Annotated in this window: 50 protein-coding genes, 1 other RNA gene and 1 pseudogene (1 of these 52 running past the window's edge); 24 read left to right on the top strand and 28 right to left on the bottom strand. The window is 42.3% G+C overall.

What is annotated here, in order from left to right; all coding sequences use genetic code 11:
• Positions 1-1,505: the 3' portion of a YbaL family putative K(+) efflux transporter gene (gene ybaL, locus Xentx_RS05745; protein ID WP_074019322.1), read on the top strand. 208 nt of this gene lie to the left of the window's left edge; only the last 1,505 of its 1,713 coding nucleotides appear in the window; the start codon falls outside the window, past its left edge; it ends in the stop codon at positions 1,503-1,505.
• A gap of 89 nt (positions 1,506-1,594) precedes the next feature.
• Here the strand turns inward: ybaL and Xentx_RS05740 are convergent, their stop codons facing one another.
• The 9 genes from Xentx_RS05740 to apt form a co-directional block, all read right to left on the bottom strand.
• Complete coding sequence (locus Xentx_RS05740; protein ID WP_074019411.1) at positions 1,595-2,905, bottom strand: inosine/guanosine kinase; 1,311 nt, start codon at positions 2,903-2,905, stop codon at positions 1,595-1,597.
• Positions 2,906-3,092: 187 nt separating this feature from the next.
• On the bottom strand, positions 3,093-4,205 hold the full coding sequence (gene wzz(fepE) / locus Xentx_RS05735; RefSeq protein ID WP_074019321.1) for an LPS O-antigen length regulator Wzz(fepE): 1,113 nt from the start codon (positions 4,203-4,205) through the stop codon (positions 3,093-3,095).
• A gap of 163 nt (positions 4,206-4,368) precedes the next feature.
• Complete coding sequence (hemH, locus tag Xentx_RS05730) at positions 4,369-5,334, bottom strand: ferrochelatase (protein ID WP_074019320.1); 966 nt, start codon at positions 5,332-5,334, stop codon at positions 4,369-4,371.
• A 161-nt stretch (positions 5,335-5,495) separates the two neighbouring features.
• Positions 5,496-6,143: an adenylate kinase gene (adk, locus tag Xentx_RS05725; protein ID WP_074019319.1), complete on the bottom strand. Its 648-nt coding sequence runs from the start codon at positions 6,141-6,143 to the stop codon at positions 5,496-5,498.
• Between the two features lie 171 nt (positions 6,144-6,314).
• Complete coding sequence (htpG, locus tag Xentx_RS05720; protein WP_208607545.1) at positions 6,315-8,204, bottom strand: molecular chaperone HtpG; 1,890 nt, start codon at positions 8,202-8,204, stop codon at positions 6,315-6,317.
• A 202-nt stretch (positions 8,205-8,406) separates the two neighbouring features.
• A complete protein-coding gene (recR, locus tag Xentx_RS05715; RefSeq protein ID WP_074019317.1) occupies positions 8,407-9,015 on the bottom strand; it encodes a recombination mediator RecR in 609 nt (202 codons plus the stop codon).
• On the bottom strand, positions 9,015-9,344 hold the full coding sequence (locus Xentx_RS05710) for a YbaB/EbfC family nucleoid-associated protein (protein ID WP_074019316.1): 330 nt from the start codon (positions 9,342-9,344) through the stop codon (positions 9,015-9,017). Before Xentx_RS05710 ends, recR begins: the two co-directional genes overlap by 1 nt.
• Positions 9,345-9,392: 48 nt before the next feature.
• Entirely contained in the window at positions 9,393-11,396 is a 2,004-nt protein-coding gene (gene dnaX / locus Xentx_RS05705) for a DNA polymerase III subunit gamma/tau (protein ID WP_074019315.1), read from the bottom strand.
• Between the two features lie 107 nt (positions 11,397-11,503).
• A complete protein-coding gene (gene apt, locus Xentx_RS05700) occupies positions 11,504-12,055 on the bottom strand; it encodes an adenine phosphoribosyltransferase (protein WP_074019314.1) in 552 nt (183 codons plus the stop codon).
• A gap of 204 nt (positions 12,056-12,259) precedes the next feature.
• Between apt and priC the strand changes: the two genes are divergently transcribed.
• The gene (priC, locus tag Xentx_RS05695) at positions 12,260-12,802 is read left to right on the top strand and encodes a primosomal replication protein PriC (protein WP_074019313.1); all 543 of its coding nucleotides are present in this window, start codon (positions 12,260-12,262) and stop codon (positions 12,800-12,802) included.
• Positions 12,803-12,822: 20 nt separating this feature from the next.
• A complete protein-coding gene (gene rsmS, locus Xentx_RS05690; protein WP_074019312.1) occupies positions 12,823-12,987 on the top strand; it encodes a pleiotropic regulatory protein RsmS in 165 nt (54 codons plus the stop codon).
• A 164-nt stretch (positions 12,988-13,151) separates the two neighbouring features.
• Here the strand turns inward: rsmS and acrR are convergent, their stop codons facing one another.
• Positions 13,152-13,802, bottom strand: a complete 651-nt coding sequence (acrR, locus tag Xentx_RS05685; RefSeq protein ID WP_139292437.1) for a multidrug efflux transporter transcriptional repressor AcrR — start codon at positions 13,800-13,802, stop codon at positions 13,152-13,154.
• A 142-nt stretch (positions 13,803-13,944) separates the two neighbouring features.
• Here acrR and Xentx_RS05680 point away from each other — a divergent pair, with 142 nt between their 5' ends.
• The 4 genes from Xentx_RS05680 (at position 13,945) to Xentx_RS05665 (ending at position 19,556) form a co-directional block, all read left to right on the top strand.
• On the top strand, positions 13,945-15,144 hold the full coding sequence (locus tag Xentx_RS05680; protein WP_074019311.1) for an efflux RND transporter periplasmic adaptor subunit: 1,200 nt from the start codon (positions 13,945-13,947) through the stop codon (positions 15,142-15,144).
• A 14-nt stretch (positions 15,145-15,158) separates the two neighbouring features.
• Positions 15,159-18,308 (top strand): efflux RND transporter permease subunit, encoded by a 3,150-nt coding sequence (locus Xentx_RS05675; protein WP_074019310.1) that lies wholly within the window; start codon positions 15,159-15,161, stop codon positions 18,306-18,308.
• Between the two features lie 628 nt (positions 18,309-18,936).
• Positions 18,937-19,305, top strand: coding sequence for an Hha toxicity modulator TomB (gene tomB / locus Xentx_RS05670; protein WP_074019309.1), 369 nt, complete (start codon positions 18,937-18,939; stop codon positions 19,303-19,305).
• Positions 19,306-19,352: 47 nt separating this feature from the next.
• Positions 19,353-19,556, top strand: a complete 204-nt coding sequence (locus tag Xentx_RS05665; RefSeq protein ID WP_047766794.1) for an HHA domain-containing protein — start codon at positions 19,353-19,355, stop codon at positions 19,554-19,556.
• 89 nt (positions 19,557-19,645) lie between these two features.
• Here the strand turns inward: Xentx_RS05665 and ffs are convergent.
• Positions 19,646-19,742: signal recognition particle sRNA small type (gene ffs, locus Xentx_RS05660), an RNA gene on the bottom strand.
• 607 nt (positions 19,743-20,349) lie between these two features.
• Here ffs and tesB point away from each other — a divergent pair.
• Entirely contained in the window at positions 20,350-21,204 is an 855-nt protein-coding gene (tesB, locus tag Xentx_RS05655) for an acyl-CoA thioesterase II (RefSeq protein WP_074019308.1), read from the top strand.
• 79 nt (positions 21,205-21,283) lie between these two features.
• Here the strand turns inward: tesB and amtB are convergent, their stop codons facing one another.
• From amtB to Xentx_RS05630, 5 genes are all read right to left on the bottom strand, one after another.
• Entirely contained in the window at positions 21,284-22,564 is a 1,281-nt protein-coding gene (gene amtB, locus Xentx_RS05650; RefSeq protein WP_074019307.1) for an ammonium transporter AmtB, read from the bottom strand.
• A gap of 13 nt (positions 22,565-22,577) precedes the next feature.
• Positions 22,578-22,916, bottom strand: coding sequence for a P-II family nitrogen regulator (gene glnK / locus Xentx_RS05645; RefSeq protein WP_074019306.1), 339 nt, complete (start codon positions 22,914-22,916; stop codon positions 22,578-22,580).
• A 167-nt stretch (positions 22,917-23,083) separates the two neighbouring features.
• Complete coding sequence (locus Xentx_RS05640) at positions 23,084-24,853, bottom strand: SmdB family multidrug efflux ABC transporter permease/ATP-binding protein (RefSeq protein ID WP_074019305.1); 1,770 nt, start codon at positions 24,851-24,853, stop codon at positions 23,084-23,086.
• Positions 24,846-26,594, bottom strand: a complete 1,749-nt coding sequence (locus Xentx_RS05635) for a SmdA family multidrug ABC transporter permease/ATP-binding protein (RefSeq protein WP_074019304.1) — start codon at positions 26,592-26,594, stop codon at positions 24,846-24,848. Before Xentx_RS05635 ends, Xentx_RS05640 begins: the two co-directional genes overlap by 8 nt.
• Positions 26,595-26,650: 56 nt before the next feature.
• Entirely contained in the window at positions 26,651-27,124 is a 474-nt protein-coding gene (locus Xentx_RS05630; RefSeq protein WP_074019303.1) for an Lrp/AsnC family transcriptional regulator, read from the bottom strand.
• Positions 27,125-27,246: 122 nt separating this feature from the next.
• On the opposite strand from Xentx_RS05630, the gene Xentx_RS05625 reads away from it, so the two are divergent.
• Positions 27,247-28,299: a PLP-dependent cysteine synthase family protein gene (locus tag Xentx_RS05625; RefSeq protein ID WP_074019302.1), complete on the top strand. Its 1,053-nt coding sequence runs from the start codon at positions 27,247-27,249 to the stop codon at positions 28,297-28,299.
• 32 nt (positions 28,300-28,331) lie between these two features.
• Positions 28,332-29,030, top strand: a complete 699-nt coding sequence (gene queC / locus Xentx_RS05620; protein WP_074019301.1) for a 7-cyano-7-deazaguanine synthase QueC — start codon at positions 28,332-28,334, stop codon at positions 29,028-29,030.
• A 75-nt stretch (positions 29,031-29,105) separates the two neighbouring features.
• On the opposite strand, the gene Xentx_RS05615 is transcribed toward queC, so the two are convergent.
• From Xentx_RS05615 to bolA, 9 genes are all read right to left on the bottom strand, one after another.
• The gene (locus Xentx_RS05615; protein WP_074019300.1) at positions 29,106-29,513 is read right to left on the bottom strand and encodes an acyl-CoA thioesterase; all 408 of its coding nucleotides are present in this window, start codon (positions 29,511-29,513) and stop codon (positions 29,106-29,108) included.
• 149 nt (positions 29,514-29,662) lie between these two features.
• A complete protein-coding gene (locus tag Xentx_RS05610) occupies positions 29,663-30,046 on the bottom strand; it encodes a ComEA family DNA-binding protein (protein WP_074019299.1) in 384 nt (127 codons plus the stop codon).
• A 163-nt stretch (positions 30,047-30,209) separates the two neighbouring features.
• The gene (ppiD, locus tag Xentx_RS05605) at positions 30,210-32,090 is read right to left on the bottom strand and encodes a peptidylprolyl isomerase (RefSeq protein WP_074019298.1); all 1,881 of its coding nucleotides are present in this window, start codon (positions 32,088-32,090) and stop codon (positions 30,210-30,212) included.
• Positions 32,091-32,264: 174 nt separating this feature from the next.
• Positions 32,265-32,540, bottom strand: coding sequence for a nucleoid-associated protein HU-beta (gene hupB, locus Xentx_RS05600; RefSeq protein ID WP_167366746.1), 276 nt, complete (start codon positions 32,538-32,540; stop codon positions 32,265-32,267).
• A 243-nt stretch (positions 32,541-32,783) separates the two neighbouring features.
• Positions 32,784-35,138, bottom strand: a complete 2,355-nt coding sequence (gene lon / locus Xentx_RS05595) for an endopeptidase La (RefSeq protein WP_208607543.1) — start codon at positions 35,136-35,138, stop codon at positions 32,784-32,786.
• A gap of 212 nt (positions 35,139-35,350) precedes the next feature.
• Complete coding sequence (gene clpX, locus Xentx_RS05590; protein ID WP_074019296.1) at positions 35,351-36,622, bottom strand: ATP-dependent protease ATP-binding subunit ClpX; 1,272 nt, start codon at positions 36,620-36,622, stop codon at positions 35,351-35,353.
• Between the two features lie 138 nt (positions 36,623-36,760).
• The gene (clpP, locus tag Xentx_RS05585) at positions 36,761-37,384 is read right to left on the bottom strand and encodes an ATP-dependent Clp endopeptidase proteolytic subunit ClpP (protein WP_074019295.1); all 624 of its coding nucleotides are present in this window, start codon (positions 37,382-37,384) and stop codon (positions 36,761-36,763) included.
• A gap of 271 nt (positions 37,385-37,655) precedes the next feature.
• A complete protein-coding gene (gene tig, locus Xentx_RS05580; protein WP_074019294.1) occupies positions 37,656-38,960 on the bottom strand; it encodes a trigger factor in 1,305 nt (434 codons plus the stop codon).
• A 394-nt stretch (positions 38,961-39,354) separates the two neighbouring features.
• Entirely contained in the window at positions 39,355-39,678 is a 324-nt protein-coding gene (gene bolA / locus Xentx_RS05575) for a transcriptional regulator BolA (protein ID WP_074019293.1), read from the bottom strand.
• Between the two features lie 249 nt (positions 39,679-39,927).
• Here bolA and Xentx_RS05570 point away from each other — a divergent pair, with 249 nt between their 5' ends.
• The 9 genes from Xentx_RS05570 to Xentx_RS05530 all read left to right on the top strand — a co-directional run bounded on the left by Xentx_RS05570 (position 39,928) and on the right by Xentx_RS05530 (position 49,813).
• The gene (locus Xentx_RS05570; protein WP_074019292.1) at positions 39,928-40,515 is read left to right on the top strand and encodes a lipoprotein; all 588 of its coding nucleotides are present in this window, start codon (positions 39,928-39,930) and stop codon (positions 40,513-40,515) included.
• Positions 40,516-40,586: 71 nt separating this feature from the next.
• Positions 40,587-42,116 (top strand): muropeptide MFS transporter AmpG, encoded by a 1,530-nt coding sequence (gene ampG, locus Xentx_RS05565; RefSeq protein WP_074019291.1) that lies wholly within the window; start codon positions 40,587-40,589, stop codon positions 42,114-42,116.
• Between the two features lie 278 nt (positions 42,117-42,394).
• The gene (locus Xentx_RS05560) at positions 42,395-43,162 is read left to right on the top strand and encodes a nucleoside-specific channel-forming Tsx family protein (protein ID WP_074019290.1); all 768 of its coding nucleotides are present in this window, start codon (positions 42,395-42,397) and stop codon (positions 43,160-43,162) included.
• 350 nt (positions 43,163-43,512) lie between these two features.
• The gene (gene cyoA / locus Xentx_RS05555; protein ID WP_074019289.1) at positions 43,513-44,478 is read left to right on the top strand and encodes a cytochrome o ubiquinol oxidase subunit II; all 966 of its coding nucleotides are present in this window, start codon (positions 43,513-43,515) and stop codon (positions 44,476-44,478) included.
• Positions 44,479-44,482: 4 nt separating this feature from the next.
• A complete protein-coding gene (gene cyoB / locus Xentx_RS05550; RefSeq protein WP_074019288.1) occupies positions 44,483-46,465 on the top strand; it encodes a cytochrome o ubiquinol oxidase subunit I in 1,983 nt (660 codons plus the stop codon).
• Positions 46,465-47,076 (top strand): cytochrome o ubiquinol oxidase subunit III, encoded by a 612-nt coding sequence (locus tag Xentx_RS05545; protein WP_074019287.1) that lies wholly within the window; start codon positions 46,465-46,467, stop codon positions 47,074-47,076. Before cyoB ends, Xentx_RS05545 begins: the two co-directional genes overlap by 1 nt.
• Positions 47,076-47,408 (top strand): cytochrome o ubiquinol oxidase subunit IV, encoded by a 333-nt coding sequence (locus Xentx_RS05540; RefSeq protein WP_074019286.1) that lies wholly within the window; start codon positions 47,076-47,078, stop codon positions 47,406-47,408. The genes Xentx_RS05545 and Xentx_RS05540 overlap by 1 nt, the downstream gene beginning before the upstream one ends.
• Positions 47,409-47,420: 12 nt before the next feature.
• Complete coding sequence (cyoE, locus tag Xentx_RS05535) at positions 47,421-48,305, top strand: heme o synthase (protein WP_074019285.1); 885 nt, start codon at positions 47,421-47,423, stop codon at positions 48,303-48,305.
• Positions 48,306-48,445: 140 nt separating this feature from the next.
• Positions 48,446-49,813, top strand: coding sequence for an MFS transporter (locus tag Xentx_RS05530; protein WP_074019284.1), 1,368 nt, complete (start codon positions 48,446-48,448; stop codon positions 49,811-49,813).
• A gap of 79 nt (positions 49,814-49,892) precedes the next feature.
• Here the strand turns inward: Xentx_RS05530 and Xentx_RS05525 are convergent, their stop codons facing one another.
• Complete coding sequence (locus Xentx_RS05525) at positions 49,893-50,384, bottom strand: YajQ family cyclic di-GMP-binding protein (protein ID WP_074019283.1); 492 nt, start codon at positions 50,382-50,384, stop codon at positions 49,893-49,895.
• Between the two features lie 126 nt (positions 50,385-50,510).
• Between Xentx_RS05525 and panE the strand changes: the two genes are divergently transcribed.
• Both panE and yajL read left to right on the top strand, forming a co-directional pair.
• Positions 50,511-51,422, top strand: coding sequence for a 2-dehydropantoate 2-reductase (gene panE / locus Xentx_RS05520; protein WP_074019282.1), 912 nt, complete (start codon positions 50,511-50,513; stop codon positions 51,420-51,422).
• Positions 51,385-51,981, top strand: a complete 597-nt coding sequence (yajL, locus tag Xentx_RS05515) for a protein deglycase YajL (RefSeq protein ID WP_074019281.1) — start codon at positions 51,385-51,387, stop codon at positions 51,979-51,981. The genes panE and yajL overlap by 38 nt, the downstream gene beginning before the upstream one ends.
• 87 nt (positions 51,982-52,068) lie before the next feature.
• Here the strand turns inward: yajL and thiI are convergent, their stop codons facing one another.
• Entirely contained in the window at positions 52,069-53,517 is a 1,449-nt protein-coding gene (gene thiI, locus Xentx_RS05510) for a tRNA uracil 4-sulfurtransferase ThiI (RefSeq protein WP_074019280.1), read from the bottom strand.
• Between the two features lie 254 nt (positions 53,518-53,771).
• Here thiI and xseB point away from each other — a divergent pair, with 254 nt between their 5' ends.
• From xseB to dxs, 3 genes are all read left to right on the top strand, one after another.
• The gene (gene xseB / locus Xentx_RS05505; RefSeq protein ID WP_074019279.1) at positions 53,772-54,029 is read left to right on the top strand and encodes an exodeoxyribonuclease VII small subunit; all 258 of its coding nucleotides are present in this window, start codon (positions 53,772-53,774) and stop codon (positions 54,027-54,029) included.
• 4 nt (positions 54,030-54,033) lie between these two features.
• Positions 54,034-54,966 carry a (2E,6E)-farnesyl diphosphate synthase gene (gene ispA / locus Xentx_RS05500; protein WP_074019408.1) on the top strand — a complete coding sequence of 311 codons (933 nt, stop codon included), beginning with the start codon at positions 54,034-54,036 and terminating at the stop codon, positions 54,964-54,966.
• A 108-nt stretch (positions 54,967-55,074) separates the two neighbouring features.
• Positions 55,075-56,940, top strand: coding sequence for a 1-deoxy-D-xylulose-5-phosphate synthase (gene dxs, locus Xentx_RS05495; protein ID WP_074019278.1), 1,866 nt, complete (start codon positions 55,075-55,077; stop codon positions 56,938-56,940).
• A 472-nt stretch (positions 56,941-57,412) separates the two neighbouring features.
• Here dxs and Xentx_RS19330 read toward each other — a convergent pair.
• Positions 57,413-57,671, bottom strand: a pseudogene (locus Xentx_RS19330) (hypothetical protein); the annotation flags it as partial.

The following is a 57,671-nucleotide window of genomic DNA, read 5'->3' as shown; positions in this document are numbered from 1 at the left end:
TTGGTGTCGGTCTACATTTTTCACTTAAAGATTTGTTAGCCGTCAAATCAATTGCCATTCCTGGTGCTATTGCCCAAATTGCAGTTGCAACCTTATTAGGTACCGGATTATCAATGCTACTCGGTTGGGGGTTGCTCAACGGCGTTGTATTTGGTCTTTGCCTGTCTACCGCCAGCACAGTAGTATTGCTCAGGGCATTAGAAGAACGACAGCTCGTTGATAGTCAGAGAGGACAAATTGCCATTGGTTGGTTAATTGTTGAAGATCTGGCCATGGTACTGACGTTAGTATTACTTCCTGCAGCAGCAGGAATTATGGACAGCCAAAATGCAAATATTGGTCAATTGCTGTTAAAGATATCTCTCACAGTTGGAAAAGTTATTGCCTTTATTCTGTTGATGATTTTCGTCGGACGGCGGGTCATTCCTTGGTTACTGGCGAAAACTGCTGGGACAGGCTCCCGTGAACTATTCACACTGGCTGTACTTGCCATTGCATTAGGTGTTGCTTATGGTGCGGTGACACTATTTGATGCTTCATTTGCCCTCGGTGCCTTCTTCGCTGGTATGGTACTGAATGAATCAGAATTAAGTCATCGGGCAGCGCAAGATACTTTACCGTTAAGGGATGCTTTCGCAGTTCTTTTCTTTGTTTCCGTTGGTATGTTGTTTGACCCTATGGTTTTACTCCAACAGCCTCTGGCGATTTTAGGAACCCTCGCCATTATTATCATTGGAAAGTCATTAGCTGCCATGCTATTGGTCAGAATGTTTGGACACTCACGACGCACAGCCCTAACCATTTCAGCCAGTCTCGCCCAAATTGGTGAATTTGCCTTTATTCTCGCGGGGCTTGGTGTCACGCTGGGATTCTTGGATGGGGAAGCCCGTAACCTTGTACTGGCTGGCGCCATCATTTCAATCATGCTGAATCCTGTTCTATTCAGCTTACTGGATCGCTATTTGGAAAAAACAGAAACCATTGAAGAACAATTACTCGAGGAAACACTGGAAGAAGAAACTCAGATCCCTGTCGATATTTGTGGTCATGCTATTGTAGTGGGTTATGGCCGAGTGGGAGATCAGCTTTGTCAGCGTTTACAAGAAAAACATTTTCCAGTCGTGGTGATTGAAGATACACGAGCCCGATTTGAAGAGTTAGGCGAAATGGGTATCAGTGCCGTAATGGGTAACGCCGTCAATAAAGAGATCATGGCCTTGGCAAGGCTCGATTGTGCTTGTATTTTATTCCTGACAATCCCCAATGGTTATGAAGCGGGTGAGATTGTTGCGAATGCCAGAGAAATCAGACCAGATATCAATATCATTGTTCGAGCACATTATGATGATGAAGTCACTTACATTAAAGAGCGCGGCACTAACCACATTATCATCGGTGAACATGAAATAGCACGGGCAATGGCTGATGCACTACCTGAATATGAAGAGGGTTGTCCAATAGAGCCACCATTATTACATCCACCAGCGACCCCATCATCAACATAACTTATGAGCCAAAGGAATATCCTCATAACATGGGGATATTCCAGTAAATCCAATAAAAACAGTTAAAAAAATATCTCAGGCTGCCAGAATCAACGTTCCCAATAAGATTCTTCCAGACTATCTTCTTTCTCCGGCAACCCTCGAGTCAGACGCGGAGAATGCTGACTCAACACCTGATAACTCACTCTATTAGCGTACTTGCATACCTGTGCCAAAGAAGAATAGGTTAAATAAGAGCGCGCATGTTTGCTGGAATTCGGTACATTCATGCGATGATAGCTGTTGGCAGTAATATCATGCAGTAATGCAGATAACGCTCCATCTCCAGCACCATTGGTATTCATAATTTTTTCAGGCCCCCCCATATAAGGTTCAATATGGGAATAGACCCGCATTGGATTTTGGCAATCCACCTTACGCATCGCCCGACTAAATTCATAGCGATTAAATTCTGCGATAGCACCAGGTAGCAAAGGATGCAATGTTTGGCGCTTGTGTTCTTCCTCAGTGTAACCCGCCATATATAATCCAGCAGGCCCAGCGGTACATAACACCAAATCCACCCAATTTAGTGCCATGTCAGCCGCTAATAAAGGATCGCTGAAACCTGTCAATTCACAAGCTTCATCTTCATTCATTGCAACAACAGAAACATTTTCAGCCAGAAAATCGCGCCACCATTGCGGATCATCTGCAATGACATATTTTGTTCCTAACGTTAATACAACAGGTACGTTATATTTCTTCGCATACTCAATGGCCTTCATCGTCGCTTCCGGCATTGGCTCACCCTGTTTACAACGCACCAAATAAGCGGTAATCACCAAAGCTGATGCTTCCGCAATAATATGTTCAGGAATGCTTTCTGGACGAAGCTGATTCATTAATCCAGGGCTAATAGCAAATGTTCTTTCACCGTTTCCCGTCACTAAGGTAAAACAGCGGCCAATTGGGCCATCAACCCCCTGAAGGTGATTTAAATCCATACGACTGGAGGTATTGCAAAGATAACAATACGCATAACTTCCTATTTGGATGTTATTACACATCGCGCCAAGCAGGACGGATTTATCGTCAGCCAGCACAGAATAGTTGTGCAAAGTATTGCCGATAGTGCCACCCGCAAATTCATGGCTGATAAGATTCTTCTCTGTCAGCTCCTTGTAAAGAGCCTCAGCTACATCATCTTCAATAACTAACGAATGTCCCTGGCTTAGGTTATAACGTTGGATAAAATCCTCATCGACTTTGGCTTCAATATCAACCAATGTCTGGTCAATACCAACAATGTAGGCTCGATTATTTTCGGTATCCATCATCTCTTTGATGGGTTGGAGCAGAGGATCTCTTAAACTGACAGGAAAATAGTGTTTAGATTTGCGTTTACCAGGGAATTTCATAATTAATTGTTGCTGTAGAGCCCAAATATGCAGCATGTTAGCATAATATAGTGTGTCACAATACCGGAGAGAAATAAAAAATATGGCGTCAAAAATGAAGACAGCCAATGCTATTACAACATTGGCTGCCAAAATATCAGCTATCAAAATACATATTATCTATAACGTATTTGAGTTATAAACAATATTAAGCCTCTTGTTTCTGCCGACTACGTACCATGTGGTGCAACAGAACATACATGATGGATAAAATAAAACCAATAAAGCCTGCTCCAATCAAAATCAGCAAACGCTTAGGTGAATCTTTTGAAGTTGGTTCGTAAGGTTCCTGCATATACTTGAATGGCACAAAATCAACTGTATTAACATTCACTTTTTCCAGATTTTTAATATACAACTGGCGGTTACGTAGATCCGCATCAATTTTAGTTGGATCAGTAATTTCTTCAGTAATCTGTAACTTACGTTGCAGTGCATCAGAACCCAGCGCAATCGAATAATCTGGGTCATCTTTGATCATAGCCCCACCATTTGATACTGGCTTTTTAATCCCAGCAGAATCTGCAAGAGAAATCGCATACTTCAATCGCTCAATATCCACGCTGCGCATATTACCGATACGCTCCAAATCGAGATCATAAAGCTTTCGGGAGTACTCCAGTTTCTGATACACCATATCACTCAGTTCTTCTTTCACTTGATCACGAACTACGGAAGAGACGAATTTGATATAGCCATTTAATAAATTGTAAGAATCTTCTGCATTGCCAGCACTGAAGGAAAGTTTGACTTCATCGAAAACTTCATCATCTTTCTCTTTCTTAGGTAAAGATATGGTAATGTCTTTATTAACAATATCCTCGATCAGTTTTCTTTTTTCTTGACCAGAATCAGTATGATTTTTAGCGGACAAAGCCTTAAAGTAATCGGTATTAACCAAATATTCTTCACGCAATACACGTGAATTATAGTTTTCAATAAACCGCTTATACAGTGATCCTTCTGTCACTTTGGGATCTATATTCAGAACATGCAAATCCGTTAACGCATTTTTTAATGGCTGAAACTCTTCTAGATCCGGTTTCACTACAGCGGCTGTACTAGTCCATTTTTGCGGTAAAAATGAAGCAACACCGAAACCAATAATTGCAAAAACGAGAGATACTACAATGATCAAATATTTTGATTGGAAGAGGACAGAGAATAGTTCAAACAAATCAATTTCATCCCCCCGCGCTGGATGATAATAGTTTGTATGCTCTTCGTAAAAATCGGGGTGCTTAATAGGTTTATTACTCATTATCTATAATCCAATCTAAATAATTTTGCTTTTCATTGATATGCAAGCACTTTCTCTCGCTTATCAAATCCATTGGTTAAAAACCATATTCCTTAAAATCATACGACGATCAATGTCTGCCATTCACCATACGTAATAATGTTCCATAATCAGCAATTGCAAGTTACTTCATGACATTGCTTACCAACTGCTCAAGTAAAGAAATGTGGGCGTCATTATCATTAAGTGCAGAGATATATTCAAACTTTTTCCCACCAGCTTCTAAAAAAGTAATTTTATTCTGTTGATTAATCTCTTCCAACGTTTCCAAACAATCTGCCGCAAACCCCGGACACACCACTTGAACATGTTCCACACCTTGGCTCGGTAATGAAGCCATGGTTTTATCGGTATAAGGAGATAACCACGGTAAATAACCAAAACGCGACTGATATGTCATCATAATTTTATCTGTTGGATAATCCAGTGCCTGATGCAACAGTTCAGTCGTCGCCTTACAATCCTGTGGATAAATGTCACCCATCTTTGCCAGACGTTCAGGGATACCGTGATAGGAAATAATTAATCGATCAGGCTGGCCATGCTTTTCAAAGCTCTGTTCAATGGTTTCCTTTAGTGCTGCAATATAGGCAGGATGTGTGGCATAACTACGGACAAAATGCAGGGTAGGAATTGTCCGATATTCTCGCAATATTTTACTGATCCCGTCAAAAACCGCTGCCGAAGTTGTACTGGAATATTGAGGATAAAGTGGCAGTATAATAAGAGCCTCAATTCCCTGTTGTAACAAACTCTCTACGGCCTGAGATAAAGAAGGGGAACCGTAAGTCATTCCCAAAGCAATAGGGATATCCACCAACTTTTCACCCAGCAATTTCTGCTGACGACGACTATAAACTAATAAAGGAGAACCTTCTTCCATCCAAATTTCTTGGTAAAGCTTAGCAATTCGAGAAGAACGGAAAGGAAGAATAAAACCATTCAAGATAGGTTTCCAAATAAATGGAGGAATATCAACTACCCTTCTGTCACTCAGAAACTTTGCCAGATAACATCTTATTGCTGCTGGTGTTGGCGCATCAGGTGTACCAAGATTCACTAATAGGACACCATACTTCTTGCTACTCATTCCTCAGAGCTCCATTAAAACGACTGACAATCTAGTATAAAGCATGAATGATAGTTACATGTAACATTTCATGGAGTAAATTTCTCTAGGGTAGCGTGAACTATAAAAAAAGTCAGGCGGTATGGAGGCCGCCTGTTATAACAACTCAAGAGAACACGAAATCATTCGCCCAGAATATTAGCCAGCTCTGTGCTAACTTCCGCTACTTGACGAGTACCATCAAGTTTGAAGTATTTTGTGTTACCGGCCTGTGCTTCTTGCTGATAGTAAGAAACCAGAGGTGCTGTTTGTGCGTGGTACTCAACCAGACGTTTACGGACAGTATCTTCCTGATCATCTTTACGGATAGTCAGCTCTTCACCTGTAACATCATCTTTATTCTCCACTTTTGGTGGATTGAATTTGACGTGGTAAACACGGCCGGACGGCGCATGCACACGACGACCAATAATACGTTCAACGATGATTTCATCAGGGACATCAAATTCCAGCACATAATCAACCTTGATACCGGCTGCTTTCATGGCATCTGCCTGAGGAATAGTGCGTGGGAACCCATCCAACAAGAAGCCATTATGACAGTCATCTTGTTTGATGCGCTCTTTAACCAAAGCAATGACCAGCTTATCAGTTACCAGCTTGCCATTATCCATCAGCTCTTTTGCTTGCAAACCCAATTCGGTGCCAGCTTTTACTGCAGCACGTAGCATGTCACCTGTAGAAATTTGGGGAACCCCATATTTCTCCATGATAAACTGTGCCTGAGTCCCCTTACCGGCGCCTGGCGCGCCCAGTAGAATAATACGCATTGCGTAAATCCCCTTGCTATTTGCTTTTCATATTTTAAAGAAAACGTACCACCATACCATTTGAATAGGGAATGGCTCAAGAAAACAGGTAAACGTTTCCGCATTAACTAAAAAAATAAACCACGCCTCATTTTTCGTTGAGGCGTGGTTTTTATCATTATCTCAATAAGTTTAAGCTTTTTCAGCTAATAATAATTGATTCATACGACGAATAAACTGGTTTGGATCATCCAATGTGCCACGTTCAGCAAATAGTGCCTGATCCAACAGCAATTCTATCCAATCAGCAAATTGAGCATCATCATCAATATCAGCCGCTTTCTTAACCAGAAGATGTTCCGGATTCAGCTCAAAGTTATAACTTACTTCTGGGGCAGTCTGGCCCGCTGCTGCAAATAGCTTCGCCATTTGAGTGCTCATTGCATTGGCATCAGTGGTTACGATAGCTGGAGTATCTGTCAGACGATGGGTTAGTTTCACATCTTTCACGCGCTCACCCAACAGAGTCTTCACTCGCTCAATGAATGGCTCCAATTTTTTGTCTGCTTCTTCTTGCTCAGACTTGTTTTCATCCGCCAGTTTGTCGAGGGTTTCATCAGCCTTGCTGACAGATTGGAGTGGTTTACCATCGAATTCAGTCAGGTAGCTCATCATCCATTCATCAATACGGTCGGACAGCAACAGAACCTCAATTCCTTTCTTACGGAATAGCTCTAAGTGTGGGCTATTCTTCGCCGCAGCATAACTGTCTGCCGTAATGTAATAAATCTTCTCCTGCCCTTCTGCCATGCGGCCAACGTAATCTTCCAGAGAAACGGTTTGAGCAGAGCTATCATTATGAGTTGTAGCAAAGCGCAGTAACTTAGCAATAGCTTCTTTGTTTGCGCCATCTTCGGCTGGACCTTCTTTCATCACCAGGCCGAACTGCTGCCAGAAAGTTTGATATTTTTCTGCGTCGTCTTTTGCCAGTTTATCCAACATTTGCAATACACGTTTAGTCAGTGCACTGTGCAGGTTACGTGTGATTGAACTATCTTGTAAAATTTCACGAGAAACGTTCAATGGCAGGTCGTTGGAATCGATCAGACCACGGACAAAGCGCAAGTAATTTGGCATGAACTGTTCAGCTTCATCCATGATGAATACACGCTGTACATATAGTTTCAGGCCATGTTTATGTTCGCGGTTCCACATATCCCACGGTGCCTGGGAAGGAATATATAGCAGGCTGGTGTATTCCTGCTTACCTTCAACGCGGTTATGGCTCCAAATCAGAGAGTCAGTAAAGTCATGGGAGATGTGCTTATAAAACTCCTGATACTCTTCATCACTGATTTCAGCTTTATTACGAGTCCACAAGGCCTGGGCCTTATTGATTTTTTCCCATGTAACGGTAACTGAATCGTCTTCTTCGTTTTTAGTTTGAGTTTCGATTTCAACTGGCAAGGCAATATGATCAGAATATTTGCCAATGATGGAACGCAAACGCCAGTCGTTAAGGAATTCGCTTTCCCCATCTCGCAGATGTAGGGTAATTTCTGTACCACGCTCTGCTTTTTCAATATCAGCAACGGTGTAGTCACCTTCTCCCGTTGATTCCCAGAACACACCTTGTTCAGTGGGTGCCCCTGCTGCACGAGTACGTACGGTGACTTTGTCAGCAACAATAAATGCAGAATAGAAACCTACACCGAACTGACCAATCAATTGGCTGTCTTTTGCTTGATCAGAACCAATGGATTCAAGAAATGATTTAGTACCAGATTTTGCAATCGTTCCCAGATTATCAATCACTTCATCACGGGACATGCCGATACCATTATCGCTGATGGTGATAGTTTTCTGTTCTTTATCAAGAGCCAGACGAACTCGCAATTCACCATCATTCTCATACAGCTCAGGAGCCGACAATGCACGGAAGCGCAATTTATCAGCCGCATCAGATGCGTTTGAAATCAGTTCACGGAGAAAAATTTCTTTATTGGAATAGAGAGAGTGGATCATCAACTGCAACAATTGTTTGACTTCAGACTGAAATCCACGGGTTTCCTGACCTTTCATACTCATTTATTACCTCAATCTAAATCCAGTTCAGATATGTAAAATCGGACGATAATCATCAAATGGGGATAAATACGGAAAGTTTCAAGTTAAGGCAACAAGAAGAATGTAAAATTAATTTGATAAGCGGGTAAAACGGCTATGGATGGCGGCATAATCAGCACTACCATCCATTAAAATCTCCCATTAATTGGGAACAAAATCACAAATCCGTGATTTTTTGACGGCCAGCCAGCGAATGAGACAGTGTTGTACCATCCACCATTTCAAGCTCTCCACCCACAGGAACACCGTGAGCAATTCGGCTGGCTATCACACCATATTGAGAGCACATTTCTGCGATATAGTTTGCCGTTGCCTCTCCTTCGACAGTTGGATTAGTTGCCAGAATGATTTCTGACAAGGTTTCAGAAGATAAGCGTTCTTCTAAACGATCTAAACCAATATCCATTGGCCCAATGCCATCCAGGGGCGATAGATGCCCCATCAGGACAAAATAACGTCCCGCAAACTGACCCGTTTGTTCGATAGCATGAATATCTGCGGGGCTTTCCACTACACAGATCTGACCATTCTGCTGGCGACGGGGATTGGCGCAAATCGTGCACTGTTCCTGTTCCGTGAATGTCCGGCAATCCTGACAGTGACCAATTTCAGACATAGCTCGCGTCAGTGCCTGGGCCAATCGCATCCCACCACTGCGATCTCTCTGCAATAGATGAAATGCCATCCGCTGTGCAGATTTTGGGCCTACACTGGGTAAACAGCGCAGGGCTTCCATCAGGGATTCAAGAAGAGGACTGGTTTGCATTAGAATGGCATCTTAAACCCAGGTGGTAATTGCATTCCACTGGAAACACTAGCCATTTTTTCTTTCTGGGTTTCTTCAATACGGCGAGCTGCATCATTGAATGCCGCTGCGATCAGATCTTCCAGCATATCTTTGTCGTCGTCCATCAAACTTGGATCGATTTCAACCCGACGGCAGTTATGTGCACCATTAATAGTGATTTTTACCAGACCCGCACCAGATTCGCCTATAACTTCCAGATTTGCAATTTCTTCTTGCATTTTCTGCATTTTTTCTTGCATCTGTTGGGCCTGTTTCATCAAATTGCCCAAACCACCTTTACCAAACATAATTCTCTCTCTTCGCTATAGCCACAGAATAAAAATACACTATGACAGTTAAACAGGCCGGATACTTTCTTCATCCAATTCTGCATCGAATAGTTGCCGAAGTGTTTGAATCGTTTTATCCGAAATAATGGATTGACGTGCTTGTGCCAATTTTTCTTCATAAATGGCTTGCCGCCACTCCAGAGGCGTTTTTACCGCAGGATTATCATCTTCAATGATAATGAGTTCAATAGGTTTTCCATGCAATTCACTTAATGCTTCGGTCAACGCTTTCTGAGCCGATGCTGAATTAAGATGACGCTGCTTTGAACGTAAATGCAGACAAAGACGATTTTCATCAATCTGTTCTTTAAATGTATTCAGTGCTACCTGCTGAACCAATTTTGGAATGTGCAGTTTATCAATTTCCGCAGCCCATGGATCTCTTTGTTTCGATTCAATGGCCAGCTTTTCTGCCAACTCTGCTGTTTTCTCGTGCTCCAAAGCCGCTTTGATTGCTTTTGGTGTCGTAGTCGGGCTCTGTTTCTCTTCTCCAGTATTCGTTGCTCGCCAGCGATAAGCTTCTTTTTTTACCGGATTAACCGGCTTAGGCTCCCGTGTTTTAGGAATATGAGATTGAGACCGCTGTTCTGCCACCGCCACCAGTCGCTCCAGCGCCGAACTTGCCGGTTTCACCTTCGCAGGCTCTGCCGGCTCAGGCTTTTTTGGTGGTGTATTTCCTTGACGAGTCAACGAATTTCTTGCTTGCAATAGTTTCGCTGTTGGGCTGTTTGCAACGGAAGATTCATTGCCCGTTGATTGTGGTATTTCATGCCTCATGCGTTCATTTGCTTCATTATTTGAAGAAAATTGGCTTGAGGAAAACTGATTTAAAGATAGCTGAGCTGAAGGCGGAGTTACAGGTACTCCCCCAATTGGCGCTACAGGGTTTTCCACAGTAGGTGGTAATGTTTCCTCAACGACCGTTTTTGGATGAAAAGCCAAGGCACGCAATAACGCCATCTCAACTCCCATTCGTCGTTCTGGCGCATAAGGAAGCTCCTTGCGTCCTACGAGTAACGCTTGGTAATAAAGCTGCAAATCAGTCGGGGAAATTGATCTTGCCAGCAAACGCAACCGCCCTTCTGTTGAAGAAGGTTCACTTTCAGGTTGCTGAGGCAATAGCTGAAGCATGGCAATTCGATGCAACAGCGACAGTGTTTCAACCAGCAAATTTTCCCAATCCACACCACGAGTCGCAACTTGTTCCACTAGAGCCATCATTTGTTGACCATCTGCACGTACCAGCGATTCAATCATCGCCAATGGTTGGTCATCGTCCAGCGTTCCTAGCATCTGGCTGACGATATCCGATGTTAGCTTCCCTCCACCAAGGGCAATAGCTTGATCCGTTAAGCTCAAAGCATCACGCATACTACCATCCGCTGCACGGGCTAGAAGCTGACGGGCACGAGTATCGCTTTCTATTTGCTCTGCATTAAGGATATGTTCCAATTGGCTACTAATTTGATCCACATCGAGTGTTTTCAAATGGAATTGCAAACAGCGTGAAAGAATAGTCACTGGCAGTTTCTGTGGATCTGTTGTTGCCAGAAGGAATTTCACATGTTCCGGTGGCTCTTCCAATGTCTTCAACAATGCATTGAAACTATGGCGAGAAAGCATGTGAACTTCATCGATAAGGTAAACTTTGAAACGACCTCTAGCGGGCGCATACTGGACGTTGTCCAGCAACTCGCGGGTATCTTCTACTTTTGTTCGGGAAGCAGCGTCGATCTCAATCAGATCCACAAACCGCCCCTGTTCAATTTCGAGACAATTAGTACACTGACCACACGGAGTCTTGGTTATACCCTTTTCGCAATTCAGTCCTTTTGCCAACAGACGTGCAATAGTGGTTTTTCCCACGCCACGAGTGCCGGAAAAAAGATAAGCGTGATGAAGGCGTTGATGTTCGAGACCATTTGCCAATGCAGTCAGCACATGTTGCTGACCAATCACGTCAGAAAATATTTGTGGGCGCCACTTACGGGCAAGTACCTGATAGCTCATGAATACCGAGGAAATTGAACATGACTGCCTATCATGCTAGCACAGCCTCACCACTAACGGCGAGGCTGATATATCAATATGTATCAATAATGCAAAAAACAGAATAATTAGTGGCCAGGAAATTCAACGATGGTGTAGCTGTCAATGCCTTGTTTTTTCAAACGTTCAACGCCACCTAAATCCGGCAATCCAATAATAAATGCCGCTTCGGAAACTTGCCCCCCCAGACGACGAATCAGGCGAACTGTCGCATCAATGGTGCCTCCTGTTGCAAGCAGATCATCAATAACCAGAACTTTATCCCCATCCTTAATGCTGCTTTTATGGATTTCTAATGTATCTGTACCATATTCCAGATCGTAAGTTTCACTCAGTGTTTCACGCGGTAATTTACCTTTTTTACGAACAGGAACGAAACCAACTCCCAGACACAGTGCAACAGGCGCTCCGAATAAGAAACCACGTGCTTCAGTACCAACAATTTTCGTGATGCCTTTATTCTGATAACGAGCCACCAATAAATCTATCGTAGCTTGGTAGGCTGCTGGATTATCGAGCAATGTGGTAATGTCACGAAAAAGTATTCCCGCCTTTGGATAATCAGGAATTGTTTCGATACTATCTTTAATTAATTGCAGTTGTTGTGCGTTAGCGGTCATAATTGATGCCAGCCAGGTTTAAAAAGAAAACGGTAAAATCTATGCAAACTACCGGAAAAAAGCAACTGCCAAGCAAGTCACTGCTTATATTTTGTTGACTTAAGTCAAGCTCCACTCCTAGCAAGTTCAGTGTTATGGCAACCGAATCTGCGAAGCCAATTAAAGCGCTTTAACAGACAGATTATTAATGATAATGAGATGCTAATGGGCATACAAAATTTATTAAGTGCACTTGAAAAACAAGTCAATATTCTGGAAAAAGAACTCGCTTTACTGCCTGATATCCCTTTTTCCACAGCACGTTTTGATCAAGCATTATTCCACCACCGCAGCAATAAACTTGGTGGATACTTGAAAGAAATCAGACAAAATATGGAACAATTGAAAACCTGTGTAAGCGATTATCGGATTGAACAAGTAAAGTTCCTTGCAGAGCGTTTAGTAACACAAATTGAAGCAATTAAACGTGAGATATCAACCCAAGCTCTACGAAAACAGGAAGATAAATTTAAGCACCGCTCACAAGAACAGGATCTTTATCAACGTTTGGCTGAACATCAAGATTATGAACGTCGTTTAATGGCAATGATTGATGACAGGGAATTACAGTTAAACAAACAAACTACACTTACCAATAAGCACAAACTGCAAAAAGAAATTGCGGCCTTGGCCGGTAGGCTCGCCCGCTGTCGTCAAGCATTAATGCGGATCGAGAAGTCGATAGAAAAGCGAGAGCATTCAAATTAATCACAAAGGAAGAAGCCGCTATGGCTCTAGAACAAGCACCACCTGAAGTACAGCTAGCAGTAGATCTTATTTATTTGCTTGAATGTAACGAAATTTCTCCTGCTATCGCACTGGCAGCACTAGAAATCGTCCAATACGATCTTCAGGGTAAATTGGAAAAACAGGCACAGAAATCTGAGGAATAAGCCTAATTAATACTTAACCCTAATACTTTGTGTTTAAACGAAAAACAGCTTAAACAAACTAGAAAATGGTTTATCACTAGCTGATTAAATGCAATATTGATGTCGTTTTCCCGACATAATTTATCAATACTACAGTTAACTTCGTCTAGCTATGGGTTCCGTGTTCAAGATTGGTTTTCTTCGCTGTTCCGCAAATGGTGGCTGTATTTAAGTGTATCAATGAAACTATCCACCAAATGGGCAGATTGCTCTTGAATATTAAAACTGTCTGGTGAGAATGACCAGTTCTCAAATATCCCTGTCATCAATGCTCTCAACATGATGGCAGAACGCCTGAAGTCAAGATTATAGGGTAGTTCTCCGGATTGAACACAAGCAAACAACATTTTTTCAATCTTCTTGTAATCAGAAATACACATCTCCCGAATATCCTCTACTAGTGGAAACATTTCTCCAACGAATTCACATTTATGGAAAAAAATTTCCATTAATTGACGAATCTGAGAGTCATCAATCATCATTCTTAACATGGAAATTAATAAATATCTCAAAGCAATAAGTGGATTATCAGGATATTTTGATTGATACTCTTTCTCTAGTTCGTCTATTTTATGCTCTGGCATTCTACAAACAACAGAAAGTAGATCTGTTTTATTTTTAAAGTGCCAGTAAATTGCTCCGCGCGTTACACCAGCGGCAGTTGCGATATCGGATAGCGAGGTAGCAGAAACACCACGCTTAGAAAAGATCTTTATCGCAGCATCTATAATTTGCTGACGAGTTTGATTTGCTTGCTGTTTAGTTTTTCGTGCCATTTTAGTGCCATAAACTTTGTTTTTGACCGAGGCTGATTTACATACATTCATGTATGTTTGTACTATAGCACCCATTAACCAACGAAGTAATGATTTCACTTGTTAGATTAGCGAATCAACATTGAAAAATTGAGGTTTACTTATGCGAAAGAACAGGGGGGGTTTGCCTCTGGCCACATTACTGGTAATTTCAAGCAGTTTCATTCTTTCAGGATGCAATGACAATAAAAATACACAGCAAGGGGCTGCAGGCCAGCATGTTCCTGAAGTTGGTATCGTAACACTGAAGGCAGAACCTCTAACGGTCATCACAGAATTACCAGGCCGTACATCGGCTTATCGTGTTGCAGAAGTTCGCCCCCAAGTCGGCGGCATCATACTGAAACGTAACTATAAAGAAGGAAGTGATGTGGTTGCTGGTGAGTCGTTATACCAAATAGACCCTGCCACTTATCAAGCAGAATACAGTAAAGCCAAAGCAAGCTTAGCCAGAGCGCAAGCCAATGAGAATGTTTCCCGCTTAACCGTTGAGCGTTATCAATCCTTGCTAGGCACACAATACGTGAGTAAGCAGGAATTTGATAAAGCAAATTCAGAATATGCTCAGGCAAAAGCAGATGTTCAGTCCTCTCAGGCGGCATTGGAAAATGCCAGAATCAACCTAGCATACACCAAGGTAACCTCCCCTATTTCTGGACGTGCGGGTAAGTCTACCGTCACAGAAGGAGCACTGGTTTCTGCGGGTCAGCCAACAGCCCTGACGATTGTTCAGCAGTTAGATCCCATTTATGTTGATATCACTCAATCAAGTGACGACTATCTGCGACTCAAAAATGAAATTGCAAAAGGAACCGTTCAAAGAGAGAACAAAAAAACCAAAATCCGCCTAATAACTGACACAGGACAAGAATACAGTCAAGAAGGTTACCTTGAGTTTTCTGACGTGACGGTTGACGAAACAACAAGCTCTATCACTATGCGTGCTGTATTTCCAAACCCAAATGAAGAATTACTGCCAGGTATGTTTGTTCGCACCAAGTTAGAAGAAGGTGTGCGCAAAAATGCGATTTTGGTTCCTCAGCAAGCTGTTACCAGAACACCTCGTGGCCAAGCAACCACACTGATTGTAGATAAAGATAACAAAGTAGAATTGCGCAATATCAACGCTACTCAGGCAATTGGTAACAAATGGTTGGTGACAGAAGGTCTGAAAGCTGGAGATAGAGTAATCGTCACAGGGTTGCAGAAAATAGCGCCGGGAATAACGGTCAAGCCAACGGAAACAGATTTGAATGCTAATCCTACGGCTAATCAAACTGAGTCTGCAAAAAAGCCTCAATAAGGAGTCGGTGATTCATGCCTAAGTTTTTTATCGAACGGCCAATTTTTGCATGGGTAATAGCGATTATTACTATGCTATCTGGCTTGTTGGCAATCATGAAATTACCCGTGGAGCAATATCCTGCTATTGCTCCACCTACTATTTCCATTTCAGCAAGTTACCCAGGAGCTGACGCGACAACAGTACAAAATACTGTGACACAGGTTATTGAACAGAATATGAATGGTATCGATAACCTAGTGTATATGTCTTCCGACAGCGATTCTGCGGGAAACATGAATATCATGCTGACCTTTGAAGCAGACACAGATCCAGATATCGCGCAAGTTCAGGTTCAAAATAAACTGCAACTGGCAATGCCACTATTGCCTCAAGAAGTTCAGCAACAAGGTGTTAGAGTTGATAAAACCACCAGTTCGTTTTTGATGGTGGCTGGTTTCATCTCTCAAGATGGTTCCATGACTCAAGATGACATCGCTGACTATATCGGAAGCAGTGTCAAAGATGCACTGAGTCGTGTTGCTGGCGTGGGTGAAACACAGCTCTTTGGCACGCAGTATGCCATGCGTATCTGGCTCAACCCTGACAAACTACTCAACTATAAGATCACCACTCAGGATGTTATTAGTGCAATCAGGGCTCAGAATAATCAGGTTGCTGCCGGACAATTAGGAGGAACACCACCGGTTCCAGGTCAGCGTTTGAATGCTTCGATCATCGCACAAACTCGCTTAAATTCGGCAGAAGAATTTGGCAATATTTTGCTGCGCATGAACCCCGACGGTTCACAAATTCGCTTGCATGATGTCGCTACCATTCAATTAGGTGCTGAAAATTACAGTATTATTGGTCGCTTCAATGGCAAACCAGCATCAGGGATTGGTATCAAACTGGCAACGGGTGCCAATGCCTTGAATACCTCCAAGGCTGTTAAAGAAGCACTGGCTGAAATGCAACCCTTCTTCCCGCATGGGTTGACTGTTGTCTATCCATATGACACTACGCCATTCGTTAAAATTTCTATTTTCGAAGTGGTGAAAACATTGGCAGAAGCCATTTTGTTAGTGTTTATCGTCATGTACCTGTTCCTGCAAAATTTCCGAGCTACCTTTATTCCAACGATTGCGGTTCCGGTTGTACTGCTTGGTACATTTGCCATTCTTGCTTCGTTTGGCTATTCCATCAATACATTGACCATGTTCGCTATGGTACTTGCTATAGGCTTGCTCGTGGATGATGCTATTGTTGTTGTGGAAAACGTCGAACGAATCATGCGAGAAGAGGGGCTATCGCCAAAAGAAGCCACTAAAAAATCAATGGGGCAGATCCAAGGCGCTCTGGTCGGTATCGCACTAGTGCTTTCCGCTGTATTTGTACCAATGGCATTCTTCGGAGGTTCAACAGGAGCAATTTACCGCCAATTCTCAATCACGATCGTTTCAGCAATGATACTGTCTGTGCTGGTAGCATTAATCCTGACTCCGGCACTGTGTGCGACGATGCTCAAACCTGTTGCTAAAGGCGGCCATGGAACTCACACAGGATTCTTTGGTTGGTTTAACCGTCTGTTTGAAAAGAGCACACATCATTATACTGATAGTATTGGCCGGATGTTACGTGGCACAGGCCGTTACTTGGTGATCTATGTTATGTTGATCGCTGGCATGGCCTGGATATTTAAGAATCTGCCATCTTCCTTCTTGCCAGAAGAAGACCAGGGGGTTTTACTGGCATTGGTTCAATTACCACCTGGCTCCACTCAGGAACAGACACAAAAGGTATTGAATGAGATCAATGATTACTTCTATACCAAAGAAAAAGATGTTGTTAAGTCTGTATTTACAGTTAATGGCTTTGGTTTTAGTGGTCAAGGACAAAACACTGGCCTGGCATTTATCAGTTTAAAAGATTGGGAACTACGCAAGGATTCCAAAGATAAGGTTCCGGCCATTGTTGCTCGAGCAAATGCGAATTTTGCTCAAATTAAGGAAGGTCTTGTCTTTGCATTCAATATTCCTTCAATTGTAGAGTTGGGTTCTGCCAGCGGATTTGACTTCCAATTAATTGATAAAGGAAATTTGGGGCATGCAGCACTGACAGAAGCACGTAACCAATTGCTTGGTATGGTTGCAAAACACCCAGATATGCTGACGAATGTCCGCCCTAATGGGCAAGATGACACACAACAATATCGTATTTATATCGATAAGGAAAAAGCAGAAGCCCTGGCTGTATCCACGACAAATATCAACTCAACCCTGAGCACGATGTTTGGCGGTGTTTACATCAATGACTTTATCGACCGCGGGCGAGTCAAAAAAGTCTATATTCAGGCTGATTCTCCTTACCGTATGTTGCCAAGCGATATTAGCAAGTTATATGTTCGTAACTATCATGGAGAAATGGTGCCGTTTTCTGCGTTCATAGATGCATCAAAAGATCCCTGGATTTATGGTTCACCACGTCTGGAACGCTACAACGGTCTTCCTTCTATGGAAATTGTGGGTGAGGCAGCACCTGGTCAAAGTACTGGTGACGCAATGGCACTTATGGAGCAATTGGCATCACAATTACCTTCAGGAATTGGCTATGACTGGACTGGAATGTCTTATCAAGAACGTTTATCAGGTAATCAGGCTCCTGCTCTATATGCGCTGTCATTAATTGTTGTATTCCTTTGTCTGGCAGCATTATATGAAAGCTGGTCTGTGCCGTTCTCGGTCATGCTAGTCGTCCCTCTGGGGGTTATCGGTGCATTGCTGGCAACATCAATACGTGGACTGGGTAATGACGTTTACTTTAAGGTTGGATTATTAACAACCATAGGGCTGTCTGCGAAAAACGCCATCCTTATCGTAGAGTTTGCCAAGGATTTGATAGAAAAAGAAGGCAAGGGATTAATAGAAGCAACTCTTGAAGCAGCCAGAATGCGCTTGCGTCCAATACTCATGACGTCTTTAGCCTTTATGCTTGGTGTTATGCCTCTGGTATTGAGCAATGGCGCAGGTTCAGGTGCACAAAATGCCGTAGGAACGGGAGTATTGGGTGGAATGATTGCAGCTACATCGTTGGCAATTTATTTTGTCCCTGTATTTTTCGTTGTCATTAAGCGACGGTTTACGAAAAAAAATGAGGAACCTGAACACACTTCAACTTCTCACTAAATTCAGCTATGTCAAAAAGGCCACTTATGTGGCCTTTTTAATGGATAAAAACTCCTTCGAACAACAAATTACAAGATGACAATATCTGCGTTAAAATTCATTCATAGTCTAATTAAAATAAATACTTATGAATGACAAGATAAGTTTAAAAGACAACATCTTCCTCTTTTTAATAAACAGAAGATAGATTGGTAATTTTCCTTGTTTTTCTCCCGATTACACCTTCTAATGGTAAAAAGTGTTCCATCTCAATGGTGACATATGTAATAATGACGCTATATTGATTTTGAAAGTCGCAATACAATCGCCTATAATGATTGCTGTGCTATTGCTACTGTATTAGTATAATTTAATATGTTTCACAGTATATGTGGATATGACTATCCTTCGTAGTAGAATGCTAGCGCTTACCAGAAATGGGACTTTGCCAGGATTTAATGTTTTTGTCGTAACTAAACGTAAATGAGCCATTGTTAAAAAATCTAGTTGGCAGATACGTAAAATAGAGCACTAGCATTAGTAAATAATAATCATGTTTTGATAGGCTCTATTCTAAAAGAATGACTATAATAATTAACATGTATAAGACTTAGTTCAAATAAGCGGTGTGTCGTATACGGAGGTGATTATGGATGAATATTCACCAAGAAGACATGATATTGCTGAATTAAAATACTTATGTGAAAATTTAATTCATGAGGCTTTTTCCGTCCTGAATCGAACTGATAATCATTGGATTCACGACCTGACCTCCGAAAAAAGTTTAAAACTAAACGAATTGATTGAACACATTGCAGCTTTTGTCTGGAGCTTTAAAATTAAATACTCAGACAACCACACTCTGAGTACCTTAATTGATGACTATCTGGATGAAACATATAATTTGTTTGGAAGTGATAAGATAAGCTTTCTTGAACTTACAACATGGCAAAAAACAAACGAACACTTAACTAACGTCCTGTTACATGATTTGAACGCTTCTCTAAGCAAAATCTGATAAATATATTTCTAACTATTTTTTATACCAAATAAGATAAGGCGATTATGACTAAAACTGACTATCTGATGCGTTTAAGAAAATGCACTTCTATTGAAACACTGGAACGTGTAATTGAAAAAAATAAATACGAGCTTTCGGAAGATGAACTCGAATTGTTCTATTCTGCAGCTGATCACCGTTTGGCCGAACTTACCATGAATAAACTCTATGATAAAATTCCATCGTCTGTTTGGAAATTTGTCCGCTAAACTATAATGTTCAGATAGAAAGTGACTTGAGCCGGTAGCTATTATCGGCTGACAGTATAATCTTATGATGAACTTGAAATTGGTGAGGGCTCTGCCAGCTACATCCCGGCACACGCATCCCTTGCTATGGCTGCTTCTTTCCAGACCTGACCAAGTTAACAAGTTAGCATTGCGGGAGAACCAACAGAGCCCCCATTGATGTTAGCTTCAAATTTCGAAGCGGTGGACATTATCTTTCAAACTTTATGAAATAGCAAGACAACTTCATTTGAATGCTGTTTTATTACTCATTACGTTGTAAAAATCATCAAAAATGGTGTCAAAAACCAAAATTATGATACTGAAAATTTCCCTATCTACTATTTGATCTTTACTTATTCTATTCTTTAATAATCTTACTTAACAGAATACCTGTAACATTTTTTCAAATTATCATTCACAGTAGTAAACAGATACAACAACAGATATATTTAATAGCACTAATGAATCATTGCTACGTTATATAAAACCCGCATAATTTCACAACATTAACCTAAGTTAAATAACAATCTCTCTACCCTTAGCATTTAAAATAAAAATAACTATACAAATCAAAAGATAAAATCACAAAAAAATACATTCGCATTATTTGATAAACATAGATAAAATTAATAGTGATAATTCACATCTAAAATAAAAACTCAAGGATAATTTCATTTACAACTTAATCCATTTATTTTCAAATAAATAAAAACTTATTATCCATAACCTTTCATTTATACTTTTCAGACGCTCTTAAAAGTAAAGGCATGTTATGAGTCAAGCATTACAAAACTTAATTAACTTGATACACTTAGAAAAAATAGAAGAAGGAATTTACCGAGGACAAAGTGAAGACTTGGGATTTCCTCAAGTTTTCGGCGGGCAAGTAATAGGCCAAGCACTATATGCAGCAAAACAAACCGTCGCGGATGATAGAATGATCCACTCCTTTCATAGCTATTTTCTACGTCCAGGTAATAGCCATAAGCCCATTGTTTATGATGTTGAAATATTGCGTGATGGAAAAAGTTTCAGTGCCCGCCGCATTAGCGCAATACAAAATGGTCATCCTATCTTCTACATGACAGCGTCCTTTCAAGGACATGAAGAAAGTTTTGAACATCAAAATACTATGCCCCTAGTCCCTGCTCCCGAAGAGTTAGAGTCCCAAGAAGAAATTGTAAAAAAAATGGCTAACTCACTCCCGACGAAATTAAAAAAAGTTTTTTCCACCCCGCCTTTGGAGATGAAATTCGTTCCTCTTCAAAATCTGCCCCATCATTCAGCCCAAATTCCTATGCGTTATGTTTGGTTCCGTAGCAACGGAAAAATGCCAGAAGATCCATTCATTCATCATTGTTTGCTAGGCTATGCATCAGATTTCAATTTCCTGCCCACGGCACTACAGCCCCATGGTGTCAAATTTATGGCGGAAAATATGCAAATAGCCACGATTGATCACTCAATGTGGTATCACCGCCCTTTCAATATGGATGACTGGCTACTCTATGCAATCGAAAGTCCATCAGCATCAGGAGCACGTGGTTTTGTCCGTGGGCATATCTATAACCGTGCAGGCGTGCTTATCGCTTCTGCGGTTCAGGAGGGAGTAATCCGTAAGCTATGATGAATTGAATCAGTAACCGTATGCCGTAATCAACTTTTCTGTTACTACGGCATACCTATTTGCAAATAAATAAAAATGCTCAATTATAAGCACTTTCACCATGTGAAGTAATATCAAGTCCTTCTCTTTCTGACTCAAGACTAATACGTAACCCAACCAACTTATCAGCGATCTTAAATGAAATATAAGCCGCTATTGATGACCAAACTATACAGACCAATATACTAATAGCCTGAATACTGAGCTGTCTTAACATTGTCATTCCTTCAGCAAATCCTGTTCCACCTAAAGCGGATGCAGTAAAAACGCCGGTTAATAAACAACCGACAATGCCACATACTCCATGCACCCCAAACACATCACAAACATCATCAACACGTAACCATCTTTTCAGTATGACTACCCCCCATAAGCCAGCAATACCTGCAATCAAACCCATCACCAATGCACCACCAATACCAACTGTTGCAGCAGCAGGCGTAATAACCACTAAACCAGAAATGCACCCAGAACATGCTCCTAAAAGCGAAGGTTTCTGGCGAAATAACCACTCACAGAAAACCCATGACAACACCGCTCCCGCCGTTGCTACCACCGTATTAACCAGAGCCAGCGCCGAAATAGCATTTACTTCACCAGTAGAGCCCACATTAAAGCCAAACCATCCAATGTAAAGGATCGCTGTTCCAATAAAAGTCATTGGTAGGCTATGAGGTTTAAATGCTTCCCGCCCAAAGCCTGAACGCTTCCCAAGTAAGTAAGCACCAACCAATCCTGCCGCTGCCGCATTAATATGAACAACAGTACCGCCAGCAAAATCCAAGGCTCCATCCTGAGCAAGCCAGCCGCCTCCCCATACCATGTGCGCCATAGGGATATAAGATGCTGTCAGCCATAGCACACTAAAGATCAGCAATGCAGAAAAACGAATTCTTTCACATAATGCTCCTACTACCAAAGCAACAGTAATACATGCAAATGCGCCTTGAAAAACAACATGAATTAACTGATAAAAACTACCAGTTAGATCAGTTATGGATATATTTTTCAACATAACCTGACCAAAACCACCCCAAAAAGAGTTGCCTATCTCAAAGGTCATGCTGTATCCATAAATAATCCAAAGCACACAAACCAATGAAAAACTGACAATCACCTGTGACATTAGTGACAAAATATTTTTGCTGCGTAGTAATCCCCCATAAAATAGGGCAATGCCGGGTATTGTCATAAAAAGTACAAGTATCGTATTTATCAACATGAATACAGTATCTGCTTTATTGAAATTACTTTCCGCAGCAATAGCAAACGAAGGAAAACTGGCCGCAATACACGCTATAGATAAAAATTTCTTCTTCATTTTTCACCCTCATTTACAGTGCTGCATTATTCGTTTCACCGGTTCTGATCCGGACTGCATGCTGTAATTCAAAAAGAAAGATTTTTCCATCCCCCATTTTTCCGGTGAAAGCAGTCTGCTGAACAACATGGATAATTTCTTCAACTCGTTCATCATTGGTAGCAATATCAATCTTAACTTTGGGCAAAAAATTAACGTTATATTCAGCGCCTCGATAAAGTTCGGAATGGCCTTTTTGGCGTCCAAATCCCTTTACTTCTGTTATAGTCATACCTTGTATACCTATATCAGCAAGTGCTTCCCGCACTTCCTCCAGCTTAAATGGCTTTATGATAATGGTGATAAGTTTCATATTTCCCCCGTTTTTCGCTACGTTTGTACAAGGGAATATTTGCAAAGGATATGCCAAAAGTTAAAAACGATGAGTAATCAGCTTGTTATCGAAAAACATCTCTAAAGAAGGGATAAAAAAGGAACAGAAAATACATCTGCTCCCTATACGCATCCTAAATATGCACACTAAACGTGCACTGATTCATTCAACGTCTCACCAACTTGCTGGAGTTGGTACATTTGATAATAGCGTCCACGCTTTTCCAGTAGCTGGTGATGCTGACCTTGCTCAGCAATTGCACCACGATGTAGCACTAATATGGAATCAGCCTCAGTAATGGTTGAAAGACGATGAGCAATCACCACTAATGTCGTCTGTTTGCGGATCATTCTCAAAGCCCTCTGTATTGATTGCTCTGTCCCAGAATCAATATTCGCGGTTGCTTCATCCAAAATAAGGATCTGTGGCGTTTGCACTAAAACTCTAGCCATTGCTAAAAGCTGTTTTTGGCCTGCTGAAAGTGTATTTCCTTGTTCTCCTAAAACGGAATTCAAACCATCTGGTAAATTACGAACAAAGTCAGCTAATTGAACCAATTCTAATACTTCCCATATTTTCTCTTCGCTGATATCCCGCCCTAGCGTGATATTGTTGAGAAATGAAGCAGCCAGAACAACAGGGTCTTGCTGCACCATTGCCACCCCATTACGCAGCACTGCGTGAGAAAGCGAAGATATGGAGCGCCTGTCAAGATAGAGCTCACCGTCTTGCCACGGATAGTACCCCATAATCAAATTAGCCAGAGTACTTTTTCCACTCCCTGTATGCCCGACCAAGGCCACAAACCCATGTGGAGGAACATGCAGGTTAATATCTCTTAAGACAAGTTTGTCACCGCGATAAGCAAAGTTTAAGTTTTCAATATCAATACTGCCACTTTCTAACACTCGCAAATCATTGCCATATTGCTGCTGTGGGCTATCCATCAGTTCGAAAACACGTTCTCCTGAAACCACTGCTTGTTGTAATACTGATTGCTGTGAAGTCAACTCAATCAGTGGTTCATTCAATCGCCCAAGATAGTTAATAAAAGCATACAGTACACCAACACCAATAGCCTCAGTACCTTTGATGCCAAACAATAAAAGCAAACCACACAATATTGCGGCAGAGAAGAAACTCAATAATGGCCTTAATAAGATGCCATCTAACCGTAAAGCCTGCATACGAGCCTGATAATGTGCTCGGTTGGCAGCCAACATTTTCTCACCAAAACGAGCTTGCTGACGAAATTGTTGAATCACACTCATTCCATTGATGATTTCATTGAAGCCATCGTTAATATCAGCCAGATAACCGCGAACCCGCCTAACTATTGGAGTACTAAGACGCTGATAGATAACCATCACAAGCAAAACTGCTGGAAATATTAAGATCGCAACACATGCCATACGCCAATTTAAAACAAACATGGCTATCAGCATGGCTCCAATCAGTGCAATACAGTGAAATACCATTGGAATCACATTAACAAACAGATCTTTAATGACCTCAGTATCATTTGTTACGCGAGATATCAGTTGTCCAACTGGTTGAGTATCAAAAGCACTTAATGGCTGACGTAATGCTGAATCCATCACATCAGTACGAAGCTCCTGCACTACTCCCACAGATGCCTGATTAAAAAGTAATGTTTGATAATAGTGTAAAACGGCAACGATAAGCTGCAAAATCAAGAATACCGCTGCAAGTCCACTAATAATATCGAGCGGTAAATTCCCAGTTGCAACCATATTGTCGATAAAATAGCTTACAAGCAGAGGCCCACTAACTTCTGCCAATGCAGCAATCCATAACATCAATACAGCAATTAGCATCGGTTTGCGGTAATTTTTGCCGTAAGAAAGCAGGCGCTTTAATGACGGCCATAACTTACCTATATAAGTTTTAGTCATTTTCTCCACCCAATGCAGCTTCTAGTTGTTGGTAATGGTACATATCGGAATACCAGCCTGATTGAGCAATAAGCTGCTTATGCTGGCCCTGTTGTACAATAGTGCCATGTTGCATAACCAAAATATTATCTGCTTCTGTTAATGCCGACAGCCGGTGCGCGCTGATAATAACAGTGCGCTGTTGCCGCCACTGGCTAAGGTTTTTCATAATCTGGTGTTCCGTGTGCCCATCAACGGCTGACAGGGCATCATCAAGGATTAAAATCTCCGTATCTAACAGAAGAGCCCTGGCAATGGATATACGCTGTTTTTGCCCCCCTGAAAGCATCACACCGCGTTCTCCAACTTCCGTTTGGTAACCTTGAGGCAGCCGCAAAATATCATCATGTACACTTGCTAAACGAGCGACTTCTTCTATTTGCTCTTGGGTTGCATCAGGCCGTCCCAGCGCAATATTACCTGCAACCGTATCCGAAAATAAGAAAGGAGTTTGGTTGACAATAGCCAATCGTGAACGCCACTCTTCCATTCGAAGAGCAGAGATATTTTTTGACTGGAAAAGGATAGCTCCATCGGTTACATCAAACTGCCGCTGCAATAAAGCCAATAAAGTACTCTTCCCTGCCCCCGTTGAGCCACAAAACCCCAACAACTGACCAGGTTCTAGTTGGAAATGGATATTTTCCAAAACAGGTTTATCACTTTGAGGATAAATAAATTTATTGATATTTACCTGTAAACTTCCCCGCTCTGAAGACAAAGACAACACGCCATCTTCGGTTACCAGTGGTTCCTGCAACAAACTGCGGATACGTGCATAAGCGGCACTTCCTCTCTCAACAATGTTGAACATCCATGCTAATGCCAACATAGGCCATATCATCAATCCCAGATACATTACAAAACTGGTCAGTTCACCAAGGGTCATGGAGCCATTCACTACCATCCAACTCCCTCCACCAACAGCCAAGAGATTTGAAACAGTAATAGCAATAAAAATAGTGGGATTAAAACGCGCATCTATACGTGCAACACGCATATTCTTACGCCCTGCATCAATAGCAACTTCTTCAAACTGATTAGATTGCAGCTCCTCCAGTCCAAACGCTTTTATCATACGGATACTAGTCAAACTTTCCTGCGCGTGGTTATTCAAGGCAGAGAATGCGCCTTGCGCAGATTTAAAACGATGATGAAGCTGATTACCATAATGCTGGATCACCAAAGCCATAATGGGCATCGGCACTAGTGATAACAATGTTAATTGCCAACTAATATTCACGCTCATTACAATTAGGACAGAGCACCCCATGACTAAAGCATCAACCAAAGTAAGGACTCCCTCACCTGCGGCAAAAACAACTCTGTTAACATCATTTGTTGCGCGAGCCATGAGATCGCCTGTTCTATGGCGCAAATAAAATTCAGGATTTTGGCTACTCAGACGCCAATAGAAGTCACTACGCAGTTTAACAGCTAGCCGATAAGAAGCCCCAAACAACCATACACGCCAAACATATCGCAAGCCATAGATTGCCAAAGCAATGAACAGCATTAGCCCCAGCCATATCAATAGTTGACGGAAGGTCATTGTTTTTGTGCTAATGCCATCAACGATAAACCCAACCAAGCGGGGAGGAATAAGTTGCAGCACTGCAATCAAAACGAGGAAAATGACAGCTCCTAAATAACGCCGCCACTCACTAATAAAATACCAGCTTAATTGTGAAAATAATCTCACACATCTATTCCCAAGGTAAAAATGAAAGGGTTAGCACCTACCGACCAAAGGGATCTTTATGATGTTACTGAATCTGGTATTGGTAGCGCCGTTGTATATTTGATCTTTTCCATGGCAAAGTTAGAGGTAACGTCAATCAAACCAGAAACCCCATTTACCATGCGTTTGTAGAAACGATCATAGCTTTTCATATCAACAACTTCTATATGCATCAGGTAATCATATTCACCAGCCATTCGATAAAATGTTAAGACTTCTGGCATCTCTTTTACAAAGGAGACAAACTGTTCATACCATTCACTATTGTGTTGCTGAGTTTTAATCATCACTATCACTGTCAAACCCAAGCCGAGTTTTTCCCCATTTAACAAGGCAACCTTGCCAACAATATAACCTTCATCTTCAAGTCGTTTAAGGCGCTTCCAACAAGGTGTCGAAGTCAAATTAACGGCTTCAGCCAGTGCGTTTAAGGATAGACTACAATCTTGTTGGAGCAGTTCTAGTAGCTTACGATCTATTTTATCTAACATATCTAAATCCTATAGAAATATTTCCCAAATATAACGGATTTTTTCAGAAAAATAACAATCTATTTCTCCAAATGTAAGGGTAATCTATATACCACTACGGTATTATTATTTAGGGTCAATTTATGTCGTCTTTATGGGCTACAAATGCCATAAAAGCTATCCAAGCTGATTATCAACGCAGCGCTGATACACATCTCATTCGTCTTAATCCCCCAATATTTCCGGGTATTCATCTCTATCTCAAAGACGAGAGCACTCATCCCACTGGTAGCCTCAAACATCGGCTTGCTCGTTCCCTATTCCTTTATGCTCTTACTAATGGTTGGATCCAAGAAGGAACGCCTATTATTGAAGCTTCATCTGGAAGTACTGCTGTTTCGGAAGCTTATTTTGCCCGCTTACTTGGTTTACCATTTATTGCAGTTATGCCTTCCTGTACTGCTAAACGCAAAATTCAAGAGATCGAATTCTATGGCGGTAAATGCCATTTTGTAGAGCATTCCGCCTTGATTTATCAAGAATCAGAGCGCCTGGCAAAAGAGCTTAATGGCCATTACATGGATCAGTTTACCTATGCCGAGCGAGCGACTGACTGGCGAGGAAACAATAATATTGCAGAAAGTATTTTCCGCCAGATGCAACTAGAACCTTTTCCTGAACCAACTTACATCGTTATGAGTGCAGGAACGGGTGGCACATCTGCGACATTTGGTCGTTATATTCGCTATCAGGGATATAACACTAAACTCATTGTTGTCGATCCAGAGAACTCCGTCTTCTACGATTGCTACCATCAAAACCGCCATGATCTTTGCGGAAGTACTGGCAGCAAAATAGAAGGAATTGGCCGCCCACGCGCAGAGCCTTCTTTTATTCCTACGGTTATCGATGACATGATCCAAGTTCCCGATCCTGCCACAATTGCAACCATTTATTGGCTGGAAAAATTAATTGGCAGAAAAACAGGGGCATCAACAGGAACTAACGTCTGGGGAGCTTTACAACTCGCCAAACAAATGCACGATAACAACCAACAAGGGGCAATTGTGACATTACTCTGTGATAGTGGAGAACGCTACCTTGATACTTATTACAACCCAGAGTGGGTTCACAATAATATTGGTGATATCACACAGTATCTAACACAACTACCCAAGTTAAACGGTTATGAGTAACATATCTCCTTCAATTTACAGAGGTAGGTATCATGAAACGAGCCGTTGTTGTATTCAGTGGTGGACAGGATTCCAGCACTTGTTTAATTCAAGCACTCCACCAATATGATGAAGTCCACTGTGTCACCTTTGATTATGGACAGCGTCATCGTGCTGAAATTGACGTAGCTTGTCGTATAAGCAAAGAATTGGGAGCTACTGCCCACAAAGTACTTGATGTTACTTTATTGAACGAGCTCGCAATCAGTAGCCTGACTAGAGACAATATTCCTGTACCCGATTTCAGTGAAAGTGAAAAAAGCGGCCTCCCAAGTACTTTTGTGCCTGGCCGTAATATATTATTTCTAACTCTGGCGGCAATTTATGCTTATCAGGTTGAAGCTGAAGTCGTTATTACTGGCGTTTGTGAAACAGATTTCTCGGGTTACCCAGATTGCCGTGATGAATTTGTTAAGGCTCTCAATAAAGCAGTAAGCCTTGGTATCGCTCGTGATATTCGTTTCGAAACTCCTCTAATGTGGTTAAACAAGGCAGAAACTTGGGCATTGGCAGATTATTATCAAAAATTGGATTTTGTTCGCAATAGAACCCTTACGTGCTATAACGGGATTCAGGGCGATGGATGTGGTGAATGCGCTGCCTGCCACCTCAGGGCTAAAGGATTAAATCATTATTTAAGCAATACCCAAGCCACAATGCTAGATATGAAATCCAAAACACATCTCAGTTAGTCAAAATTTTTATCTCAGTAATATAATCCGTGAGAGGTTCCACGAGCCTCTCATTCAACATTTTTATCTTAATAGTTATTCGGCATTGTTTTTATATGCTTCCATCCTTTCTCTTAATTCACCTTCTAAAACTAATGCTTTTTGCGTTTTCAAATCAATACAAGCAAATGTAGTTAAAGCATCTGTAATAATTTGATTATCACTCCGGCGTATAATTTCCTGAAAGAATGTACTACTTTTGTTACGTAACTCTCGCATTGAGGATTTCACTTCCAGCTCATCCGTGATCACTGCTGGATGACGATAATTAATATTGATATTCACCACAACAAAACCAATATTTCTACGATTTAACCATTGCAGAGTGTCATCTTCAGTAAGTAGATCCCAGCGAGCAGCTTCCATAAATTCCAAATAACGAGCATTGTTCACATGCTGAAAAAAATCAACATGGTAACCCCTGACTTTGATAATCGTGCTCATTGCTATTTTTTTCCTTATACTCATCCGACCAGATAAAATATAACAATAGCAAAACAATTTAATTACAATAGTGTTCAATCAATTATTCTTGATCGATATCACAGCCCTCTTGATTAAATGACTGCCAATTCACAAGAGGGCCTGAGCACTTAGTAAGTCAATTTATCTCGATTTTTCTCTATAAAAATCGGACCAATACCTTGTACTTCCTGTAATTGTTCTATTGCTGTAAAAGGGCCATATTTTTCACGATACTCAATAATCGCCTGTGCTTTTTTAGTTCCAATACCATTGAGTTCTTTCGCTAACTCTTCAGAATTTGCTGTATTAATATTAACAATACCCTTTCCCTGTATATGCTGGCCTGAAACTTGCTCTCCTCCCTCTTTCACCTTATTATCTTCAACGGTGGTTTTAACAGGTTGTCTCACTATTTTATCAGTAGATTCATCAACAGTAGCTGCATGAGTTAACGGTATGCTGATACATAATGCCATCATAAGTGAATTAAATAATATCCTTAAATATTTCATGTAAATCTCTCCATGTTTTATTGGTGCATGTTTTGTTGGTGAAAGAAAGATTGCCACAACAATATTTTTGGGCAATAAGCAAGGCTTGGATATGCGAAAGGCCACGAAAGTGGCCTTTTTCAATTACTATTTTGCAAAAACAAATGCGAGTAACTTCGCAATTTTATTCAAGTTGACCGAATTTAATATCCGCATCATCACGTAAATTCATTATTAGTGACTCCAGCATGATGTTACCTGTCTGATACTGATAACCCACTATATATTGTTTGAGCAGATCATCTGTAACAGATCCCGGAACAACTTTATCTAATTGGATAAACACAACGTTACCCAATTCATCTTGTGCTAATCCATATACAGGCTTACCCTCTTTAGGGTGAGGTAAAGTGAACGCTACATCGGTAGCCTGATTGGTTTGAGCCAGATGTTTTATCACGGTAGGTTGCTCGAACTGAATTCCCGCGGTTTTCAATGCTTGCTCACCTTTGCCTTCTTTCAGAGCAGCCAGTAGTTTTTCACTTTCAATCTGAAGTTGTTTTTCTGCTTTCTGGCGTTTCACCAATTCAGTAACTTCAGGTTTAGCCTGTTCAAGCGATTGGACTGTCTCAGGCTTAACGTCGTCAACACGCAGAATAAAAGCTCTATCGCCTTCAACCGAAATGACATCAGAGTTAATTCCTGTCGCTCCTTTGTCATCAATCAAATTGCCAGAGAAAATAGCCTGAACAACTTGGTTGAAATTAATGTCAGTCGGAACATGATCGCGATCAAACCAGTCAGTGATCACAGCTTGATAACCCGCCGCTTTTTCTGCTGCTGCCAAAGACTCATTATCATTCGCTGCAGCATCACTCACTTTTCTCTGTAATACATAGAACGCATCAACCGCTTTTTCTTGCTTAACAATTTTTTCTATTTCCGGGCGCACATCCGCCAACAGTTTGACTTCCTGAGGTTTAATATCATCTAAACGGAAAATTGCATATCCATTAGATAATTTGACTACGTCGGAAAGTTGCCCTTTCTGTGTCAAATTCACTGATTTGAGCTCATTAGGCAGAGAGCTTTCTTCCATCCAGCCCAAATCACCACCCTTTTGAGCAGAAAATTTATCAGTCGATTTTTCTGACGCTAATTGACTAAAATCAGCCCCTTTCTTTAACTCATCCAAAATCGATTTAGCGGCATAGTCTGAATCCAGTTGAATAAAGCTATACTTCTTCTGTTCAGGCTTAGTATATTTTACCAGGTTGTTTTTATAATATTTTTCAATATCAGCATCAGATACAGTGACATCTTTCAATTCATTAGCTGCATCCATTTTGATATAACTGACTTTCACTTTTTCCGGCACAGTGAAATGCTTACTATTTGCGTCATAGTATTTTTTCAGCTCTTCATCGGTAATTGTTTGCTTCTCTTCAATTGACTTCAATTCAAGAGTCGCAAAACGCACTGTCCTTTCTTGCAGAAGCAATGCCGCTTCCCGTTTTATTTCTGGTGGTAATGCAATTTCCGCACCTATAACAACTTGCTTTAATTGACGATTAATCAGTTCCTGACGAACCTGTTCCGCAAAACTATCAGGGCTGATGTTTGAATGGGCAAGCCAGCTTAAGTACTCCTGATATTTGTTGTTATCAAATTGGCCGTCAGTCTGGAGAAACGGTAGATTACGTATCTCCTGTACAACCTGATTATCGCTTGCCGATAAACCCAGCTTACGAGCATATTGTTCAATCAAAGTAGCATTGATAAGTCTCTCCAATGATTGGCGACGAAGCTGCTGTAGCATCTGCTCATCGCTTAACAACGTTGAGAATTCATCTCCCAGCTTTTCCTGCTGAACATTTTTTTCTTGTAAAAATGCCTGCTCTAGCTGAGCACGACTAATGGTTTGGCCATTCACTTTGGCAGCATAACTACCACTTTCGCTTGATAAGTAACCGGTTACACCCGTCACCAAGAAAGTCAGGATAATTAGAGCCAACACAATTTTGAGCACAGGACCGTTTGCCGCCGTGCGTAGGTTGTCCATCATAAAGACGTAAAACTCCGCTTTAGTGAAAAAGAAACTGTCATATTACGACAATTCAAACGCTAAGAGAAAAAAAGCGCACCAATCAATTGATGCGCTTATATTCTAGCCTATCAACACGACCCAGTCAGTTGAAGTTTATTGCAATAACAAAAACCAAGGCCTGTTTCCTGCTCATTAGCCATTAACAGCGTCTTTTAAACCCTTTCCAGCTCGGAAAGCAGGTACTTTTGCTGCTGCGATCTTGATTTCCTTGCCTGTCTGGGGGTTGCGTCCTGTACGCGCAGCACGTTCACGTACAGTAAACGTACCGAACCCCACTAAAGCGACATCATCACCGTTTTTCAATGCACCAGATACGGAAGAAATGAATGCATCTACTACACGTCCCGCTACTGCCTTAGAAATATTGGCATCAGCAGCAATTTTGTCGATCAGTTGTGACTTATTCACTCTTATCATCCCCATTTTAGTATTACTATCGTAACGGAAACCGACTTACAACGGATAACACGACAGTTCTACTGTCATATCAATCCTTTTCCAGTATTAGCAAGAAATCATGGAACGGCAAAAAATTTAATCAGATAATTAGACTAGTTTAACTTAATGACACAAAAAAAGGCTGGCAAGCCTGAATTTGCTCACCAACCTGAATTTTATACACAATTCTTGAATTAGCTCACTATTTTTGTACTATTTTAGTGATACTACTTCTGCGCCAAATGTGGGTTCCTGTAAAGCTATAGATAAAACATCTTCTATACGCTTAACGGGATGGATCTCCAAATCTTGGATCACATTCTGTGGGATTTCTTCTAAATCTCGTTTATTGTCATCTGGGATCAAAACCGTTTTAATTCCCCCACGATGTGCTGCCAACAGTTTCTCTTTCAGGCCACCAATAGGCAGAACTAAACCCCGCAGAGTAATTTCCCCTGTCATGGCTACGTCAGCACGAACTGGATTACCCGTCAGACAAGAAACCAACGCTGTACACATTGCAATACCCGCACTTGGGCCATCTTTTGGGGTCGCTCCTTCCGGTACATGAACATGAATATCACGTTTCTCATGGAAATCAGAGCTGATACCTAGCTTATCAGCACGAGCACGAACAACTGTCAATGCCGCCTGGATGGATTCCTGCATCACTTCACCCAATGAACCGGTATAAGTCAATTTACCTTTACCTGGTACACTGGCTGTTTCAATCGTCAGCAAATCACCACCAACTTCTGTCCACGCCAGACCAGTTACCTGACCAACTCGATTTTCTGTATCAGCACGGCCATAATCCACTTTCTGTACACCCAGATAATCTTTCAAGTTATCCGCATTAATTTCGATGTGCTTAAGTTTCTTATCCATCAACAATGCTTTGACCGCCTTACGACACAATTTAGAGATTTCACGCTCCAAACTACGAACGCCAGCCTCACGAGTGTAGTAACGGATAATGCCAATAATTGCACCATCATCGATAGTTAATTCTTCTTTCTTCAGTGCGTTACGCTCGATCTGTTTTGGCAGCAGATGACGTTTGGCAATATTCAGTTTTTCATCTTCGGTATAGCCCGATAGGCGAATGACCTCCATACGATCCAGCAATGGAGCAGGAATATTCATGGAGTTAGATGTTGCCACGAACATGACATCGGAGAGATCGTAATCAACTTCAAGGTAATGATCGTTAAATGCTACGTTTTGTTCAGGATCAAGCACTTCTAACAGTGCTGAAGCTGGGTCACCACGCATGTCGGATGACATTTTGTCGATTTCATCCAACAAAAACAGTGGATTTTTAACCCCTACCTTGGACATTTTCTGGATTAATTTGCCAGGCATGGAGCCAATATAGGTTCGACGATGACCACGGATCTCTGCTTCATCGCGTACGCCACCCAATGCCATACGCACATATTTACGCCCAGTTGCACGTGCGATAGAACGGCCCAATGAGGTTTTGCCCACACCAGGAGGCCCTACCAAACAAAGTATTGGCCCCTTAAGCTTGCTAACGCGGCTCTGTACCGCAAGATATTCAAGAATACGTTCTTTGACTCGCTCCAAACCATAATGATCTGTATCCAGCACTTCCTGAGCTTTTACTAAATCTTTTTTTACCTTGCTACGTGAAACCCAAGGAACTTGCACCATCCAGTCAATGTAACTACGAACAACCGTTGCTTCAGCCGACATCGGAGACATCATTTTTAATTTCTGCAATTCAGCTTCGGCTTTTTCGCGTGCCTCTTTCGGCATTTTCGCGTCTTCGATCTTGCGTTTCAGCGTCTCATATTCATCAGGTGCATCATCCATCTCACCCAATTCTTTCTGAATCGCTTTCATTTGCTCATTCAGGTAGTACTCGCGCTGGCTTTTTTCCATCTGTTTTTTAACGCGATTACGGATACGTTTTTCTACCTGCAACAGATCGATTTCTGATTCCATCATTGCTATTAGATATTCAATGCGCTCAACAACATTAGACATTTCTAAAACTGTCTGCTTGTCGTTGATTTTCAAGGGCATATGTGCAGCGATGGTATCTGCCAGTTTTGCCGCATCTTCAATACTGTGTAACGATGTCAGTACTTCTGGTGGGATCTTTTTATTCAGTTTGACGTAACCTTCAAACTGGTTAATTACTGTTCTTACCAGAACTTCTTGCTCACGTTCATCAACGTCAGGGGATTCAAGGTGTTCAACTTGTGCATAGAAATACTCGCCATTATCCGTCAAGGTGGTAATGCGAGCACGCTGCAAGCCTTCAACCAGAACTTTTACTGTACCATCTGGCAACTTTAACATCTGTAAAACAGAAGCCACTGTGCCTACGGAGAAAAGATCATTGACTCCAGGCTCATCAGTGGATGCTTCTTTTTGCGCGACCAACATGACTTGTTTGTCATGCTCCATTGCTGCTTCCAGGCAATGAATCGACTTCTCACGCCCAACAAACAGAGGGATCACCATATGTGGGTAAACCACTACATCGCGCAAAGGCAATACAGGGATTTCTATGCGTTCGGAACGCTCAGGATTCATAGAGCTCTCTCTTCGTTTAGCTTTCGCCAGTTTTATAGGAATCTCGTGAAACACGGTTTTCACGAGTTTCACTTCAAAGAATATAAAATATATGGGGACAGGAATCTGACATTCAATAGCCTATGACTGTAAAAAACAAAATGAGGGAAAGTCCCTCATTTCATTTGTTTTTTGCAATGCGTATTGTTAATCGGTACTTCCTACCCATTTCTTCACTCACCAGAAACTTGGGCATCCGGCTTGCTATATATCAATAATGGTGCGGAATTATCTTCAACAACAGTTTCATCAACAACAACTTTCTCTACATGTTCCATCGATGGTAGATCGTACATTGTATCCAGTAAAACACCCTCAACAATTGAACGAAGACCACGGGCACCCGTTTTACGCGCCATTGCTTTTTTCGCTATGGCAGTCAATGCTTCTTTTCTGAACTCCAGTTCAACACCCTCAAGGTTAAACAGGGCCTGATACTGTTTGGTCAGTGCATTTTTCGGTTCCTGCAGGATCTGGATCAATGCTTCTTCATTAAGTTCAGTCAGTGTTGCCACTACTGGCAGACGACCAATGAATTCAGGAATTAACCCAAATTTAATTAAATCTTCTGGTTCAACCTGAGACAGCAATTCACCTTCTGTTGCTTTCTCTGATTCCCCCCTAACTGTAGCACTAAAACCAATACCTGAACTGACATTCAAACGCTGGCTGACAACTTTATCCAAGCCGGCAAACGCCCCGCCACAGATAAACAGAATTTTGGAAGTATCAACTTGCAAGAATTCCTGCTGTGGATGCTTACGACCACCTTGAGGAGGAACCGCTGCCATTGTACCTTCAATCAGTTTCAACAGAGCCTGCTGGACCCCTTCTCCCGATACATCGCGAGTAATTGATGGGTTATCAGACTTACGGGAAATTTTATCTATTTCATCAATATACACGATACCACGTTGTGCTTTCTGCACATCGTAGTCACATTTTTGCAGAAGTTTTTGGATAATATTTTCTACATCTTCCCCAACATAACCCGCTTCGGTTAATGTCGTGGCGTCAGCCATAGTAAACGGAACGTCTAAATAGCGAGCTAATGTCTCTGCCAACAACGTTTTACCGCTACCTGTCGGGCCAATCAACAGAATATTACTTTTGCCGAGTTCCACACCGTTAGTGGAGTCACCATTACGCAATCTCTTGTAATGGTTATAAACCGCAACTGCTAACACTTTTTTCGCTGTTTCCTGGCCGATAACATAATCATCCAGATGTTGTCGAATTTCATGAGGGGTAGGCAATGCACTCCGCTCACGATGTGGTACCAGTTCTTTAATTTCTTCGCGAATGATATCGTTACACAAATCGACACATTCATCGCAGATATACACTGACGGGCCGGCTATTAATTTCCGTACTTCATGTTGGCTTTTCCCGCAGAAAGAGCAATACAGCAGCTTTCCTGAACCGTCTTTGCGCTTATCTGTCATCAGTCAACCTCACTTTATGAACTGTTATCCCAGTTTGTCCGGCATAACAGAAAAAACGCTATTACTCCGCCTAGATTGGCGTCAACATCAAACTTAGAGAAAAGGCCAGCATCGGAGTAATAAAGTAATTATTAATAATTAGCTGCGCTGGGTGAATATACTATCAACCAACCCGTATTCTACGGACTCTTCGGCTGACAAGAAACGATCGCGTTCTGTATCTTTAACGATCTTCTCAAGGGGCTGTCCAGTATGTTGCGCCATCAATTCGTTCATGCGCGCTTTAACCTTGAGTATTTCCTGCGCATGGATCTCTATGTCAGTCGCCTGCCCTTGAAAACCACCTAATGGCTGGTGAATCATGACTCTGGAATTTGGCAGACAGAAACGCTTCCCTTTTGCTCCAGCGGTCAGCAGGAATGCTCCCATTGAACAGGCCTGCCCCATACAAATAGTACTCACATCTGGTTTGATAAACTGCATCGTGTCATAAATAGACATGCCTGCCGTAATAACCCCACCGGGTGAGTTGATATACAAATGAATATCTTTTTCTGGGTTTTCTGCTTCCAAGAATAGCATTTGGGCAACGATCAAGTTCGCCATATGATCTTCAACAGGCCCAGTTAAAAAAATAATACGATCCTTTAACAAGCGGGAGAAGATATCAAATGCACGCTCACCACGTGCTGTTTGTTCAACCACCATCGGCACCAAAGACATGTTAGGTGCATATTGATCTTGCTTGCCACTGTATGACATTTCCGTCTCCTAATAGAACTCACGCTGGTGCCATTCATAACTGATTCTACTTGAGATAAGCGATGATGACCATGATCCAAAGTTAACTAACAAGGGGCTTTTTCCCCTCTAAAAAGTAGTAAGCTCTTACATAATAGTAAGAAAGGATATGAGGATAAATCTGTTTTTTTCAAGAACAATAAAAAAACCCGCAAGCATAGCCTGCGGGTTTACTTAGGTTCACTTCATTGAGAGTGAGGTTTCATCATCTCAGGCAATCAATAAATGAAACTTATGCCAATTGATTTTGATTCATAAGTTCATTGAAGCCAGTTTCTTTTTCAGAAACTTTCGCTTTGCTCAGAACAAGTTCAACAGCTTGCTCTTCCAGAGCAATGTTGCGAATGTTGTTCATCATTTCTTTATTTTTGCTGTAGTATTCAACAACTTCTTTCGGATCTTCATAAGCTGCAGCCATCTCTTCGATCAACGCAGTAACGCGATCTTCTTCGACTTTCAGCTCATTGCAGCTGATAACTTCGCCTAACAGCAAGCCAACAACAACGCGGCGTTTAGCCTGCTCTTCGAACAATTCACGTGGCAGTTCCAGAGCTTGTTTTTCGCTGCCGCCAAAACGCTGGGCAGCCTGACGACGCAGTACATCAATTTCACTATCAATAACAGCCACAGGAACTTCAACTTCGTTAGCCTCAACCAGACCGTTCAGAACCTGAGTTTTGATGTTGTTACGAACAGCATTTTTCAGTTCACGTTCCATGTTCTTACGAACTTCGGTACGCAAACCTTCAACCGTACCATCAGCAATACCAAAACGCTTGATGAACTCTTCAGTCAGTTCTGGCAGTTCACGCTGTTCAACTTTTTTCAAGTTGATCTCGAATTTCGCCGCTTTACCTTTCAGATTTTCTGCATGGTAATCTTCTGGGAAAGTCACCTCGATAGTAAATTCTTCACCTGCTTTGTGACCAACGATACCGTCTTCAAAACCTGGGATCATACGGCCCTGGCCCATTGCCAGAACGAAATCAGTTGATTTACCGCCTTCGAATTCTTCACCATCAATGGAACCATTGAAATCAATAGTTACACGATCTTCCGCAGCCGCTGCTTCATCGATTTCTTTCCAATCTGCCTGCTGTTTACGCAGTGTATCCAGCATGTTGTCAACGTCTGCATCTTTTACTTCAACAACAGGTTTTTCAACTGCGATTTCTTCCAAACCTTTCAGTTCAATTTCTGGATAAACTTCAAATTCAACTGCATAAGTGAAATCTTCACCTTCTTTAAACTGTTCAGGTTTGTAGCTTGGTGCACCTGCTGGATTGATTTTCTGCTCAATGATCGCATTAATGAAATTGCGCTGCATCAAATCACCCAGAACATCCTGAAGAACAGAAGCGCCATAACGTTGCTTAACGATCTTCATTGGCACTTTACCCTTACGAAAGCCATCGATACGGACTTTCTTTGCTACATTAACCAGTTCACTGTCAACTGCTTTTTCGATATCGGCAGCAGGAACGGTGATTGACACACGACGCCCAAGGCCTTGAGTGGTTTCAACAGAAACTTGCATCTTGTTACCTCAAAAAAATCATAGTGCTCGGTCAACTTCAGAATGGCTGCAAGGCTTAAAACAAGCTGATTGCAGTACTCTTTAAGAACCGGGGCGGTCGCATTTAAAAACCGAGAATCCCTGTGATCAGAAGCGTCCCGAAACCATTCTAAAAATTTAGACGCAGCATTATAGCGGCGCAGACAGTGTGAGTCGAGAATTGCAGACAAAAGCATGCACTATTCGTTGACTTATGTGATAAACGTTGCTCAATGACTACGTCACAATATTGTTTATGACGATACTGTTTATGCAATATGTATATAAACAAAAATACAGCCCGAAGGCTGTTAGCTAAAATTAAATCTAGATTAATAAAGTAGAGACAAGCAAACTATGAGATTAGCTTGAAAAATCACAAGTTTGATGTCGTTGTACTTCCACCGCGACACGCCGGAGAAGCCAAAACAGTGTCTGCTAGTTCTGCCCACTCCTTTTCCGTATAAGTATGTAGTGCCAAAGCATGTACACCTTCCTCTAATTCTTTAGCCAATACGCTATATACTGAGCGGTGGCGGCTGAGCATTCTTTGTTCAACAAATTCATTGCTTATGATAATAATTTTAAAATGGCTTTCAGAACCCGCTGGCACATTGTGACGATAACTTTCATCGATCACTTCCAGATGAGAAGGCTTAAATGCCGCCTGTAACTTTGTTTCTATTTCTTGACGAACCATCCCATTCTCCTAAATCACCAAAGGTTATTTATTAACCGCATTATTGATTCTAGATTATTTCCCGTGAGTTATAACATCAGGGTAACCAAATATCTCTAACAGAATTTACATCAGGTATTTCCCATGATATTTCAAACCATGTTGCAATCATCAGGGATATGCCACTACCAATGGCGATGCTATGATTACAGCGGTTTAAACTACCCGTATTAATATTGAGTATCCGAATCTTAAATTGAGAAAACCTAAATGCTAAAGAAAATATTTATTCCATTGATTACGCTTTTCTTTTTATCTGGGTTATCTGGCTGTGCAGACTCAGGCAACACATTAGCCATTCAACCCAAAATTACCTTGCCACCAGCCGATCCAACCATGAAAGCGATTACCGTCACTATTAGTGGGGTCGACCATCGTCAATCTCAAGCCTTGGCTCAAATTAATCGTAATGCGCGATTAGTCACCTTGGTTCCTTCCCGTGATTTACGTTTCTTACTGCAAGAAGCACTGGAAAAACAAATGGTAGCTCGCGGCTATATGATTGGTTCTCCCGCCAATGCCAATTTGCAGATCGTTGTCAATCAACTCTATGCCAATGTGAAAGAAGGTAGTCTTCGTCATGAAATTTCAGCCAAAGCTGAAATCTCTATCATTGCTTATGCTCAAAATGGTAGTAAACAAATCAAAAATTATCGTACCAGCTACAATGCTCAGGGACCATTGACAGCAACAAACGCCAAAATTGCTGATGCAGTAAATACTGTCTTATCTGATGTGATCGCAGACATGGCTCAGGATGCATCAATCAGCACCTTTATCAAACAAAACGTCCACTAACAGGACAACGAATAAACTTTCTGCCTAATTCTGGCAACATTAGATAATATGCAGAAAGTTTTGGGAGGCCCATGACTAACCACCGTTATTTAAACCTATCTGCATTACGCAACTATCGAGCCCTTCTATTACTGGGCTTTGCCTCAGGCCTGCCTCTTGCCCTCACGGCTGGAACGTTACAAGCATGGATGACTGTCGAAAACGTCGATATCCGAACTATCGGTTTTTTCACTTTGGTTGGCCAAGCCTATGTTTTTAAGTTTCTCTGGGCACCCGCAATGGATCGATATACTCCCTCCTTTTTAGGACGCCGACGGGGGTGGATGCTCGCTACTCAACTTTTATTGATCGCCAGTATTGCAGCAATGGGGTTCCTGCAACCTTCCCAGCATTTATGGTGGCTTGCGGCATTGGCTGTTACTGTTGCATTCTTCTCAGCTTCCCAAGATATTATCTTTGATGCCTATAAGACCGACTTATTATCACAGGAAGAACGAGGATCAGGTGCCGCCATTTCCGTATTGGGTTATCGGCTAGCTATGCTGGTTTCGGGTGGATTAGCCTTGTTACTCGCCACCTATATTGGCTGGCAAAATATGTATTGGGTTATGGCTGGACTGATGTTAATTGGGGTTTATGCCACACTTACAGCCAAAGAACCCGAAATCAATACAGCACCACCCAAAACACTGCATCAGGCAGTATTCGAACCATTGTTTGATTTTTTCAGCCGCAACAATGCCTGGCTTATCCTGCTATTGATTGTACTGTACAAACTAACAGATGCTTTTGCTCTCTCACTCAGCACACCTTTCCTTATTCGTGGTGTTGGTTTCAGTCCGGCTGAAGTCGGTATGATCAATAAAACCCTCGGACTCGCTGCAACTATTGTCGGCGCATTGTACGGCGGTTATTTGATGCATCGGCTTAGCTTGTTCCGTGCCCTGATGATCTTTGGCATTCTTCAAACTGTTTCAAATTTCGGTTATTGGATACTGGCCATTACCCCTAAAGACATCTACCTGATGGGGACGGCGATTTTTCTGGAAAATATCTGTGGCGGCATGGGAACAGCGGCTTTTGTTGCTCTTTTAATGACCTTATGTAATAAATCATTTTCAGCAACACAGTTCGCGTTGCTTTCTGCATTATCCGCAGTTGGCCGAGTTTATGTTGGCCCAGTAGCAGGATGGTTTGCAGAAGCCTATGGCTGGCCAATGTTCTATCTATTTTCTGTTGTTATTGGATTACCGGGGCTTGTGTTGTTGTTTGTCTGCCGTAAAACACTGGCTTATACCCAGCAAAATGATGACTTTTTGCCTCGGACACTATTTAAGAACGCTTATAAATTTGCCTTTGGGATCATGATATTAGCCGCCCTGATATTCATAGTTTGGTTAATTATCAGTAGCGTACTGTTTATCATCACTCATTTAGTATCTCTGGTGTACACTATATCGCCAGAATATAGATTATATCTGCATGAAGTCGGTGAGTGGATATCTCTACTGTTATCCTGGAGTGTAATCATTGGCACCTTGGGATTTCTTTTAGGTGGAATATTAGATTATTTGGCTTTAAAGAAAAGTAGGCTCGCTTAATTTATTATTCCCATTCAACGCCTTTTTCACACCTGCCTACAGCAGAAGGCTGACAAAGTTCAGCCTTCTGTTACTAGTTTATACTGCTGGCTTATCTGATTTATATAGTGACAAACTTCACAAGAAGAGTAAAAACCTACAATTGGGTGGCTTAAAAAACATTTTTTTCAAAGTGAAATTATTTATATTTGAACTAACAAATATTATTATTTGAATGCATATTATTTCGAACTATTCGAAATATCGTTAACCACCTTAAAACCATATAAAGGGAATTTATGAAAAGACGTATTTTGACACTCACCGCAGTTGCCGCCGCCTTAGTTTCTGCTTCAGCCAGCGCGGAATACCAGTGGGGATTTGGCAATGTCAGCATGAATTACCTAGACTGGAGCAAACATACCACTCATAAAACCGGACAAACCTCACATAAGGATGATTTTGCTTATTTAGAACTGGAAGGTGGGGCAGGGTTTAGCTGGGGCGAACTCTATGGTTTCGCTGACTTAGAGAATCCTTTTAACAGTAAAACAGCCCAACCGGGTGATAACCAACGTTATACTTTCAAGACAACAGGCCGTTTCTATCTGGGTGATACGGGTTTCAACCTTTATGGCCATGTTTATGGAACTTATTCATTACCAGGCAAAGCAAATGGTGGCAACTTCCATGAAGTTAATACACTCTATGGATTAGGCTATAATGCTGATATTGCTGGCCTGTGGTTCAAGCCTTTTGTCGCGCTACATTATGTTGATCAAACGTTCTATTCAGGCAATAACGGTTATGTCGTAGGTTGGGTTGCAGGGTACGATTTCAATCTTTGGGAACAAAAATTCAGTGTTACAAACTGGAATGAAATTGAATTGAACCGCAATGAGCGCTACGGCAACGGTGGGCGTAAAGGCATGAATGGCGCTATTGCATTATGGTGGACTCCACATCCTTCTTTTACAACTGGAGTTCAATACCGTTATGCAGATAACAAACTGGGAGAAGATTTCTTGCAGGATGGTATTGTTTACAGTATAAAATATAACTTCTAATAACTGGTTTAATCGGTGAGCAGCCTGGTGCTGCTCATTGAAACCGATAAATAATAGTTATTCCATCGATAACAAAGCATATTTTAGGATTTTTTCTTTAATTCCCATTAATTTTTTCCCTTATAAAACAGATGGTTATTTGAAATTAATTGTCTATTTTTATTTTTTGTTTAAGATAACCAACCAAAATTAACGTTTTGTTAAATTTAGAATCACATGTGATCCCTCTAACATAAAAAGCCCACAAGCCAACCCGCTTCTATTACAATTGTTTACACTCCGGTAACCTTACCGTAGAATGCCCGCACTGATGAAACGACAATAAAGCTTTTGTTATCTGGGGTCGCTCAATGAGACTTATGAAATACAAAAAAACTATTGGGTTATCGTCATTACTTGCAGCCACCTTAATGCTAAGTGGTTGTGATATGGTATTGATGAATCCCAAAGGGGCGATCGGCGTCGAACAAAAAACGCTGATACTGACAGCGTTTGGTTTGATGCTGATCGTTGTTATACCGGCTATTGTAATGGCAGTCATTTTTGCCTTGCGTTACCGGGAAGCCAATAAATCTGCAACTTACCGTCCAAACTGGGCACACTCAAATAAAATTGAGCTTGTCGTTTGGACTGTGCCTATCCTGATTATCATCACCTTGGCGACGATTACATGGAAAACGACACATGCACTCGATCCATATAAGCCATTAGACAGTGATGTAAAACCGGTGACGATTGAAGTTATTTCCCTTGACTGGAAATGGCTGTTCATCTATCCGGAACAGGGTATCGCAACAGTAAACGAAATTGTATTCCCTAAAGATGTTCCAATTAACTTCAAAATCACTTCAGACTCTGTGATGAACTCTTTCTTCATCCCACAGTTGGGTGGTCAGATTTATGCAATGGCGGGCATGCAGACAAAATTGCACCTGATTGCTAACTCAGAGGGTAAATACGATGGATTCTCAGCAAGTTATAGTGGTCATGGCTTCTCAGGCATGAAATTCACTGCAACAGCGACTGATGATCGTGCAGGTTTTGAAGAATGGGTGCAGAAAGTGAAAGCATCACCGAAAACCCTGGATACCGTACAAGCATTCAATGACTTGGCTAAACCTAGCCAAAACAATCCAGTTGAATACTTCTCAAGCGTGAAACCAAAACTGTTCCAAGAGACTATTGACAAATTCATGGGTGATATGGGCCATGCCGGTATGTTTGGTATGTCTGGTCACGGCAAAACAGAACATGGTAAAGCTGCGGATCATAATATGAATATGAGTCAGCCGGCTCATTCAGGTGTTGAGGAATAAAGGCATGTGGGGAAAATTAACACTGGATGCGGTCCCATTACATGAACCCATTATTGTGGTGACATTACTTGGGATCTTGCTTGGGGGACTGGTAGTTGTTGGTTCCTTGACTTATTTCCGTAAATGGAAATGGCTTTGGAGTGAATGGTTAACCAGCGTTGACCATAAGAAAATTGGTGTCATGTACATCGTCGTTGCCATGGTGATGATGCTCCGTGGTTTCGCTGACGCCATCATGATGCGTGGACAGCAAGCCCTAGCTTCTGCTGGTGAAGCCGGTTTCCTGCCCCCGCACCATTATGATCAGATCTTTACCGCTCACGGCGTTATCATGATCTTCTTTATGGCAATGCCTTTCGTTGTCGGCCTGATGAACATTGTTGTTCCTCTGCAAATCGGTGCTCGCGACGTTGCATTCCCATTCCTGAACTCTTTGAGCTTCTGGTTATTTGTTGTCGGTGTTGCACTGATCAACATCTCTCTGGGAGTGGGTGAGTTTGCACAAACCGGTTGGTTGGCATATCCGCCTCTATCTGGTCTGGAGTATAACCCAGGAGTCGGTGTTGACTACTGGATATGGAGTCTTCAGCTCTCTGGTGTCGGTACATTACTGACGGGTGTTAACTTCTTCGTGACCATCCTGCGCATGCGTGCACCAGGTATGTCTATGATGAAAATGCCAGTTTTCACTTGGGCTTCACTGTGCACCAACATCCTTATTATTGCTGCGTTCCCAATCCTGACAGTAACCGTCGCGTTGCTAACCCTGGATCGTTATCTGGGCACCCATTTCTTTACCAACGATATGGGTGGCAACATGATGATGTACATCAACCTGATCTGGGCTTGGGGCCATCCTGAAGTTTACATTCTGGTTCTACCTGTCTTCGGTATTTTCTCCGAAGTCACTGCAACCTTCTCGAAAAAACGCCTGTTTGGTTATACCTCACTGGTGTGGGCGACAATCGTTATTACCATCCTGTCGTTCATTGTATGGTTACACCACTTCTTTACCATGGGTTCTGGGGCGAACGTCAATGCCTTCTTTGGTATCGCCACGATGATTATCTCCATCCCAACAGGGGTTAAGATCTTCAACTGGCTGTTCACTATGTACCGTGGGCGTATTGAATTCAAAACCCCAATGCTGTGGACTGTTGGCTTCTTGGTTACCTTCTCCATTGGTGGTATGACGGGTGTTCTGCTGGCAGTACCAGGTGCAAACTTCGTTCTGCATAACAGCCTGTTCCTGATTGCTCACTTCCATAACGTTATCATCGGTGGTGTGGTATTCGGCTGTTTCGCTGGTACTACTTACTGGTTCCCGAAAGCATTTGGCTTCACGCTGAATGAAAAATGGGGTGTCCGTGCATTCTGGTTCTGGATCACGGGTTTCTTCATTGCCTTTATGCCGCTGTACGCGCTGGGCTTCATGGGTATGACTCGTCGTCTGAGTCAGGATATCAACCCAGAATTCCACCCTATGCTGGTTGTTGCAGCAGGCGGTGTGGTCCTAATCGCCTTGGGTATTCTGTGTCAGGTTATCCAGTTCTACGTCAGTATCCGTGACCGTAACCAAAACCGTGATCTGACAGGTGATCCATGGGGTGGCCGTACTCTGGAATGGTCAACTTCATCTCCCCCACCATTCTATAACTATGCCGAAGTTCCACACATTCAGACTCGTGATGCATGGTGGGATATGAAAGAAAAAGGCACTGAATATAAGCGTCCGACGAAATATGAAGAAATTCATATGCCTAAAAATACCGGTGCAGGTGTGATCATCAGTGCTTTCTGTCTGACCTTAGGCTTTGCTTTGATCTGGCATATCTGGTGGATGGCTATTGCAAGCTTCGCTGGCATCATCATTAGTTGCATCGTGAAAAGCTTTGACGAAGACGTTGATTATTACGTTCCTGTAGCTGAAGTCGAGAAAGTTGAAAATCAGCGTTATGAAGATCTGAGAAAGGCAGGTGTGAAATAATGTCGACTCAAACCCTTAACAACACAGCCGCCCATGATACTCATGGGCACCACGATACGGGAGCCAACAAGGTATTTGGCTTCTGGGTCTACCTGATGAGTGACTTGATTCTGTTTGCAAGTCTGTTCGCTACCTACGCAGTGTTAGTTAACGGCACTGCGGGTGGCCCATCTGGTAAGGATATTTTTGAACTGCCATTTGTATTGGTAGAAACCTTTTTGCTGCTATTTAGTAGTATCACCTACGGTTTCGCCATGCTGTGCATGAACAAAGGTAAAGTTGCTCAGGTTAATTTGTGGCTATTCATTACCTTCCTGTTTGGCCTTGGCTTCGTTTCAATGGAATTATATGAATTCCATAAACTGATCTCTGAAGGATTTGGTCCTGACCGTAGTGCGTTCCTGTCTGCCTTCTTCGCACTGGTTGCCACTCATGGTCTGCACGTCACCTTAGGCCTGATTTGGATCGTCATCCTGATGATTCAGGTTTCACGCCGTGGCCTGACTGATGTGAACCGTATGCGTCTGAACTGCCTGAGCTTGTTCTGGCACTTCCTTGACGTTGTCTGGATCTGTGTATTTACTGTCGTTTATCTGATGGGGGCTATGTAATGAGTCATCCAAATACTTCTCATTCCGGCGCAAGCCACGGTAGCTTCAAAACCTATCTGATTGGTTTTGTTCTGTCAGTCATACTGACCGTGATCCCATTCTGGATGGTGATGGATGGCACGGCTTCACACAGCACCATTCTGGTGACAGTAGTCGCTATGGCTGTTATTCAGATCTTTGTTCATTTCATCTGCTTCCTGCACATGAATACATCGTCTGAAGAGCGTTGGAACCTCGTTGCCTTAATCTTCACATTAGTGGTCATCGCTATCGTTGTTGTTGGCTCCCTGTGGATTATGTACAACCTGAACATCAATATGATGGTTGATTAAGGGTTGATTTGAATGATTAAGCAATACCTGCAAGTGACCAAACCAGGAATTATTTTCGGAAACCTAATTTCTGCGATTGGTGGTTTTCTACTCGCTTCCAAGGGCGTAATAGATTACCCCTTGTTCTTTGCAACGATGGTCGGGGTATCGCTGGTGGTAGCATCAGGTTGTGTATTCAACAACTATATCGACCGCGATATTGACCGAATTATGGAAAGAACGAAAGAAAGGGTCCTTGTGAAAGGGCTTATCGATCCGAAAATCAGCCTGATTTACGCCTCAGTGTTAGGTATTGCTGGCATAGTGCTGCTCTATGTAGCAGCCAATGTCTTAGCAATGCAGTTAGCTCTCATCGGGTTTATCGTTTATGTTGGGGTTTATAGCCTCTACATGAAAAGAAAATCTGTTTATGGCACGCTGGTTGGTAGCCTGTCAGGCGCAGCACCTCCCGTGATTGGTTACTGTGCAGTAACAGGGCATTTCGATACAGGCGCGTTGATCTTATTACTGATCTTCAGTTTGTGGCAAATGCCCCACTCTTACGCCATTGCTATTTTTCGGTTCAAAGATTATCAAGCGGCCAACATCCCAGTATTACCTGTGATTAAAGGTATTTCCGTCGCGAAAAACCACATCACTTTGTATATTCTAGCCTTTATGGTTGCCACTTTGATGCTGACCATCAGTGGTTATGCAGGTTATAAATACCTTATCGTAGCTGCCGCAGTGAGCATCTGGTGGTTGGGTATGGCATTATCAGGTTATAAAACCTCTGATGACCGTATTTGGGCCCGTAAGTTATTTCTGTTTTCTATCGTCGCTATCATGTCATTAAGCGTCATGATGTCTGTAGATTCAACAGCATCTCCAGAAAACCTGTTGACTTACGTCTGGTAATATTTAGATGGCAGGGTAAAACCTGCCATCTTTTTCCTTTCTTTTATCTCTATTCAATGACAACTTATTCGGTTACAAGCGCTTCTTTTTCGTTTGCTCTCACCTAATTGAAATGTCATACCAGATTTTTTGAGGTATCCATGAACGATAATAAAATGACTCCGCTTGAACTTCGGGCAACATGGGGTTTAGGTTCTGTTTTCTCCCTGCGCATGTTAGGCATGTTCATGGTTCTGCCTGTTCTGACGACCTATGGTTTAGCGTTACGTGATGCGACTGAAGCGCTTATTGGAATTGCCATTGGCATCTACGGCTTAACACAGGCAATATTCCAGATCCCATTTGGGCTTCTTTCAGATAAAATTGGCAGGAAACCTTTAATCATCGGCGGGCTTCTCATTTTTGCATTAGGCAGTGTTATTGCCGCTTTAAGCGACTCTATTTGGGGAATTATTATCGGGCGAGCCTTGCAAGGCACAGGGGCAATATCCGCCGCTATCATGGCATTACTTTCAGACCTGACTCGTGAGCAGAATCGAACAAAAGCAATGGCATTTATTGGCATTAGCTTTGGCATTACATTTGCCTTTGCGATTGTTGCCGGCCCTATTATTACCCACCAAATCGGTTTAAATGGTCTATTTGGGGCAATTGCAATCCTTGCTGGTTGCGCGATCCTGATCACACTGTTTGCCGTACCAAATACACACAAACATTTGCTAAATCGCGAATCAGGTATCGCACGCGGCAGCTTCAAACGTGTACTTTCAGATCCGCAACTGATAAAACTGAATTTTGGTATTCTCTGCCTGCATACCTTATTGATGTCGAGCTTTGTCGCCCTTCCCCTTATTATGGAAAAGGCAGGCTTTCCCCCACAACAACACTGGAAAGTATATTTAATTACTACCCTTATCTCTTTTGTCGCCGTTCTGCCTTTCATTATCTACGCAGAAACAAAACGTCGCATGAAACAGGTATTTTTGCTGTGTATAGGTATGCTATTCATCGCTGAAGCCGTTTTATGGTCTCAGGGATCGCATCTTTGGGGGATCTTTGCAGGCATTCAGATTTTCTTCCTTGCATTTAATATCATGGAAGCTATCTTGCCTTCACTGATTAGCAAAGAAGCACCTGCGGGTTACAAAGGCACTGCCATGGGGGTTTACTCTACCAGCCAATTCCTTGGCGTTGCTTTGGGTGGTTTTCTTGGAGGAATGCTTTACGAATGGCAAGGCGCATCGCTCGTCTTTATGGCTGGCATCGCGCTGACCGCATTCTGGTTTATTGTCAGTCTGACCTTACGGCAACCACCCTATGTCAGTAGTATCAGGCTCATCTTGCCAGAACAGCTAAACAACTCTGAGATATTGGAGAAAAAGATATTGGCGCAAGCCGGCGTAAAAGATGTTGTCATCGCACCAGAAGAATTTAGTGCGTATATCAAAGTTGATACGAAACTAACCAATCGTGATCAGTTAGAACAGCTTGTATTATCCCATAAATAGCTTGGGTATTTATAACAAGTACGGTGTTACCAAACACCGTACTATGATTAATTATTCGCTATTAGGATAATGACAAAAATTAATCGCGGAAATTAGTAAACTGGAATGGCTGCCCCAATTCTGCACCACGAACCAATGCAATAACACTTTGCAAATCGTCGCGTGCCTTACCAGTTACCCGCACTTGCTCACCCTGAATTTGAGCCTGTACTTTCAGCTTACTGTCTTTAATCAGCTTCACAAGCTTTTTCGCTAACGGCGTATCGATACCTTGCAGTAAAGTCGCTTCTACACTATACGTTTTTCCGCTATGAACCATATTTTCAGGAATATTGATTACAGAACCATCAATTCCACGTTTAGCAAACTTTTCACGTAGAATATCGACGAGTTGGTTCACCTGAAAATCAGATTCACTGGCAATTTTGATCGATTCATTCTTTTCGTTTAATTCAAAACTCGCGGGAACGTTACGAAAATCCCAACGGTTACTTAACTCCCGCTGTGCGTTCTCTACTGCATTTCGCACTTCTTGCATATCAACTTCAGAAACAATATCAAATGATGGCATTACCCGTCACCTCCAGATAATCAATAAATCGGCATGATAACCGCTTTCCATTATTGGCAAAAGCTCTATACTCGGGAAGTTCAGCGATCTTTTTGCAACTACCCTATTTTCAGATCAGGAAGAAATATGAAAATAACCGTTCTTGGTTGTGGCGCTATCGGTAAACTATGGCTTGCCGCCCTATCCCAACAAAATCATAGTGTTCAGGGATGGCTAAGGGTTCCACAGCCTATTATTTCCGTCCAGATCGAAAACTTTAATGGCCAAGCTTTTAATCAACAATTTCTTGCCAACGACGAAAAACACCTTACTGAAAGTAAGTTACTCCTCGTTTGTTTAAAAGCGTGGCAAGTTTCTGACGCGGTCAATTACCTTGCTGACAAACTTCCCTCCCATTGTCCAATCCTGTTATTGCATAATGGAATGGGAACCCAAGAAGAATTCAGGTCTCTACCCAACCCCATTTTACTTGGCGTAACTACGCATGGCGCCTATCGAAAAAATGGTATTGTGCACTATAAGTCACAAGGGATGACTCACATTGGCGCCATAACAGCCAATGCCACCAAACTCAGCAATCTGGCCGATATTTTACACAGTGCCCTGCCCGATGTAGCATGGCACAATGAAATACATGCTATCAGTTGGATGAAACTTGCCGTCAACTGTGTCATTAATCCCCTCACCGTCATCTATGACTGCAAAAATGGTGATTTACGGCATCACCAGACACAAATTCAGGCATTGTGTGGCGAAATTTGCCAAGTGATGGAACATGACAGTATCCATACAACCAAACAAACATTGATTGATTACGTCATGAACGTGATTGAGCAAACCTCTGAAAATTACTCATCCATGCTGCAAGATATACGGGCACAGCGACATACAGAAATAGACTACATTACCGGTTTTTTAATGCGTCGAGCCCGTGTTCACGGTTTGTCAATTGCAGAAAATACTGCTGTTTATCATTACATTAAACGCAAGGAGGAAGAATATGAGCGCCTCAGCCCTTATTTGTCTCGCCCACGGTAGTGAAGAAACCGAGGCTGTCACGACGATTGATTTACTCGTTAGGGCAGGAATTAATGTTACCGTAGCCAGTACGGAAACCGATGGTTCCCTCACATTAACCTGCTCACGCGGCGTCAAAATCGTTGCTGATGTCCCCTTGGTTAATGTCGTTGACGAAGATTTTGATGCCATTATCCTGCCGGGAGGCATAAAAGGCGCAGAATGTTTTCGTGACAGCTTACTGGTAGTAGAAAAAATTCGAACCGCACAAAGCCAGGGAAAAATCATTGCGGCAATCTGTGCTTCTCCGGCGATCGTATTGGAATATCATCAACTTTTTCCTGTCGGAAATATGACTGGCTATCCCAGTATGCAGGATAAAATTGCACCAGAAAAATGGATTGATAAACGGGTTTATTTTGACGAAAGGGTTAACTTACTGACCAGCCAAGGGCCTGCCACTGCTTTTGACTTCGCCTTGAAACTGATTGAATTGTTGAAAGGAAAAGAAAAAGCCGCAGAAGTTGCCGCCCAACTCGTTTTACCACCTGGCATTAATAATTACCAAAACATCCAGTAATCATCTCACCCTATAAAAGGGAAGAAGGTACAACATAGGCTGCTTATCGGATCGGTTCCGTAAGCAGCCTTGTGCCTTAAGGACAAATTAAGGTCGATACACCTTCACATTGTCGAAGCCTTGTTCACGCAGATAAAGTGCCTGTAAGCGGCTCATCACACCACGCTCACAATAAAGCAGATATGTTTTTTCTTTCGGTAGATCACCAAACTGGGTGCCTAGTTTATAGAAAGGCAATGACTGAATTTCAATACCCTCTATACTTAACGGACGATTATCCTGTTCATCAGGGGAACGGATATCCAATAACACATCATTAGGAGAAAGTGCAGATACCATTTCCACTTCCACCACTTGCTCACTGGATTGCTCCGCAATTTGGCGGATATCCAGATTCTGAGCTTCACTAACCACGCGTTCTAAGATCTCAAAGTCAAAATTGTTTTCCTCTGCTTCAATTTTGGCTTTCACGGCTTTCACTGTCGGGCTTTTTGATATCACCCCACAAAATTCCGGCATAGTGCGGGCAAAATCTTCGGTGCCAATCTCACGGGCCAGCTTAATAATGTGCTCTTTATCATGGGAAATCAGGGGACGGAGGATCAACGTATCTGAAACATTGTCAATCAACCTTAAATTAGTCAAGGTCTGGCTGGACACCTGCCCCAGAGCCTCACCGGTTACGATCGCCTGTACACCATAGCGCTCTGCAACTTTGGAAGCTGCCCTGACCATCATCCTTTTCAGCACAACTCCCATTTGCCCGTCGTCAACTTTTTCCAGAATTTCAGCCACAACAGGTTCAAAATTGACAGCAACGAAACGGACTTTATGCGAACTACCAAACCTGTTCCACAAATAATGGGCAACCTGCTTTACGCCAATTTCATGGGCTGCGCCACCAAGATTAAAGAAACAGTAGTGCACACGGCAGCCACGACGCATCAGCATATAACTGGAAACACCGGAATCAAATCCACCGGAAATCAATGACAGTACATCTTCCTGCGTACCGATAGGAAACCCGCCAATTCCTTCATGACGGGCTTTAACCAGAATCAGCTTATCCTGATCAATTTCCAGATTCACGGTGACATCAGGCTTGGTCAGTTTCACCTTGGCTGATTCAATATGTTGATTCAATCCGCCACCAACATAGCGTTCAACTTCATTGGATGTAAAACTGTGTTTACCACGGCGCTTTGCGCGAACACAAAATGTTTTACCATGCAATAAATGGCCGTAAGTTTCGTAGGCTTGCTCAAAGATATGATGCAGATCACGAAAATCCCGCTCTTCTACTTGCAGGATATGGTGGATACCTGGAATGCGTGTCAGTGCATCACAAATTTCCGCACCAAGGTTATCATCCTTAACCCGAACTTCGATATTATCCCAATGGCGAACAACAGCAATGCCTTCTCCGAAGGTCTTCAACACATTGCGGATATTGCTGGCAAGAATTTTAATAAAGCGTAACCGGACGGTCTGGCTTTTAATCGTAATTTCTGGGAATAATTTAATGATAAACTTCATAGTAAGATATAGTAGTCATTCAATGTTGAACTATCATCAACAACATCAATGATTGTTCTTAAGTGTTCAGTTGGATAGGGCGCAGAGTATAACACCATCTGGCTTATCACCTGTAAAAAATCGACTGCAAAAACCGACTATAAAAAAATAGTGGTAATACATGATTTATTTTTCTTGGTGTAGTAGGGTACTCTGCAATTCTGTAACGAACTTGCTTTGCTGTAATTCGTTAAATAACCATATGTTAAGTCATTATGCCTAAAGCAAATCAAACATCAGCAACCGAACAAATGCCAGCATTCGAAACCTCTCTTAAAGAGCTGGAGGAAATTGTTATTCGGCTGGAATCCGGGGAACTCCCATTAGAAGATGCGTTGAATGAATTTGAACGTGGTATTCAACTTGCAAGACAAGGACAGAAAACGCTTCAACAAGCGGAGCAACGAGTGCAAATTTTACTGAACCATGATGCACAATCGTCTCTTGATGAATTTTCGTCCGATGCTGAGTAAATTTATGTCTGAACAATATAAGGCTCCTCTTGAAGAGCAATCTTTTGAAAAAAGACTGCGCGCTTGTCAGCAACACATTAATGACAAACTGATGGCAATATTTTCTTCATTGCCCTTTTTAAACAGTCCATTAGGTACAGCAATGCAATATGGTGCAGTACTGGGTGGAAAACGGCTACGTCCATTTTTAGTTTACAGCGTGGGAGAAATGTTTGGCCTCTCTAAAAAGAGTCTGGATGCCGCAGCCATAGCGATAGAATGTATTCATGCCTATTCATTGATCCACGATGATTTACCCGCAATGGATAACGACGATTTACGTCGTGGGCAGCCCACCTGTCATATCAAATTTGGTGAAAGTCAGGCTATTTTAGCTGGTGATGCATTACAATCACTGGCCTTTGAGATTCTGGCAAAACAGGACATGCCCAATGTGACCTTATCCGATCGCCTTGCTATGATCGCTGAACTGGCAAGCGCCAGTGGCTTTGCCGGCATGTGTGGTGGGCAGTCACTGGATTTGGAAGCAGAAGGTAAACAGATCGATCTTGCTTCGCTGGAACAGATCCATCGACATAAAACAGGTGCACTAATACGCTCAGCCGTTCGATTAGCAGCTTATAGTGCAGGACAACGTGGCCGTGAAGTACTGCCTTTGCTGGAACAATATGCCCAAGCCATCGGCCTGGCATTTCAGGTACATGACGATATTCTGGATATCATTGGCAATACTGAAGTTATCGGCAAACGTCAGGGCAACGATCAGCAACTCGGCAAAAATACTTACCCTGCATTATTGGGTTTAGAACAAGCCCAACAAAAAGCCAGAGATCTGTATGAAGAAGCGCTAGCCGCCCTTACAGAGCTGGAAAAACGGTCATATGACACCACAACCTTAAAGGAATTGGCTGGTTTTATTATTGAGAGAAACAGCTAAAAAACCGGTAAAGCGCCTTACGGGGTGAACCCAGAAATTACACACTGATAATAACAGGGTTCTTAATATTCAACTTCTAACGGATATAGCATTTTACACAGGCATAGCATGAGCATTGATATAGCGAAATATCCAACATTGGCATTGGCAGAAACTCCAGAGGAGCTTCGCCTGCTACCCAAAGAAACCTTGCCAAAGTTATGCGATGAACTGCGTCAATTTTTGCTGAACAGTGTCAGCCGCTCCAGTGGTCACTTTGCTTCCGGCCTTGGCGCTATCGAATTAACCGTCGCACTCCACTATGTTTATAAAACCCCTTTTGACAATTTAGTCTGGGATGTTGGTCATCAAGCCTACCCGCACAAAATTTTAACTGGACGTCGTGATCGCATTGATACCATTCGCCAAAAAAATGGCCTTCATCCCTTCCCCTGGCGGGAAGAAAGTGAGTATGACACCTTGTGCGTCGGCCACTCATCCACATCAATTAGTGCTGGCTTAGGTATGGCTATTGCTGCCAAACACGAAGGCAAAGGCCGCAAGACAGTATGCGTTATTGGGGATGGAGCCATTACTGCGGGCATGGCTTTTGAGGCCATGAACCATGCCGGCGATATCGATCCCGACATGCTGGTTATTCTCAATGACAACGAAATGTCTATCTCTGAAAACGTGGGAGCATTGAATAACCATCTGGCACAGATCCTGTCAGGCAAGCTGTATACAACCCTGCGTGAAGGTGGTAAAAAAGTTTTCTCCAACCTGCCTCCTATCAAAGAGCTATTGAAAAAAACGGAAGAGCATTTGAAAGGCATGGTTGTTCCTGGAACGCTGTTCGAAGAGCTTGGGTTCAACTATATCGGGCCTGTTGATGGTCATGACGTACTGGCACTAACCCAGACTTTGAAAAACATGCGTGAACTGAAAGGGCCACAATTCCTGCATATCATGACTAAAAAAGGTCGTGGTTATGCACCAGCGGAAAAAGATCCTATCAGTTGGCATGCCGTCCCCAAATTCGATCCCTCGACGGGTTCTTTGCCCAAAAGTGTAGAGACTCGCCCGACATTTTCCAAGATCTTCGGTGACTGGCTGTGTGAACAAGCCGCCCATGATAAAAAACTGATGGCGATCACCCCAGCCATGCGCGAAGGTTCCGGTATGGTGCGTTTCTCCCGCGAATATCCTGAACAATATTTTGATGTTGCGATTGCCGAGCAACATTCCGTCACCTTTGCCGCTGGTTTGGCTATTGGCGGCTACAAACCTATCGTCGCCATTTACTCCACCTTCCTGCAACGCGCTTATGATCAAGTGATCCACGATGTCGCCATCCAAAACTTGCCTGTCTTGTTTGCCATCGACCGTGGTGGCATTGTTGGTGCTGATGGTCAAACCCATCAAGGCGCTTTTGATCTTTCTTTCCTGCGCTGCATCCCGAATATGGTGATCATGGCACCCAGCGATGAAAACGAATGCCGCCAGATGCTGCATACCGGATATCATTATCAAGCAGGCCCTGCTGCTGTTCGTTATCCTCGCGGTACAGGGACAGGCGCTGAACTCACTCCGCTGGAAACATTGCCAATCGGCAAGGGCGTAATCCGCCGTCAGGGAGAGCGCATTGCGATCCTTAACTTTGGCACATTATTATCCTATGCGTTGCAAGCGGCTGAAACCCTGAATGCAACTGTTGTAGATATGCGTTTTGTCAAACCGCTGGACAAAGAGCTGGTGCTGGAAATGGCAGCCAGCCACGAGCTGCTGGTGACTTTGGAAGAAAATGCCATCATGGGCGGTGCAGGTAGTGGTGTTAACGAACTGCTGATGCAGGAAAAGTTACCTGTTCCCGTATTGAATCTGGGTTTACCCGATGACTTTATTCCACAAGGAACGCAACAAGAGCTTCATGCTGATTTAGGGCTGGATGCGGCAGGCATTCAAAATAGTATCGAGAAATATCTGGCTAACTAACTGATAAGAACGGATGAGGATTTTTCAGTCATTCATCCGTTTTTTCCTTATTGTGCCAGTCATACAATCACCTATCGACTACCAATAAGTTTCCTTGAATGCAAGTCGATAATGACAACCAGATGCATCTACTCCTCACTTCTGAATTTTTTGTGAAAGCGGGTAAGTTTCCCAGATTGCACCGAAAAACAGGACAACATTTTTCGCATTAATCGTCGGATATTCACAAATAATGGTTTCTTCAATCCGTTGCGAATTGAGGGCGCCCATGATGTTGAGACGGGTACGGCTGCCTGCGCTACAAGCCGAAGGTTTTGATGTAGTTTCATTACTTAGGTAAAATGTGTTGCCAATATTAACATTCCAGAACAACAATGATTAGATACAATAAATTGGGACATAATTATGCTAGTCAGGTAGCACTGACGTTTTAAAGTTATTTGGTTGCTAATGTGGTTTGTATTCAAAAACGTCAACATTCCCCCACCGATAGTTTTTTTAATGTATAGAATATATGGATGGCGGCTTCAGCCAAGCTTGAAGCAGTATCCACTATTTTCAATGATTGATTTATGCTGTTTTTTATAAGAGGGCTGATATCTGTACAGGCGATGAGTAACACATGCACTCTTAGAGCCCATTCGGAATCTTTTTTGAACGTAATTGTTTTTCCTGTATTCTGTCCGCCCAAATAAGATAAGTGCCTATATAAGTGACCTGCTGGAATGAGA

The organism is Xenorhabdus thuongxuanensis (assembly GCF_001908095.1).
GTDB classification, from domain to species: Bacteria; Pseudomonadota; Gammaproteobacteria; order Enterobacterales; family Enterobacteriaceae; genus Xenorhabdus; species Xenorhabdus thuongxuanensis.
This window is presented reverse-complemented; position numbering and strand designations above follow the sequence as displayed.

What these genes read in the sequence shown, in the direction of transcription:
- Xentx_RS05740 (WP_074019411.1), bottom strand. Translation starts at nt 2,905, where the DNA reads ATGAAATTCCCTGGTAAACGCAAATCTAAACACTATTTTCCTGTCAGT.
- amtB (WP_074019307.1), bottom strand. Translation starts at nt 22,564, where the DNA reads ATGAAGAAGAAATTTTTATCTATAGCGTGTATTGCGGCCAGTTTTCCT.
- htpG (WP_208607545.1), bottom strand. Translation starts at nt 8,204, where the DNA reads ATGAAAGGTCAGGAAACCCGTGGATTTCAGTCTGAAGTCAAACAATTG.
- Xentx_RS05610 (WP_074019299.1), bottom strand. Translation starts at nt 30,046, where the DNA reads ATGAAATATTTAAGGATATTATTTAATTCACTTATGATGGCATTATGT.
- tomB (WP_074019309.1), top strand. Translation starts at nt 18,937, where the DNA reads ATGGATGAATATTCACCAAGAAGACATGATATTGCTGAATTAAAATAC.
- glnK (WP_074019306.1), bottom strand. Translation starts at nt 22,916, where the DNA reads ATGAAACTTATCACCATTATCATAAAGCCATTTAAGCTGGAGGAAGTG.
- thiI (WP_074019280.1), bottom strand. Translation starts at nt 53,517, where the DNA reads ATGAAGTTTATCATTAAATTATTCCCAGAAATTACGATTAAAAGCCAG.
- cyoA (WP_074019289.1), top strand. Translation starts at nt 43,513, where the DNA reads ATGAGACTTATGAAATACAAAAAAACTATTGGGTTATCGTCATTACTT.
- Xentx_RS05665 (WP_047766794.1), top strand. Translation starts at nt 19,353, where the DNA reads ATGACTAAAACTGACTATCTGATGCGTTTAAGAAAATGCACTTCTATT.
- acrR (WP_139292437.1), bottom strand. Translation starts at nt 13,802, where the DNA reads ATGGCACGAAAAACTAAACAGCAAGCAAATCAAACTCGTCAGCAAATT.
- priC (WP_074019313.1), top strand. Translation starts at nt 12,260, where the DNA reads ATGGGCATACAAAATTTATTAAGTGCACTTGAAAAACAAGTCAATATT.
- clpP (WP_074019295.1), bottom strand. Translation starts at nt 37,384, where the DNA reads ATGTCATACAGTGGCAAGCAAGATCAATATGCACCTAACATGTCTTTG.
- Xentx_RS05525 (WP_074019283.1), bottom strand. Translation starts at nt 50,384, where the DNA reads ATGCCATCATTTGATATTGTTTCTGAAGTTGATATGCAAGAAGTGCGA.
- Xentx_RS05540 (WP_074019286.1), top strand. Translation starts at nt 47,076, where the DNA reads ATGAGTCATCCAAATACTTCTCATTCCGGCGCAAGCCACGGTAGCTTC.
- ispA (WP_074019408.1), top strand. Translation starts at nt 54,034, where the DNA reads ATGTCTGAACAATATAAGGCTCCTCTTGAAGAGCAATCTTTTGAAAAA.
- Xentx_RS05530 (WP_074019284.1), top strand. Translation starts at nt 48,446, where the DNA reads ATGAACGATAATAAAATGACTCCGCTTGAACTTCGGGCAACATGGGGT.
- Xentx_RS05680 (WP_074019311.1), top strand. Translation starts at nt 13,945, where the DNA reads ATGCGAAAGAACAGGGGGGGTTTGCCTCTGGCCACATTACTGGTAATT.
- xseB (WP_074019279.1), top strand. Translation starts at nt 53,772, where the DNA reads ATGCCTAAAGCAAATCAAACATCAGCAACCGAACAAATGCCAGCATTC.
- clpX (WP_074019296.1), bottom strand. Translation starts at nt 36,622, where the DNA reads ATGACAGATAAGCGCAAAGACGGTTCAGGAAAGCTGCTGTATTGCTCT.
- Xentx_RS05560 (WP_074019290.1), top strand. Translation starts at nt 42,395, where the DNA reads ATGAAAAGACGTATTTTGACACTCACCGCAGTTGCCGCCGCCTTAGTT.
- bolA (WP_074019293.1), bottom strand. Translation starts at nt 39,678, where the DNA reads ATGGTTCGTCAAGAAATAGAAACAAAGTTACAGGCGGCATTTAAGCCT.
- panE (WP_074019282.1), top strand. Translation starts at nt 50,511, where the DNA reads ATGAAAATAACCGTTCTTGGTTGTGGCGCTATCGGTAAACTATGGCTT.
- tig (WP_074019294.1), bottom strand. Translation starts at nt 38,960, where the DNA reads ATGCAAGTTTCTGTTGAAACCACTCAAGGCCTTGGGCGTCGTGTGTCA.
- rsmS (WP_074019312.1), top strand. Translation starts at nt 12,823, where the DNA reads ATGGCTCTAGAACAAGCACCACCTGAAGTACAGCTAGCAGTAGATCTT.
- queC (WP_074019301.1), top strand. Translation starts at nt 28,332, where the DNA reads ATGAAACGAGCCGTTGTTGTATTCAGTGGTGGACAGGATTCCAGCACT.
- Xentx_RS05710 (WP_074019316.1), bottom strand. Translation starts at nt 9,344, where the DNA reads ATGTTTGGTAAAGGTGGTTTGGGCAATTTGATGAAACAGGCCCAACAG.
- Xentx_RS05630 (WP_074019303.1), bottom strand. Translation starts at nt 27,124, where the DNA reads ATGTTAGATAAAATAGATCGTAAGCTACTAGAACTGCTCCAACAAGAT.
- Xentx_RS05675 (WP_074019310.1), top strand. Translation starts at nt 15,159, where the DNA reads ATGCCTAAGTTTTTTATCGAACGGCCAATTTTTGCATGGGTAATAGCG.
- Xentx_RS05640 (WP_074019305.1), bottom strand. Translation starts at nt 24,853, where the DNA reads ATGACTAAAACTTATATAGGTAAGTTATGGCCGTCATTAAAGCGCCTG.
- hemH (WP_074019320.1), bottom strand. Translation starts at nt 5,334, where the DNA reads ATGAGTAGCAAGAAGTATGGTGTCCTATTAGTGAATCTTGGTACACCT.
- Xentx_RS05615 (WP_074019300.1), bottom strand. Translation starts at nt 29,513, where the DNA reads ATGAGCACGATTATCAAAGTCAGGGGTTACCATGTTGATTTTTTTCAG.
- ampG (WP_074019291.1), top strand. Translation starts at nt 40,587, where the DNA reads ATGACTAACCACCGTTATTTAAACCTATCTGCATTACGCAACTATCGA.
- apt (WP_074019314.1), bottom strand. Translation starts at nt 12,055, where the DNA reads ATGACCGCTAACGCACAACAACTGCAATTAATTAAAGATAGTATCGAA.
- Xentx_RS05570 (WP_074019292.1), top strand. Translation starts at nt 39,928, where the DNA reads ATGCTAAAGAAAATATTTATTCCATTGATTACGCTTTTCTTTTTATCT.
- recR (WP_074019317.1), bottom strand. Translation starts at nt 9,015, where the DNA reads ATGCAAACCAGTCCTCTTCTTGAATCCCTGATGGAAGCCCTGCGCTGT.
- dnaX (WP_074019315.1), bottom strand. Translation starts at nt 11,396, where the DNA reads ATGAGCTATCAGGTACTTGCCCGTAAGTGGCGCCCACAAATATTTTCT.
- adk (WP_074019319.1), bottom strand. Translation starts at nt 6,143, where the DNA reads ATGCGTATTATTCTACTGGGCGCGCCAGGCGCCGGTAAGGGGACTCAG.
- ppiD (WP_074019298.1), bottom strand. Translation starts at nt 32,090, where the DNA reads ATGATGGACAACCTACGCACGGCGGCAAACGGTCCTGTGCTCAAAATT.
- cyoE (WP_074019285.1), top strand. Translation starts at nt 47,421, where the DNA reads ATGATTAAGCAATACCTGCAAGTGACCAAACCAGGAATTATTTTCGGA.
- Xentx_RS05545 (WP_074019287.1), top strand. Translation starts at nt 46,465, where the DNA reads ATGTCGACTCAAACCCTTAACAACACAGCCGCCCATGATACTCATGGG.
- cyoB (WP_074019288.1), top strand. Translation starts at nt 44,483, where the DNA reads ATGTGGGGAAAATTAACACTGGATGCGGTCCCATTACATGAACCCATT.
- lon (WP_208607543.1), bottom strand. Translation starts at nt 35,138, where the DNA reads ATGAATCCTGAGCGTTCCGAACGCATAGAAATCCCTGTATTGCCTTTG.
- dxs (WP_074019278.1), top strand. Translation starts at nt 55,075, where the DNA reads ATGAGCATTGATATAGCGAAATATCCAACATTGGCATTGGCAGAAACT.
- tesB (WP_074019308.1), top strand. Translation starts at nt 20,350, where the DNA reads ATGAGTCAAGCATTACAAAACTTAATTAACTTGATACACTTAGAAAAA.
- Xentx_RS05625 (WP_074019302.1), top strand. Translation starts at nt 27,247, where the DNA reads ATGTCGTCTTTATGGGCTACAAATGCCATAAAAGCTATCCAAGCTGAT.
- yajL (WP_074019281.1), top strand. Translation starts at nt 51,385, where the DNA reads ATGAGCGCCTCAGCCCTTATTTGTCTCGCCCACGGTAGTGAAGAAACC.